The 57,077-nt window shown below is 59.5% G+C and carries 56 protein-coding genes and 1 tRNA gene (2 of these 57 cut by a window edge); 39 read left to right on the top strand and 18 right to left on the bottom strand.

Annotated features, from left to right (window positions below):
• Positions 1-137: the 5' portion of a 1-hydroxycarotenoid 3,4-desaturase CrtD gene (gene crtD, locus RD1_RS00520; protein ID WP_011566472.1), read on the bottom strand. The gene continues 1,414 nt to the left of window position 1, outside the view; only the first 137 of its 1,551 coding nucleotides appear in the window; its start codon is at positions 135-137; the stop codon falls past the left edge of the window.
• Positions 138-230: 93 nt separating this feature from the next.
• Between crtD and RD1_RS00515 the strand changes: the two genes are divergently transcribed.
• The 14 genes from RD1_RS00515 to dxs all read left to right on the top strand — a co-directional run bounded on the left by RD1_RS00515 (position 231) and on the right by dxs (position 13,704).
• Positions 231-1,115, top strand: a complete 885-nt coding sequence (locus tag RD1_RS00515) for a polyprenyl synthetase family protein (protein WP_011566471.1) — start codon at positions 231-233, stop codon at positions 1,113-1,115.
• A 13-nt stretch (positions 1,116-1,128) separates the two neighbouring features.
• Positions 1,129-2,235, top strand: a complete 1,107-nt coding sequence (locus RD1_RS00510; protein WP_011566470.1) for a methyltransferase — start codon at positions 1,129-1,131, stop codon at positions 2,233-2,235.
• A gap of 127 nt (positions 2,236-2,362) precedes the next feature.
• Positions 2,363-3,304 (top strand): chlorophyll synthesis pathway protein BchC, encoded by a 942-nt coding sequence (bchC, locus tag RD1_RS00505; protein WP_011566469.1) that lies wholly within the window; start codon positions 2,363-2,365, stop codon positions 3,302-3,304.
• Complete coding sequence (locus RD1_RS00500; RefSeq protein WP_011566468.1) at positions 3,301-4,305, top strand: chlorophyllide a reductase iron protein subunit X; 1,005 nt, start codon at positions 3,301-3,303, stop codon at positions 4,303-4,305. Before bchC ends, RD1_RS00500 begins: the two co-directional genes overlap by 4 nt.
• Positions 4,292-4,465: a hypothetical protein gene (locus tag RD1_RS21095; protein WP_171960010.1), complete on the top strand. Its 174-nt coding sequence runs from the start codon at positions 4,292-4,294 to the stop codon at positions 4,463-4,465. The genes RD1_RS00500 and RD1_RS21095 overlap by 14 nt, the downstream gene beginning before the upstream one ends.
• Positions 4,462-6,033: a chlorophyllide a reductase subunit Y gene (bchY, locus tag RD1_RS00495; protein WP_044032853.1), complete on the top strand. Its 1,572-nt coding sequence runs from the start codon at positions 4,462-4,464 to the stop codon at positions 6,031-6,033. The genes RD1_RS21095 and bchY overlap by 4 nt, the downstream gene beginning before the upstream one ends.
• Positions 6,034-6,121: 88 nt before the next feature.
• Positions 6,122-7,597 (top strand): chlorophyllide a reductase subunit Z, encoded by a 1,476-nt coding sequence (gene bchZ, locus RD1_RS00490; protein ID WP_011566466.1) that lies wholly within the window; start codon positions 6,122-6,124, stop codon positions 7,595-7,597.
• The gene (gene pufQ / locus RD1_RS00485) at positions 7,594-7,848 is read left to right on the top strand and encodes a cytochrome PufQ (RefSeq protein WP_013984574.1); all 255 of its coding nucleotides are present in this window, start codon (positions 7,594-7,596) and stop codon (positions 7,846-7,848) included. The genes bchZ and pufQ overlap by 4 nt, the downstream gene beginning before the upstream one ends.
• A 181-nt stretch (positions 7,849-8,029) precedes the next feature.
• Entirely contained in the window at positions 8,030-8,182 is a 153-nt protein-coding gene (pufB, locus tag RD1_RS00480) for a light-harvesting antenna LH1, beta subunit (RefSeq protein WP_011566464.1), read from the top strand.
• A gap of 12 nt (positions 8,183-8,194) precedes the next feature.
• A complete protein-coding gene (pufA, locus tag RD1_RS00475) occupies positions 8,195-8,353 on the top strand; it encodes a light-harvesting antenna LH1, alpha subunit (RefSeq protein WP_011566463.1) in 159 nt (52 codons plus the stop codon).
• Between the two features lie 225 nt (positions 8,354-8,578).
• Complete coding sequence (gene pufL / locus RD1_RS00470) at positions 8,579-9,430, top strand: photosynthetic reaction center subunit L (RefSeq protein WP_011566461.1); 852 nt, start codon at positions 8,579-8,581, stop codon at positions 9,428-9,430.
• A 1-nt stretch (position 9,431) separates the two neighbouring features.
• Positions 9,432-10,427 carry a photosynthetic reaction center subunit M gene (gene pufM / locus RD1_RS00465; RefSeq protein WP_011566460.1) on the top strand — a complete coding sequence of 332 codons (996 nt, stop codon included), beginning with the start codon at positions 9,432-9,434 and terminating at the stop codon, positions 10,425-10,427.
• A 2-nt stretch (positions 10,428-10,429) separates the two neighbouring features.
• The gene (gene pufC, locus RD1_RS00460) at positions 10,430-11,545 is read left to right on the top strand and encodes a photosynthetic reaction center cytochrome PufC (RefSeq protein ID WP_011566459.1); all 1,116 of its coding nucleotides are present in this window, start codon (positions 10,430-10,432) and stop codon (positions 11,543-11,545) included.
• Positions 11,546-11,766: 221 nt separating this feature from the next.
• On the top strand, positions 11,767-13,704 hold the full coding sequence (gene dxs, locus RD1_RS00455; RefSeq protein WP_011566458.1) for a 1-deoxy-D-xylulose-5-phosphate synthase: 1,938 nt from the start codon (positions 11,767-11,769) through the stop codon (positions 13,702-13,704).
• On the opposite strand, the gene RD1_RS00450 is transcribed toward dxs, so the two are convergent.
• From RD1_RS00450 to RD1_RS00435, 4 genes are read right to left on the bottom strand one after another with little or no spacing between them, the layout of a single operon-like run.
• The gene (locus RD1_RS00450; protein WP_011566457.1) at positions 13,701-14,693 is read right to left on the bottom strand and encodes a P1 family peptidase; all 993 of its coding nucleotides are present in this window, start codon (positions 14,691-14,693) and stop codon (positions 13,701-13,703) included. The two genes, dxs and RD1_RS00450, sit on opposite strands and share 4 nt — an antisense overlap.
• A gap of 1 nt (position 14,694) precedes the next feature.
• Complete coding sequence (locus RD1_RS00445; RefSeq protein WP_011566456.1) at positions 14,695-15,045, bottom strand: cupin domain-containing protein; 351 nt, start codon at positions 15,043-15,045, stop codon at positions 14,695-14,697.
• Complete coding sequence (locus tag RD1_RS00440) at positions 15,042-15,788, bottom strand: SDR family oxidoreductase (protein ID WP_011566455.1); 747 nt, start codon at positions 15,786-15,788, stop codon at positions 15,042-15,044. The genes RD1_RS00445 and RD1_RS00440 overlap by 4 nt, the downstream gene beginning before the upstream one ends.
• Before the next feature lie 15 nt (positions 15,789-15,803).
• The gene (locus tag RD1_RS00435; RefSeq protein WP_011566454.1) at positions 15,804-16,304 is read right to left on the bottom strand and encodes a GNAT family N-acetyltransferase; all 501 of its coding nucleotides are present in this window, start codon (positions 16,302-16,304) and stop codon (positions 15,804-15,806) included.
• A gap of 180 nt (positions 16,305-16,484) precedes the next feature.
• Between RD1_RS00435 and RD1_RS00430 the strand changes: the two genes are divergently transcribed.
• Positions 16,485-17,615, top strand: a complete 1,131-nt coding sequence (locus RD1_RS00430; protein WP_011566453.1) for an acetoin utilization protein AcuC — start codon at positions 16,485-16,487, stop codon at positions 17,613-17,615.
• A 77-nt stretch (positions 17,616-17,692) separates the two neighbouring features.
• Here RD1_RS00430 and RD1_RS00425 read toward each other — a convergent pair whose 3' ends face one another.
• Together RD1_RS00425 and RD1_RS00420 are read right to left on the bottom strand one after the other, a co-directional pair.
• Complete coding sequence (locus RD1_RS00425; RefSeq protein WP_044032852.1) at positions 17,693-17,902, bottom strand: hypothetical protein; 210 nt, start codon at positions 17,900-17,902, stop codon at positions 17,693-17,695.
• 212 nt (positions 17,903-18,114) lie between these two features.
• On the bottom strand, positions 18,115-18,789 hold the full coding sequence (locus RD1_RS00420) for a hypothetical protein (RefSeq protein WP_245897157.1): 675 nt from the start codon (positions 18,787-18,789) through the stop codon (positions 18,115-18,117).
• Between the two features lie 332 nt (positions 18,790-19,121).
• Here RD1_RS00420 and panB point away from each other — a divergent pair, with 332 nt between their 5' ends.
• Together panB and panC are read left to right on the top strand one after the other, a co-directional pair.
• Positions 19,122-19,961: a 3-methyl-2-oxobutanoate hydroxymethyltransferase gene (panB, locus tag RD1_RS00415; RefSeq protein ID WP_011566450.1), complete on the top strand. Its 840-nt coding sequence runs from the start codon at positions 19,122-19,124 to the stop codon at positions 19,959-19,961.
• Positions 19,958-20,812: a pantoate--beta-alanine ligase gene (gene panC, locus RD1_RS00410; RefSeq protein WP_011566449.1), complete on the top strand. Its 855-nt coding sequence runs from the start codon at positions 19,958-19,960 to the stop codon at positions 20,810-20,812. Before panB ends, panC begins: the two co-directional genes overlap by 4 nt.
• 84 nt (positions 20,813-20,896) lie before the next feature.
• On the opposite strand, the gene RD1_RS00405 is transcribed toward panC, so the two are convergent.
• Positions 20,897-22,186: an acetylornithine deacetylase/succinyl-diaminopimelate desuccinylase family protein gene (locus RD1_RS00405; protein ID WP_011566448.1), complete on the bottom strand. Its 1,290-nt coding sequence runs from the start codon at positions 22,184-22,186 to the stop codon at positions 20,897-20,899.
• A 37-nt stretch (positions 22,187-22,223) separates the two neighbouring features.
• Positions 22,224-23,483 (bottom strand): aminotransferase class V-fold PLP-dependent enzyme, encoded by a 1,260-nt coding sequence (locus RD1_RS00400; RefSeq protein ID WP_011566447.1) that lies wholly within the window; start codon positions 23,481-23,483, stop codon positions 22,224-22,226.
• 236 nt (positions 23,484-23,719) lie between these two features.
• Here RD1_RS00400 and RD1_RS00395 point away from each other — a divergent pair, with 236 nt between their 5' ends.
• Positions 23,720-24,640 (top strand): YihY/virulence factor BrkB family protein, encoded by a 921-nt coding sequence (locus RD1_RS00395; RefSeq protein WP_011566446.1) that lies wholly within the window; start codon positions 23,720-23,722, stop codon positions 24,638-24,640.
• Between the two features lie 10 nt (positions 24,641-24,650).
• On the opposite strand, the gene RD1_RS00390 is transcribed toward RD1_RS00395, so the two are convergent.
• The gene (locus RD1_RS00390) at positions 24,651-25,460 is read right to left on the bottom strand and encodes a response regulator (protein ID WP_011566445.1); all 810 of its coding nucleotides are present in this window, start codon (positions 25,458-25,460) and stop codon (positions 24,651-24,653) included.
• A 106-nt stretch (positions 25,461-25,566) separates the two neighbouring features.
• Between RD1_RS00390 and RD1_RS21090 the strand changes: the two genes are divergently transcribed.
• The 4 genes from RD1_RS21090 to RD1_RS21365 are packed head-to-tail and all read left to right on the top strand — an operon-like array spanning position 25,567 to position 28,194.
• Positions 25,567-25,725, top strand: coding sequence for a NepR family anti-sigma factor (locus RD1_RS21090; protein ID WP_245897156.1), 159 nt, complete (start codon positions 25,567-25,569; stop codon positions 25,723-25,725).
• The gene (locus RD1_RS00385) at positions 25,722-26,279 is read left to right on the top strand and encodes an RNA polymerase sigma factor (RefSeq protein WP_011566443.1); all 558 of its coding nucleotides are present in this window, start codon (positions 25,722-25,724) and stop codon (positions 26,277-26,279) included. Before RD1_RS21090 ends, RD1_RS00385 begins: the two co-directional genes overlap by 4 nt.
• A 1-nt stretch (position 26,280) precedes the next feature.
• The gene (locus RD1_RS00380; protein ID WP_011566442.1) at positions 26,281-28,005 is read left to right on the top strand and encodes a sensor histidine kinase; all 1,725 of its coding nucleotides are present in this window, start codon (positions 26,281-26,283) and stop codon (positions 28,003-28,005) included.
• Positions 28,006-28,059: 54 nt separating this feature from the next.
• Positions 28,060-28,194, top strand: a complete 135-nt coding sequence (locus tag RD1_RS21365) for a hypothetical protein (protein ID WP_281259760.1) — start codon at positions 28,060-28,062, stop codon at positions 28,192-28,194.
• On the opposite strand, the gene RD1_RS00375 is transcribed toward RD1_RS21365, so the two are convergent.
• A complete protein-coding gene (locus tag RD1_RS00375) occupies positions 28,191-29,816 on the bottom strand; it encodes an FMN-binding glutamate synthase family protein (protein WP_011566441.1) in 1,626 nt (541 codons plus the stop codon). The genes RD1_RS21365 and RD1_RS00375 overlap by 4 nt on opposite strands.
• Before the next feature lie 165 nt (positions 29,817-29,981).
• Between RD1_RS00375 and RD1_RS21085 the strand changes: the two genes are divergently transcribed.
• Entirely contained in the window at positions 29,982-30,173 is a 192-nt protein-coding gene (locus RD1_RS21085) for a hypothetical protein (RefSeq protein ID WP_011566439.1), read from the top strand.
• Here RD1_RS21085 and RD1_RS00365 read toward each other — a convergent pair.
• On the bottom strand, positions 30,170-30,922 hold the full coding sequence (locus RD1_RS00365; RefSeq protein ID WP_011566438.1) for an MBL fold metallo-hydrolase: 753 nt from the start codon (positions 30,920-30,922) through the stop codon (positions 30,170-30,172). The genes RD1_RS21085 and RD1_RS00365 overlap by 4 nt on opposite strands.
• Before the next feature lie 51 nt (positions 30,923-30,973).
• Between RD1_RS00365 and RD1_RS00360 the strand changes: the two genes are divergently transcribed.
• The gene (locus tag RD1_RS00360; RefSeq protein WP_011566437.1) at positions 30,974-32,101 is read left to right on the top strand and encodes an aminotransferase class I/II-fold pyridoxal phosphate-dependent enzyme; all 1,128 of its coding nucleotides are present in this window, start codon (positions 30,974-30,976) and stop codon (positions 32,099-32,101) included.
• Between the two features lie 99 nt (positions 32,102-32,200).
• Here the strand turns inward: RD1_RS00360 and RD1_RS00355 are convergent, their stop codons facing one another.
• From RD1_RS00355 to RD1_RS00340, 4 genes are read right to left on the bottom strand one after another with little or no spacing between them, the layout of a single operon-like run.
• Positions 32,201-32,761, bottom strand: a complete 561-nt coding sequence (locus RD1_RS00355) for a PqiC family protein (protein WP_011566436.1) — start codon at positions 32,759-32,761, stop codon at positions 32,201-32,203.
• Positions 32,762-34,843 (bottom strand): intermembrane transport protein PqiB, encoded by a 2,082-nt coding sequence (locus RD1_RS00350; protein WP_011566435.1) that lies wholly within the window; start codon positions 34,841-34,843, stop codon positions 32,762-32,764.
• Entirely contained in the window at positions 34,836-35,495 is a 660-nt protein-coding gene (locus RD1_RS00345) for a paraquat-inducible protein A (protein ID WP_011566434.1), read from the bottom strand. Before RD1_RS00345 ends, RD1_RS00350 begins: the two co-directional genes overlap by 8 nt.
• The gene (locus RD1_RS00340) at positions 35,453-36,091 is read right to left on the bottom strand and encodes a paraquat-inducible protein A (protein WP_011566433.1); all 639 of its coding nucleotides are present in this window, start codon (positions 36,089-36,091) and stop codon (positions 35,453-35,455) included. The genes RD1_RS00345 and RD1_RS00340 overlap by 43 nt, the downstream gene beginning before the upstream one ends.
• A 190-nt stretch (positions 36,092-36,281) precedes the next feature.
• Here RD1_RS00340 and dld point away from each other — a divergent pair, with 190 nt between their 5' ends.
• From dld to RD1_RS00305, 8 genes are all read left to right on the top strand, one after another.
• Positions 36,282-38,003, top strand: coding sequence for a D-lactate dehydrogenase (gene dld / locus RD1_RS00335; RefSeq protein ID WP_011566432.1), 1,722 nt, complete (start codon positions 36,282-36,284; stop codon positions 38,001-38,003).
• A 125-nt stretch (positions 38,004-38,128) separates the two neighbouring features.
• The gene (locus RD1_RS00330; RefSeq protein WP_011566431.1) at positions 38,129-38,899 is read left to right on the top strand and encodes a (Fe-S)-binding protein; all 771 of its coding nucleotides are present in this window, start codon (positions 38,129-38,131) and stop codon (positions 38,897-38,899) included.
• Positions 38,900-38,909: 10 nt separating this feature from the next.
• Positions 38,910-40,316, top strand: coding sequence for a LutB/LldF family L-lactate oxidation iron-sulfur protein (locus RD1_RS00325; protein ID WP_011566430.1), 1,407 nt, complete (start codon positions 38,910-38,912; stop codon positions 40,314-40,316).
• Between the two features lie 3 nt (positions 40,317-40,319).
• Positions 40,320-40,964, top strand: a complete 645-nt coding sequence (locus RD1_RS00320) for a LutC/YkgG family protein (RefSeq protein WP_011566429.1) — start codon at positions 40,320-40,322, stop codon at positions 40,962-40,964.
• A 904-nt stretch (positions 40,965-41,868) separates the two neighbouring features.
• Positions 41,869-43,881 (top strand): mechanosensitive ion channel family protein, encoded by a 2,013-nt coding sequence (locus RD1_RS20400; protein ID WP_050759036.1) that lies wholly within the window; start codon positions 41,869-41,871, stop codon positions 43,879-43,881.
• 54 nt (positions 43,882-43,935) lie between these two features.
• Positions 43,936-44,799 carry a DUF302 domain-containing protein gene (locus tag RD1_RS00310; protein WP_011566426.1) on the top strand — a complete coding sequence of 288 codons (864 nt, stop codon included), beginning with the start codon at positions 43,936-43,938 and terminating at the stop codon, positions 44,797-44,799.
• A gap of 199 nt (positions 44,800-44,998) precedes the next feature.
• Positions 44,999-45,154, top strand: a complete 156-nt coding sequence (locus tag RD1_RS21230) for a hypothetical protein (RefSeq protein WP_245897154.1) — start codon at positions 44,999-45,001, stop codon at positions 45,152-45,154.
• Positions 45,151-46,461, top strand: coding sequence for a sulfatase-like hydrolase/transferase (locus RD1_RS00305; protein WP_245897346.1), 1,311 nt, complete (start codon positions 45,151-45,153; stop codon positions 46,459-46,461). The genes RD1_RS21230 and RD1_RS00305 overlap by 4 nt, the downstream gene beginning before the upstream one ends.
• A 507-nt stretch (positions 46,462-46,968) precedes the next feature.
• Here RD1_RS00305 and RD1_RS00300 read toward each other — a convergent pair.
• A tRNA-Leu gene (locus RD1_RS00300) sits at positions 46,969-47,054 on the bottom strand.
• Between the two features lie 165 nt (positions 47,055-47,219).
• Here RD1_RS00300 and RD1_RS00295 point away from each other — a divergent pair.
• Positions 47,220-48,203, top strand: a complete 984-nt coding sequence (locus RD1_RS00295) for a complex I NDUFA9 subunit family protein (RefSeq protein ID WP_011566424.1) — start codon at positions 47,220-47,222, stop codon at positions 48,201-48,203.
• Here the strand turns inward: RD1_RS00295 and RD1_RS00290 are convergent.
• Complete coding sequence (locus RD1_RS00290) at positions 48,200-49,003, bottom strand: undecaprenyl-diphosphate phosphatase (protein ID WP_011566423.1); 804 nt, start codon at positions 49,001-49,003, stop codon at positions 48,200-48,202. The genes RD1_RS00295 and RD1_RS00290 overlap by 4 nt on opposite strands.
• 225 nt (positions 49,004-49,228) lie before the next feature.
• Between RD1_RS00290 and RD1_RS00285 the strand changes: the two genes are divergently transcribed.
• From RD1_RS00285 to RD1_RS00260, 6 genes are all read left to right on the top strand, one after another.
• The gene (locus RD1_RS00285; RefSeq protein ID WP_011566422.1) at positions 49,229-50,662 is read left to right on the top strand and encodes an NAD(P)-dependent oxidoreductase; all 1,434 of its coding nucleotides are present in this window, start codon (positions 49,229-49,231) and stop codon (positions 50,660-50,662) included.
• Between the two features lie 130 nt (positions 50,663-50,792).
• Positions 50,793-51,227, top strand: coding sequence for a GFA family protein (locus RD1_RS00280; RefSeq protein WP_011566421.1), 435 nt, complete (start codon positions 50,793-50,795; stop codon positions 51,225-51,227).
• The gene (locus RD1_RS00275; RefSeq protein ID WP_011566420.1) at positions 51,224-51,658 is read left to right on the top strand and encodes a GFA family protein; all 435 of its coding nucleotides are present in this window, start codon (positions 51,224-51,226) and stop codon (positions 51,656-51,658) included. Before RD1_RS00280 ends, RD1_RS00275 begins: the two co-directional genes overlap by 4 nt.
• Entirely contained in the window at positions 51,655-56,184 is a 4,530-nt protein-coding gene (gene gltB / locus RD1_RS00270; protein WP_011566419.1) for a glutamate synthase large subunit, read from the top strand. Before RD1_RS00275 ends, gltB begins: the two co-directional genes overlap by 4 nt.
• A 52-nt stretch (positions 56,185-56,236) precedes the next feature.
• Positions 56,237-56,959 carry a monofunctional biosynthetic peptidoglycan transglycosylase gene (gene mtgA / locus RD1_RS00265; protein ID WP_044032850.1) on the top strand — a complete coding sequence of 241 codons (723 nt, stop codon included), beginning with the start codon at positions 56,237-56,239 and terminating at the stop codon, positions 56,957-56,959.
• Positions 56,960-57,014: 55 nt separating this feature from the next.
• Positions 57,015-57,077: the beginning of an FtsZ-binding protein FzlA gene (locus RD1_RS00260; protein WP_011566417.1), read on the top strand. It continues 603 nt past the right edge of the window; only the first 63 of its 666 coding nucleotides appear in the window; its start codon is at positions 57,015-57,017; the stop codon falls past the right edge of the window.

Below are 57,077 nucleotides of genomic sequence, written 5' to 3'. Positions count from 1 at the left end.
TGATTGTGCCGTTCCAGCAAGGTGACCTGCATGCCGCTGGTCGCCAGACGCAAAGCGGCGGCAAGACCCGCGATGCCTGCACCAATCACAATAGCACGTGGCCGGTCGGGAATGAGGGGGGCGGTTGAAACATGCATAAGGGATTGTTGACTCGAATGGCGAAAGTGTCCAGTATGATTTACACTTGAGTGTCGGAAAATACTGACACTTGCGCTCGAAAGGACATCCATATGGGCATGAATTCGCGAATTGAAGCCGCCATTGCGCAAGCTGTCGCCGTTGGGCAGGGCCGGGGGGCTGTGCCGCAACGGTTGTCCTCCGCGCTTGGGTATGCGACCGCCCCGGGCGGTGCACGGATCCGGCCAACGATTCTAACCTCCGTCGCGCTGGCCTGTGGCGATGACCAGCCCAAGCTGACGGATGCGGCGGCCTCTGCGCTGGAACTGATCCACTGTGCGAGCCTCGTGCATGACGATTTGCCTTGCTTTGATGACGCGGATACGCGCCGCGGCAAACCCTCGGTGCACAAAGCCTATTCCGAGCCTTTGGCGGTGCTGACCGGGGACAGCCTGATCGTGCTCGCTTTTGAAATTCTGGCGCGGCAGTCGGGCCTTGCGCCCGACCGCGTGGCGCAGATGATTCTCATCCTGTCGCAACGTACCGGCATGCCGGGCGGTATCTGTGCGGGGCAGGGTTGGGAGAGCGAGGCAGAGATTGACCTTTCCGCCTATCATCAGGCCAAGACCGGCGCGCTGTTCATTGCGGCGACGCAAATGGGGGCGGTCGCTGCCGGTCAGGAGGCTGAGCCGTGGTTTGAACTGGGCGCGCGCATCGGGGAGGCCTTTCAGGTCGCCGATGATCTGCGCGATGCGCTTTATGATGCCGACACATTGGGCAAGCCTGTGGGTCAGGATGATTTACATGGGCGACCCAATGCGGTGACGCTGCTTGGTGTGCAGGGGGCGATTTCGCGGCTCAAGGATATTCTGGGCGGGGCCATTGCCTCGATCCCGTCCTGCCGGGGCGAGGCGCAGCTGGCCGATATGGTGCGCAGATATGCAGAGCGTCTGACGCCTGTGGCTCCGAATGTTGCGGCCTCGCGCAGCAATGTCTGACACGATCCACGACATGCCCGAGTGGCGCGGCGGTTGGCTGAACCGTCTGGTGGCCCGGCCGGGTTTTCAAAGCTGGGCCAGCCGATTTCTCCTGACACGCGGGCAGGCACGCCGTGATGGTGCGATCCTCTTCGACGTGGTGCAGGGGTTTGTACAAAGCCAGGTCCTGATGGCCGTGGTCGAGCTTGACCTGTTGCGTCGTCTGCGCGGTGGGCCGCAATCGGCGGAAATGCTGGGGCGCGCAACCGCGATCCCGCCCGAACGTATGCAGGTCTTGTTGCAGGCGGCAGCCGCGTTGAAGCTGCTCAAGCGGACGCGGAGCGGGCAATATGGTCTGGCGCGCAAGGGCGCGGCCCTGATGGGCGTGCCGGGGTTGGAGGCGATGATTCGTCATCACCGGGCGTTTTACACCGACCTGAAAGATCCCGTTGATCTGTTGCGCGGGCCGGAGCGCACGGAGCTTTCCGAATTCTGGCCCTACGTCTTCGGCGCGCGCGGCGAGATCGACCCGCAGGTGGCCGAGGCCTATTCCGACCTGATGGCGCAGAGCCAGCTTTTGGTGGCGCAGGATACGCTGCGCACGGTGTCGCTGAAAGGTGTGCAGCATCTGCTGGACATCGGTGGGGGCACGGGCGCGTTTTTGAAGGCGGTGGGGGATGCCTATCCCAATCTGAAAATGACCCTCTTTGACTTGCCGCAGGTCACACCCGGCGCCACGGCGCGGTTTGAGCAGGCGGGCATGATGGACCGTGTCACTCTGCACCCCGGTTCGTTCCGCGATGACCTCTTGCCGGATGGGGCAGATGCGATTTCGCTGATCCGGGTCCTCTATGATCATGCCGATGACACGGTGGCAACGCTGCTGGAGGACGTCTTTGACGCGCTGCCCGATGGCGGGCGGCTCATCATCTCCGAGCCTATGGGTGGCGGTGCGCAGCCGGATCGGGCGGGGGATGTGTATTTCGCCTTTTACACAATGGCGATGCAGACAGGGCGCACACGGTCCGCCGAAGAGATCACAGCGCTGTGTCAGGCGGCTGGTTTTACCGACATCCGCTGCCCGCGCCCGGCGCGCAATTACGTGACGCGGGTGATCTCGGCACGCAAGCCAAATCAATGATGTAAAATGTGTCAATTATAGTTGACACACTGACATGTAAGTTTAAACTGACATGTAACGAAGCCAGAATCTGTGAGTCTTGCTGGACAGTATTTGCCCCAGGACTCAGCCGGAAGGAGCCAAACCCGTGGACACCACAGCCGTTCTACTGAAAGGTCCCAAAGACCTCGACGTTGACACCCTGCAGCTACACGTGCCGGGTGACGGGGATCTTGTGGTCGAGATTGAACACTCCGGTATTTCAACAGGCACCGAAAAGCTTTTCTGGTCCGGTGAGATGCCCCCCTTCCCCGGCATGGGGTATCCGCTTGTGCCCGGCTATGAAGCGGTGGGCGAGGTGGTTGAGGCTGACAGGGCCACGGGGTTCAAGGTTGGCGAACGTGTGTTTGTTCCCGGCGCGAATTGCTATGACGGTGCCTTTGGTCTGTTCGGCGGGGCAGCATCCCGTGTTGTTACCGCGTCGGATCGTGTGACCCGCATTGATGCGGGGCATGGTGCCAGCGGCGCGCTTCTGGCGTTGGCCGCGACAGCGCGCCATTCCATGGCGGGTCTGAACAAATCCGTTCCCGATCTGATCGTGGGCCACGGTGTGCTGGGCCGCTTGCTGGCGCGTCTGACGATTGCCGCCGGTGCGCCTGCGCCGATGGTCTGGGAAATTGACGAAAGCCGCCGCAAGGGTGCGCAGGGCTACGAGGTGATCGCGCCCGAAGATGATCCGCGCCGCGATTACACATCGGTCTATGATGCTTCCGGTTCGGTTGAGGTGCTCAACGATCTGGTGGGGCGTCTGGCCAAGGGCGGTGAAATCGTGCTCGCCGGCTTTTACACCACGGCGATCAGCTTTGCCTTTCCGCCTGCCTTTATGAAAGAAGCGCGGTTCCGCGTGGCGGCTGAGTGGACGCATGACGATCTTGCGGCGACGCGCGCGCTTGTCGAGGGCGGATCGCTGAGCCTCGAAAACCTAATCACACATCAGGCCAGCCACCTGAATGCGCGGGCAGCTTATGCTCAGGCATTCACGGATCCGGACTGCCTCAAGATGATATTGAACTGGAAGGACGTGGCATGAAAGATGAGGTTCCAAACCTGAAGGACTTCGACAAACGTCTGCGTGACGAAGCGCAGGCTGAGCCCACGCTGGAAGTCCCGCAAGGTGAGCCCGCATCCAAAACGCAGATCATCGCGATCTACGGCAAGGGTGGTATCGGCAAATCCTTCACGCTCGCCAACCTGAGCCACATGATGGCGGAGCAGGGCAAGCGCGTCCTGTTGATCGGCTGCGATCCGAAATCCGACACGACCTCGTTGCTTTTTGGCGGCAAGGCCTGCCCGACCATAATTGAAACCTCGACCCGCAAGAAGCTTGCCGGCGAAGAGGTCAAGATTGGGGATGTCTGCTTCAAGCGCGGCGGTGTCTTCGCGATGGAACTCGGCGGTCCCGAGGTGGGGCGCGGCTGCGGTGGTCGCGGCATCATCCACGGGTTTGAACTGCTGGAAAAGCTCGGCTTTCATGACTGGGATTTCGACTACGTCCTGCTGGATTTCCTCGGTGACGTGGTTTGCGGCGGCTTTGGTCTGCCCATCGCGCGCGACATGGCGCAAAAGGTGATCCTTGTTGCGTCGAATGATTTGCAGTCGCTTTATGTGGCGAACAACGTCTGCTCCGCCGTGGAATATTTCCGCAAGCTGGGTGGTAACGTCGGTGTAGCCGGGCTGGTGATCAACAAGGATGACGGCACCGGCGAGGCGGCAGCCTTTGCCGAAGCGGTCGACATCCCGGTGCTGGCCTCGATCCCGCAGGATGATGACCTGCGCAAGAAGTCCGCAAACTATCAGATCGTCGGCACGCAGGAGTCCCAGTGGGGCGATCTGTTTGCGATGCTTGGGGACAATGTCGCCGTGGCCCCTCCACAACGCCCCACGCCTCTGGATCAGGACGGTTTGCTTGGGCTTTTCGATGCCTCGGAAACAGGCGGCGATTACGTGCTTGTCCCGGCAACGGATGTGGACATGCGCGGCAAGAATGCCGAACCCAAACCATCGCTGGAGGTCGTCTATGACGATGCGTGAGCGATTTGAGAAATCACAGCGTGCCATCGCGCGGGGCCGTTTTCAGGCTACCGCCTCAGAGCAGATATTCGACGCCGCACAGAGTGCCATCGAAGAGACGCGGCAATTGCTGGAAGACCTGGCCCGCGGGCCTTTTACAAAAACGGAGCAGCCTGAGTGAAAAGTGAAGTCACATATGATGATGCCGCCGAGGTAGAGGTGATCAAGGGTCACCCGCACGGCGATGTATCCCGTGTGGCAAGCGACGCACCTGCCGATGCGATGGGCTGTCACTCCGGCGCGGATATGGCAGAGGCCGCACGCAACGCCGGCCAGTCTGAACTGCTGGACAAGTTCAAGGCCGACTATCCGGTTGGCCCGCATGACAAACCACAAAGCATGTGTCCGGCGTTCGGGTCCCTGCGGGTGGGTCTGCGGATGAAGCGGGTCGCGACCGTGCTGAGCGGGTCGGCGTGCTGCGTCTATGGTCTGACTTTCGTGTCGCATTTCTATGGCGCGCGCCGGTCGGTCGGCTATGTGCCGTTCAACTCGGAAAGCCTTGTGACGGGCAAGCTTTATGAAGATATCCGCGACTCGGTCCACGAGTTGGCGGACCCGGATCGCTATGATGCGATCGTGGTGACAAACCTTTGTGTGCCGACAGCCAGCGGTGTGCCGCTGCGTTTGTTGCCAAAGGAAATCAATGGTGTCCGGATCGTTGGAATCGACGTGCCCGGATTTGGGGTTCCCACACATGCAGAGGCCAAAGACGTTCTGGCCGGTGCCATGCTGAACTATGCCCGCGCCGAAGCGATGGCGGGGCCGGTGGCTGCACCCGTGGGTGGGAAATCTGCACGTCCAACCGTTGCCATGCTGGGGGAGATGTTCCCCGCCGACCCGATGATGATCGGGCAGATGCTGGCACCGATGGGGCTTGCAGCAGGACCGGTACTTCCTTGTCGGGAGTGGCGCGAGCTTTATGCAGCACTCGATTGTGCCGTGGTGGCCGCGATACATCCATTCTACGTGGATACGGTCCGTGAATTCAAAGCCGCCGGGCGACCCGTCGTGGGCTCTGCCCCGGTTGGCTATGACGGGACGGCCGCGTGGCTTAAGGCCATCGGTGAGACACATGGCGTCTCTGCCGAGGATATCGCAGCGGCGCAGAACGCTGTGTTGCCTGCGATCAGGGGCGCGCTTGGTGCAACACCGATCAACGGGACGATCACCTTGTCGGGCTATGAAGGGTCCGAACTGCTGGTTGCGCGTTTGCTGATCGAAAGCGGGGCGAATGTGCCTTATGTCGGCACCGCATGCGCCAATTCACCCTGGTCTGCGGATGACGCGGCATGGCTGGAAGCCAAGGGCGTCAAGGTGAAATACCGCGCTTCGCTCGAAGATGATTGCGCCGCCATGGAGGCGATCCAGCCTGACCTTGCCATCGGGACAACGCCTGTTGTGCAAAAGGCCAAGCAACTGGGCATTCCGGGCCTCTACTTTACCAACCTGATTTCCGCCCGGCCCCTGATGGGTGTTGCCGGTGCGGGATCGCTGGCGACCGTGATCAATGCGGCCATCGGCAACAAAGAGCGCATGGCACATATGCAGGAATTCTTTGAAGGTGTGGGTGCGGGCGATACCGCCGGTGTCTGGGAAGGCGCGCCAAACCTGCGCCCCGATTTCCGCGCGCAGCACCAGAAAAAGCTCGACAAACTGGCGCGTGCCGCCAAAGCGCAGGAGATGATTTAGTGCGTGTTTATGACCATAAACGCGCACAGCGCGAGGCAGCGATGGTCGCAGACCAACGCGTTCGCGCCCCAGCAGAAGGGGGCGCGCCGTGTTAGTCACAGATCATGATCGCGCGGGCGGCTATTGGGGGGCGGTTTACGCTTTCTGCGCCGTCAAGGGATTGCAGGTCGTGATCGACGGCCCCGTGGGCTGCGAAAACCTGCCCGTCACATCCGTCTTGCACTACACCGATGCCTTGCCACCCCATGAGTTGCCCATCGTGGTAACCGGTCTGGGCGAAGGCGAAATGGGTTCGGGCACCGAAGAGAGCATGAAGCGCGCTTGGGACACACTTGACCCTGCGCTGCCAGCGGTGGTGGTCACCGGGTCGATTGCCGAGATGATCGGCGGCGGCGTGACACCACAAGGCACGAATATTCAGAGATTCCTGCCGCGCACCATTGATGAAGATCAATGGGAAGCGGCGGATCGGGCGATGACCTGGATCTTTACCGAGTTCGGTATGACCAAGGGTCGGATGCCGCCCGAGAAGAAACGCGGGGAAGGTGCGCGTCCTCGCGTTAATATCCTCGGTCCGATGTATGGCACGTTCAACATGCCATCCGATCTGGCCGAGATACGGCGACTGGTCGAAGGGATCGGTTGCGAGGTCAACATGGTGCTGCCCTTGGGCGCGCATGTGGCCGAGATGCGTAATCTGGTAAATGCGGATGTGAACATCTGCATGTACCGCGAGTTCGGGCGCGGGTTGAGCGAGCTTCTTGCCAAGCCGTATCTACAAGCCCCGATAGGGGTCGAGAGCACTACGAAATTCCTGCGCGCACTGGGGAATTTGGTGGGCCTCGACCCCGAACCTTTCATCACGCAAGAGAAGCATTCGACCATCAAACCGGTCTGGGATCTCTGGCGTTCCGTCACGCAGGATTTCTTTGCCACCGCCAGCTTTGGCATCGTGGCGAATGAGACCTATGCCCGTGGCATCCGACAGTTCCTTGAAAACGACCTTGGGTTTCCTTGCGCCTTTGCGGTCGCCCGCATTGCCGGCAAGAAGACCAACAACGAAGAAGTCCGCGCGATGATTGGCCAGAAAAAGCCATTGATCGTTCTGGGGTCGATCAACGAGAAAATGTATCTGGCCGAGCAAAAAGCGGGCTTTGGCCCGGCACCGGCCTTTATCCCGGCGAGCTTTCCCGGCGCGGCGATCCGCCGTCACACCGGCACGCCCTTCATGGGATACGCAGGCGCGACCTATCTGTTGCAGGAGATTTGCAACGGATTGTTCGACGCGCTGTTCCACATCCTGCCGCTTGGCACGGATATGGACGCAACGGATGCGACCCTCACACCGCTGCGGCGCGATTTCCCCTGGGATGAAGACGCGCAGGCGATGCTCGACAGGATTGTCGAAACGCATCCGATTTTAACACGAATTTCAGCTGCAAAATCATTGCGTGATGCAGCGGAGAAAGCGGCATTGGCCGCAGGCGACGAACGTGTGGTGCTGAGCACCGTGCGGGCGTTGGACCCGGCATCCGCCGGACCTGATTTGGAGGATCAGACATGAGCGATATGACATCAGACATGATGGACACCACCGTGCAAGCGCCCGCGCATTCGCGCGAGCATGTGAAGCGCAAGAATGGCGTCGAATTCAGCGTCTATTTCGCAATTATTTTCGTGGCGACCCTGCCGCTTGCGACCCTGACATGGGCCATGCATGCGATCAAGTCGCGCAGCTTCACCGACAAAGGCCCAATGGCCCGCGCGTGGAGCCAGGCCCGGATCATCACGCCGATGATCTTTTCGGCCTACTGAGCCTTAAGACCGGATTGCACGGCGAGCGTGCAATCTGACCCGAATTCTCGACCTGTGTGCGCCTGTCGAGTCCAGAGACTGGAACCCTGGGAACAGGTTTTCAGAGCCCGGAGGGGGGCAACTCCCAAAGGACCCGGCCGTGGGGTGCGCGGCGTCAGCATAACGTTCCGGAGGAATATTTATGGCTGATAATACCGACCTGTCCTTCACAGGTCTTACAGACGAACAGGCGCAAGAATTGCATTCTGTCTACATGAGCGGGCTTTTCCTGTTCGCGGCAGTTGCTGTGGTCGCTCACTTGGCGACTTACATCTGGCGTCCGTGGTTCGGTTAAGGAGAGAAAGATATGGCAAAGTTCTATAAGATCTGGCTGATCTTCGACCCCCGTCGCGTTTTCGTGGCGCAGGGCGTGTTTCTCTTCCTTTTGGCGGCGATGATCCACCTGGTGGTGCTCAGCAGCGGCCTGAACTGGTTCGAGGCGGCAGCCGCCGTCGGAGGTCAGTAATCTGGCGGCGCATCGCAAGATGCGCCACCGGAATACCGGCTTTCAGACTATCAATGCTGCGGGCGGTCTTGTGTATACGCTACACGCCCGCAGCGAACTCGTAACTTAATTTATCGACGGCCTCCGCCTTGGATGCATGTCGACAAAGCGGCCAATTGCGCATCTCGCGCAGCCCTTTGTCGGACCGGTTCGAAACAGGCGTGCCGCACACGCGGAGAATAGAAGATGGCGTTGCTCAGCTTCGAAAGAAAATATCGCGTCCGCGGAGGGACGCTGGTGGGAGGCGATTTGTTCGACTTCTGGGTGGGGCCTTTTTATGTTGGCTTCTTCGGAGTGACGACCGCCTTCTTTGCATTACTCGGGACGATCCTGATTTTTTGGGGCGCTTCCCAGCAGGGGACGTTCAATCCCTGGCTCATCAATATCGCACCCCCTGACCTGAGTTATGGTCTGGGCCTTGCACCGCTGCTTGAGGGCGGATTGTGGCAGATCATCACGATCTGTGCGACCGGCGCTTTCATCAGCTGGGCGCTGCGCGAGGTGGAGATTTGCCGCAAGCTCGGCATGGGCTATCACGTGCCCTTCGGCTTTGCCGCCGCGATCATCGCCTATATGACGCTGGTCATCTTCCGCCCGCTCCTGATGGGCGCATGGGGCCACGGATTTCCCTACGGGATCTTCAGCCACCTCGATTGGGTCAGCAACGTGGGCTATGCCTATCTGCACTTCCATTACAACCCGGCGCATATGCTGGCGGTGACGCTGTTCTTTACCACCACACTGGCGCTGGCGCTGCATGGTGGTCTGATCCTGTCCGCCTGTAACCCCGAAAAGGGCGAAGAGGCCAAGACGCCGGATCACGAAGACACGTTCTTTCGCGATTTCATCGGCTATTCGGTCGGCACTCTCGGCATTCACCGTCTGGGATACCTCCTGGCGATCAATGCAGGGCTGTGGTCGGCAATCTGTATCATCATCTCCGGCCCCGTCTGGACAGCAGGTTGGCCCGAGTGGTGGAACTGGTGGCTCGACATGCCGATCTGGGGTGAACCCATCGCAGTCATAGGAGGGATGTGAAATGATGTATCCTGAATATCAAAACATCTTCACGCAGGTGCAGGTCCGTGGCACGCCCGAAATGGGCATGGACGATGCCGGCAACAACATGATGGAAGAGCGGGTCGGCAAACCCTTCTTCAGCACACTGGCAGGCCTGTTCGGGAACGGTCAGATCGGACCCTACTATTTCGGCTGGACGTCGATCGTGGCCTTTGGCACCGGTATTGCGTGGTTCGTGATCGTGGGCTTCAACATGCTGGCGCAGGTCGGCTGGTCGATCCCGCAATTCATCCGGCAGCTCTTCTGGCTCGCACTTGAGCCGCCTTCGCCTGAGTACGGGCTGTCCATGCCACCGCTGAATGATGGTGGCTGGTATATCATCGCCAGTTTCTTCTTGCTGGTGTCGGTGATGACCTGGCTGCTGCGCGCATATCTGCTCGCCGAACAGCACAAGATGGGCAAACATATCTTCTGGGGCTTTGCGGCAGCGGTCTGGTTGTTCCTCGTGCTGGGTCTGTTCCGTCCGATCCTGATGGGGTCCTGGTCCGAGGCGGTGCCTTACGGTATCTTCCCGCACCTTGACTGGACGACAGCGTTTTCGATCCGCTACGGCAACCTCTACTACAACCCGTTCCACTGTCTTTCGATCGTGTTCCTTTATGGCTCTGTCCTGCTGTTCTGCATGCATGGCGGCACCATTCTGGCGGTGACCCGCTATGGCGGCGACCGCGAGTTGGAACAGATCTATGACCGTGGCACAGCCACTGAACGTGCGGCTTTGTTCTGGCGCTGGACCATGGGCTTTAACGCCACCATGGAAGGCATCCACCGCTGGGCGTGGTGGTTCGCGGTCCTGACCCCGATCACGGGCGGTATCGGCATCCTGCTCACCGGCACAGTGGTGGACAACTGGTTCATCTGGGCACAAGAGCACCATTTCGCGCCAATGTATGACGGATCATACGGCTACGAAGACTACGGCTCCTACGAAGCCTTTATCGGTAAGGAGAACTGATCATGTTTCCCAAGTGGTTTGACAAATGGAACGCGGATAACCCGACCAACATCTTCGGTCCGGCGATCCTGATCGGTGTCCTTGGGGTTGCTGTCTTTGGCGCCGCTGCCATCGTGAGCATCGGCAATCCTGCGCAAACGGCCAGTATGCAAACTGGCCCACGCGGGACGGGCATGCATGTGGCAGAATTCAATGTGACCCGGTTCGCGCCGGACCCCACGATTGAGGAGTATTACACCGAAGCGCCCTATATCCCCGAAGGCGGCGAAGAACTCGCCAAGGACATCTATGAGAATGTTCAGGTGCTGGGCGATCTGACGGATGACAATTTCAACCGTGTCATGACAGCCATGACACAGTGGATTGCGCCGGAAGAAGGCTGTGTCTACTGCCATGGTGAAGGGGATCTGGAAACCTACGGTGAGGACAACCTCTATACCAAGGTCGTGGCGCGGCGCATGATCCAGATGACCCAGAACATCAATGAAAACTGGGATGGTCACGTGAATGCCAACGCAGAGGTGGGTGTGAACTGCTACACCTGCCACCGCGGGGAACATGTGCCTTCGGAGATCTGGTTCAACATAACGCCGGTGACCGAAGCGACCGCCGGCTGGGCCTCGGTGCAAAACCGGGCCACCCCGCTGAGCCAGTCCACATCACTGCCGTCAAACGCGTTGGAAATCTATCTGACGGAATACGAAGCGGTGAATGTGCATGACCTTGAAAGCCGTGTGGCCGGTGTGCCCAACGACGTCGAAGTTGCGTCCATCCAGAAGACCGAGATGACGTTTTCGCTGATGAACTACTTTTCCAACAGCCTCGGGGTGAACTGCGTATTCTGTCACAACAGCCGCGCATTCTATGACCCTGGCCAGCATACCCCGCAATGGGCGACGGCGCTGCTGGGACGTCAGATGGTGATCGAGATGAATCAGGAATACCTGATCCCGCTCGAAGATGAATACCCCGAAGATCGCCTTGGACCGGTCTATGCAGATGCGCCCAAAGCGGCCTGCAAGACCTGCCACAAAGGCTATCAAAAACCGATGCAAGGCTTGAACGTCATTGCTGACTGGCCCGAACTCGCGACCACAGAGGCGCCAGTTTACGAATAGAAGGTTGGGCGGCCTTCGGGTCGCCCCCTTTTAGCCTCGCACGGACCATTGGCTTCCTTGGTCCGGGCACGGGGTCTCAACACCCCGGTTCCCTTCCTGTTGGCTACAGGAACCTGGGGTCGTAACGAGCTTGTTCTCGATGCGACCCCTTCTTTTTCCCCGGTGTGGGACGGAGGCTTTGGCAAGAGCCACCCGCGCCGAACACTCAGGAGAGGTGCGCTATGACCGATACAAAAACCCCAACACTGGACCGTGTCGCCGGACCTGCCGATTTACGCAGTATGAGCGATACCGAGTTGCGCAACGTCGCCGATGAACTGCGCGCCGAAGTTGTCGAAGCCGTGAGCCAGACCGGCGGGCATCTCGGGTCCAGCCTTGGCGTTGTGGAACTCAGCGTTGCGATCCACGCGGTGTTCGACACGCCGCGCGACAAACTGGTGTGGGATGTGGGGCATCAGTGCTACCCGCATAAAATCCTGACGGGTCGGCGCAAGCAGATGCCCACCCTGCGGCAGGGCGGGGGGATCAGCGGATTCACCAAACGCTCCGAATCCGAATATGATCCCTTTGGCGCGGCGCATTCCAGCACGTCGATTTCCGCCGCACTGGGGTTTACCATCAGCCGGGACATGGGCCAGCCGACCGGTGACGCAGTGGCCGTGATCGGGGATGGCTCGATCAGTGCAGGCATGGCCTATGAGGCGATGAACAACGCAGGCCATGAGGGGCGGCGCATGTTCGTGATCCTGAATGACAATGAAATGAGCATCGCGCCCCCTGTCGGTGCAATGTCGTCCTACCTTTCCAGCCTGTCCGAGCTGTCGCGCGCCGGACCCTTCGGGGGTCTTGTGGCCATTGCTGAAGGCATGGAGCAGCTTGCCCCGAAACCGGTGCGGGACGGGGCGCGGCGGGCGCGCGAACTGGTTACCGGACTTGAAAATCGCGGTACGTTCTTTGAAGAGCTCGGCTTTGACTACATCGGGCCGATTGATGGCCATGACATGGCCCAGTTGCTCAGCGTTCTGCGCGGGGCCAAGGCGCGCGCAACCGGCCCGGTTCTGATCCACTGCTGTACTGTCAAGGGCAAGGGCTATGCGCCCGCCGAAGGGTCAGCAGACAAATACCACGGGGTCAGCAAATTCGACGTGGGCACCGGGGTGCAGGCCAAGGCCAAGGCGAATGCGCCGTCCTACACCGCCGTGTTCGGTGACGCGCTGACCACGCTGGCCGAAGAGGATCCGTCCGTCGTCGCCGTGACGGCGGCGATGCCCTCGGGCACCGGGGTCGACCGGATGGCCAAACGGTTCCCGAACCGGGTGTTCGACGTCGGCATTGCCGAGCAACACGGTGTTACATTTGCCGCCGCGATGGCGGCGACGGGGCTGAAACCGTTCTGTGCAATTTACTCGACCTTTTTGCAGCGTGGCTATGATCAGATCGTGCATGATGTGGCCTTGCAGGGCCTGCCGGTGCGCTTTGCCATTGACCGGGCGGGTCTTGTCGGTGCAGACGGGGCAACCCATGCGGGGTCTTTCGACATCGGGTATCTCGGTGCCTTGCCGGGGATGGTGGTGATGGCCGCCGCAGATGAGGCAGAGCTTGTGCATATGGTCGCCACGGCGGGCGCGCACAACGATGGCCCGATTGCCTTTCGCTATCCGCGCGGCAATGGGACCGGCGTGCCGCTGCCTGAAACGGGCCGTGTTCTTGAAATCGGCAAAGGGCGCATGATCCGCGAAGGCGATGGCGAGGTTGCGATCCTGTCGCTTGGCACATTGCTGTCGGATTGCGAGGCGGCGGCCCGCATTCTTGAGGCAGAAGGGATCAATGCCACCATCGCGGATGCGCGTTTTGCCAAGCCGCTGGATATGGCGTTGATCGCGAACCTTGTTCAAACGCACAAGGCGCTTATCACTGTGGAACAGGGCGCGATGGCCGGGTTTGGCGCAATGGTGTTGCAATCCATGGCTGCCGAAGGCCTGCTGGATCTGGGCTGCAAGGTGCGCACCATGTGTCTGCCGGACCGCTTCATTGACCAGGCCGCCCCGGCGGAGATGTACCGTGATGCCGGTCTTGATACGATGGGCATCGTTGAACAGGTCACCCGCGTTCTGGGGCGGGACCTGAAGGTCGTCACCCTGAACGCAAAGCGGCGTTAGGAGATCGGCAGGTCGTGCCAGCTTGGTAGCAGATCACCCGGTTGCGGCGTTGCGGCGTAAACAGCGCGGGCAATCGCGCGCGTGAGGCACAGCGCTGCACCATGGCCGATCATGTCAAGGTCGGCCAAGGCTTTCCCGCCGGTCGATAGGGCGAAAACCAGATCACCATCCATGGGCGTATGGCTGGGCACAATCGCGCGCGCCATCCCATCATGCGCGGCGATCGCCATGCGCTGACACTGCGCCTTGTCGAGGGCCGCATCGGTGGCGACAATCGCGATTGTGGTGTTCGCGCCCGCGCCGGTGCCATGCAGCACTTTCGTCCGGACGGGTAAACCATGCCCCTTTGTCGGGTCCGGCCCCAGCCCTGCGAATTCGTTGCCCATTTCATAAGGCGCGGCAAAGAAATGGCGACTGCCGGGTGTCGTGACCGCTCCAAAGGGGTTCGCGGCGACCAGCGCCCCGACGGTAATGCCATTGTCCAACACGAGGGAAGATGAGCCGAGCCCCCCTTTCAGGGTGGCGGTGGTCGCGCCTGTCCCGGCCCCTGCTGTGCCGATCTCGAACGTATCGCTTGCGGTGTCCAGCGCGCGGCGGCCCAAAGCGGGGTAGGGGTTGGTGCTCCAGTCCTTGACCCCGCCATTGATCAGGTCGAACAGGATCGCGCCGGGCACGATCGGAACGATAGCGGACCCAACGGCAAACCCGCGACCCATGGCACGCAGCCCATCCACCACGCCCGTGCAGGCCTCAAGACCAAAGGCAGAGCCGCCGGACAGCACCAGCGCATCGACCGATGCGACCGATTTATCCGGGGCCAGCAGGTCCGTTTCGCGGGTGCCGGGCGCACCGCCCATCACATGCACGGACGCGGTGAACGGCGCATCAGCGGTCAGCACTGTTGCCCCTGATTTGAGCTTGTGATCCTGCGCATTGCCGACCCGCAGGCCAGCAACATCCGTGATCAGGTTGCGCGGGCCGGGCCGCATGTCAAATATGTGGCTTGGCGGCGGCGGTGGCCGGATCGCCGGTGTTCGGCTCCCCCTTGGGTTCGATCAGCAGCACGTGACACTCAGCCTCGGCACGGGGGCGATGCGTCACGCCCCTGGGGACAACGAAGAGTTCGCCCGCTTTGACCACATGGGATGCGTCCTCAAGATCCATGGTCATCTCGCCCTGCAACACCAGAAAGAAATCATCCGTGTCCGCATGCATGTGAAACGGAAATTCACCCTGAAACCGCACGACCATGACGTCGTTGTCGTTGTACTGCGCGACCACATGCGGGTCCCAATGAGAGGTGAACTGCCCCAGTTTTTCGGCCAGATTGATCGGTTTCATATGCAGCGGCCCCCGTCGACTTCCAAGGCAACGCCAGTGATCATCGTGGCCTCATCCGAGCAGAGATAACAGGCCGCATTGCCAAGGTCTTCAGGCGAAGAAAACCGCCCCAGAGGGATGGTGGACAGGAATTTTTCGCGCATCTCCGGTGTGTCTTCGCCCAGAAAGGTTTTCAGCAACGGCGTTTCTCCGGCGACCGGGTTCAGCGCGTTCACGCGGATGCCGTTGGGGGCAAGTTCGACTGCCATGGTTTTGGTCGCGGTGATCATCCAGCCCTTGGAAGCATTGTACCAATTCAGATTTGGTCGCGGCGACACGCCAGCGGTGGAGGCGACATTCAGGATAACCCCCTGCCCGCGCGCTTTCATACGCGGGACAAAGGCCCGGGCGGTCAGGTAGACCGCTTTGACGTTAACAGCCAGAACCCTGTCGAAATCGCTTTCGCTCACGTCTTCCATCGGGGCGGGCAAATGGGTGACGCCCGCATTGTTGATCAGGATATCAACATCCCCCCACACCTCTTGCGCAGCCTCGGCCATGGCGTCGACCGAAGCGCCATCTGACACATCGACCTTTTGTGCCACCGCGTTTTCACCCAGTTCAATTGCCATCTGCGCGGCGGCGTCGCCATTGATATCGGCGACCATCACGCGGCAGCCCTCTGCGATGAATCTACGCGCAATACCTGCGCCAAACCCGGATGCGCCCCCGGTGATAATGGCGGTTTTTCCAGAAAGTCGCATGAAATACTCCTCCAGCTACAACTGGTATTTCAGCACGATCCTGTCATGTCCATCGCTTTGTGGTGTCGCGGGGGCATCGCGGTGATGGGTAAACCCTTCGCGATGCCAGAATTTAAGCGCGCGGGGATTTGCTGCCAAAACCGCCAGCTTGAGCAGATTGATGCGCCGGTTGCGCGCCCGTGTCTTGATGTCTGAGACGACTTTGTGCCCAACCCCCTGTCCCCGAAACGCAGGGTCAAGCAACACCAGCCCGATCCACCAGTCATCGGGAAATTCATACCCTTCGGCGATGCAGATCATGCCCACCATCGCCGGGCCTTCCATGACCCCGAAATGCATCAGGCAATCCGGTCCGAGCCCCGGTGGCACAGCGGTAAAGAAATCACGTATATACGCGCCATCAGGGGCGTGCCCCACCTCAAGCGTGGCATAATCGGTGGCGCGCATGGCAAGATCCAGCGCATCCTCGCGGTGTTGTGTCTGCGTAATGGGACTCAGGATGATGTCATCCCGCATCGGACCCGCCTTTCTTGGCTGCCGGTTCTAAGGGGTGTGACGCAGCTTTGGCCGTCTTTGTCGCCGATTAACGTTTCAGTTTGGTAAACGATGGTTTTGCGCCCTTTTGGCCCGCGTTGTTTTGACCTGTACGCTGTTCGGGGGGCTTGCAGAGCCTGATTTGCGTGTTAGCTGAGGCGGATGAAAGCGCCGCGCCTGATCGGAGCCGAGATTTTTCGACACTCGAGCTATGGACGCTGGCACCCGTTGCGGGTGCCGCGTGTATCCACCGTGATGGATCTGTCGCGTGCCATGGGTTGGCTACCCCCCGCGCAGTTCATCACCGCACCCCGGGCCAAGCCCAAAGCGCTTCTGGCCTGGCACACGGCAGATTACATCGCCGCCTTGCAGCGGGTTGAGGCGACGCAGGAAGCAACTCCGCATGATACGCAGCGCCACGATATCGGCACGGTGACCAATCCCGTCTACCCTGAAATATTTCGACGACCTGCGACGGCGGCGGGGGGCTCACTGCTGGCGGGCGAATTGCTGCGCGAGGGGGGCATCATCTATAACCCGCCCGGGGGGACGCATCACGGGATGCCGGATCGGGCGAACGGGTTTTGCTATCTGAATGATCCGGTGCTCGCCATGCTGAGCCTGCGGCGCAATGGCGTGCAGCGCATTGCCTATGTGGATATCGACGCGCACCATTGTGACGGCGTTGCGGCCGGTTTTCATGGCGATCCGCAGTGTCTGATGATCTCGGTGCACGAAGAAGGGCTTTGGCCCAGAACCGGGCTGCTGGAGGATACAGCGGGAGGGGCAGGCCTGAACCTGCCGGTGCCGCGTGGCCTGAATGATACTGAAATGGCCTACATCCGAGACAGGTTGATCCTTCCGCAGGTTGAGGCGTTCAGACCGGATGCCGTGGTGCTGCTCTGCGGTGCGGATGGCGTCGAAGAAGACCCGTTGGCGCATCTGTGCCTGAGCAACAATGCGCATTGGGCCGTAACCAAGGCGCTGATGGGGATCGCGCCCCGCATGCTCGTGCTGGGCGGTGGCGGATACAATCCGTGGTCGGTTGGGCGACTGTGGACAGGGGTTTGGGCGACGCTCAACGGGCATGACATCCCCGACCGCCTGCCGCCCGAGGCGCAAGCCGTGTTGCGCGCATTGCGGTTTGAGGGCAACCGTCGCGGCAAGAACCCGCCCGAGCACTGGTTCACAACACTGCGTGATGCACCCCGACCCGGTCCGGTGAGATCGGACATCACCGACCGGGTGGCAGAGCTTTCGCGCAAGGCGGCCCGTTTGCGTCTGGACCATTGACGTCCAGTTGTCGCAGTTCAAAACGCGCCGCCGTATCGGACGGGCAGCAGGGGCGGGTTACATGTGTTTGACGCGCCTCAGACCGGCATGTTGTCGAACATATCGTCCAACGCTTCGTCCTTCAGCGTGTTGTTGATGCGGCGCAGACGCCCGCTCACAGGGGCACCGCGCATCGCGAGCGTGGTCAGAACGCGGTCAATCTGGGGCTGCAGCATCATGCGTTCGGCATGTGTCGCTTTTTCAGCCCGGTCAGCAAGTTTACTCGCCTGAATTTCAAGATCAGTCATCGCTCTCTCCCATTGCGCACTATCTCCACCCTTGCGGGCATCTGAGTCGTTAGCGTCTCGATTTACCGACTCGCTCATACTTTAGTCGTAATTGTATCACAGAAGACGACAGTATTCACGCCATAGTTGAGGAAATAACAGGCATTTTGCCGCGTTTGCTTGGTTTTTCACCAGTAAAACTGCGTGATGTTCAGTTCGGCAGCGGCTTTGCGTCAGAAATCAAAGCTGACGGCAATAAAGGGGCCTTCCATTGTCGCATCAATCAGAACCTGATCCTCGTCAAAATCCAGTGACAGATACCGGTAACCGGCAGACAGGCTGGTACGCTGCGTCCAGGGCCAGTTGACCTGTGCGATTGCCTCAACCTGACGGTCAGACCCAAAGTTGCTGCCGCCGATATTGGCCAAGCCGTGGAAATTGAAACCCTGACCCAAAGGTGTTTCGACACGCATACCGATCATCGGATCAACGAATGTGCTCGTTCTGGAGGCTGTCAGATTTGACACTTCGGTCGATGTTTCCAGATCCCAAGCCCGGATGCCGCCGATGGCTTCGATGCGCGTGTCAGCATTGTCATAGACAGCGTAGCCCGCAGCCAGCGATACCATTGTCCCTTTGAGACGCCATTCGGCACGCGGGTCCGTCGATGAAACGCCAAAGTTGTCAGACAGGTTGAGATAGTTGAACTCGCCCAGAAACGACCAGCGCCCCCGGCGCGCTTGCCCTTGCAGCAAGAGCGCCCCATCCAGAATACCCAGCATGGATACATCGCCACGGATCGGTGGATTGGGGCCCACATCAAGGTTCAGATCAAGCGCTGGCGCCCAAATGTAGGGTGTAATCGTATAGTCCCAGTCATCGGCCAAGCCGGGAGTCGAAAGGGCCATCGAAGCAGACATGCCGAGCAGCATGGCGCGACAGATTCCCCGCGCGCGACGCTTTTTTTCCGTGAACGATTTCGGCCAACCCGCCATTGGAATCAGGCCCCCATGTGTATGCTTGCAACTGACGGTAATCGAGCCGGGTACAAAATAAAGAACTTAAAATGGAAAATTGAAAGCACCCTGCCGTTCCTCGGGCGGGGTTTGCGCGTTATCAATCGCAACGCCTCTGAATGACAGCGCAAATATGCCTCACTCCGTGTTCTGTGCGCTGTTGTGCGTGGATTTCTGTCAAAACCCTTGGTATTGGAACAGCAAATGCAATCGGAGATGTGCGGATGAGTGCGACCGCCAGACAAACAGCCCCCATGCCTGTGGACATAAAGTCCCGCAAAGGCGGCGAACCTATCGTGAGTTTGACGGCTTACACCACCCCGATGGCGCAGATGATGGATGCGCATTGCGACATCGTTCTGGTTGGGGACAGCCTGGGAATGGTGTTGCATGGGCTGCCTTCGACGTTGGAAGTGACGATGGAGATGATGATCCTCCACGGTCGCGCGGTATCGCGTGGGTTGAGCCGTGCGATGATGGTGATCGACATGCCATTCGGCAGCTACGAACAAAGCCCCGAGCAAGCCTTTGAAAGTGCGGCGCGGCTCATGCGGGAAACCGGGGCTGGTGCGGTCAAGCTGGAAGGCGGGCAGCACATGGCGCAGACCATTGAGTTTCTGGTGCAACGTGGCATTCCCGTGATGGCGCATATCGGGCTGACCCCGCAGTCCATCAACACCTTGGGGGGCTACAAGGTGCAGGGGCGCGGCCCGCAGGCCGAGGTGTTGATGCAGGATGCCAAGGCCGTTGCAGCGGCGGGTGCTTTTTCGGTCGTGTTGGAAAAGACACCGCAGGGCTTGTCAGATGAAATCACGGCAAGCATCGACATTCCCACGATCGGGATTGGCGCATCGGCGGGATGTGACGGGCAAATTCTGGTGGTGGATGACATGCTGGGCCTTTTCACGGCCTTCAAGGCGAAATTCGTCAAACGCTATGCTGAACTTGGCGATCTGGGCGCGGCGGCGATTGCCGCTTATGCCGCTGATGTGCGGGCGCGCAGGTTTCCCGCCCCCGAACATGTCTTTGCCGACGCGGAACCCAAGGCTAATACCAAACGATGACTGTGCCTGTCTTGCGAACCTTGAGCGCGTTGCGCAGTGCGACGCGAGAGTGGCATTTGGCGGGCGAGACGATTGGCGTCGTGCCCACGATGGGTGCCTTGCACGACGGGCACCTCAGCCTCGTGGCTGCGGCCAAATCGGCATGCGACCGGGTGATCGTGACGATCTTTGTGAACCCCAAACAGTTCAACAAGGCCTCTGATCTTGCGAGCTACCCGCGCACCGAAGAAGATGATGCCCGCAAGCTGGCCCGATTTGATGTCGATGCGGTCTATGCGCCTGATGTCAGTCAGATTTACCCTGAGGGATTTTGCACGAATGTCTCTGTGGCGGGCATGACGGATGTGCTTTGCGGGGCGCACCGGCCCGGCCATTTCGATGGTGTTGCGACCGTTGTGACCAAGCTCTTTACCCAGACTTCTGCCGACAAGGCGTTCTTTGGGGAAAAGGATTTTCAGCAACTCATGGTTGTGCAGCGCATGGCGCGCGATCTGGATATACCGATTGAAGTTGTTGGCTGCCCGACCATCCGCGAAGAAGACGGCCTCGCCATGTCCTCGCGCAATCTGCTGTTGTCGGACCGCGCGCGCACCATGGCGCCGCGCATGCACGAGATCATGCAGGAGGCTGCCACGGCCTTGGGACAGGGTGCGCCCTTTGATGCGTTGCAAGCCACAGCACTCAGGCAGTTGACGGCAGCGGGTTTCACTGACGTGGATTATTTCGAACTGCGCTCCTGTGCTTCGCTGTCGCTTCTTGATCACGCATCCGTACCTGCGCGCCTCTTTGCAGCGGCTTGGCTTGCGGGGGTGCGGCTGATCGACAATATCGACGTGCCGGTGGCGCGCTAAAGCGCGATGCGAAAAGCCTCAATCACGCCAACGCTGCGTGAAATCAAAGATTTCAAAGCGTAACGTGATGTTTCAGATATACCGTCAGACGCTCTGGGCCTTGCCCGTCAACAGTGTGACCAGCGATTGCGCCATCACCTGCGCGCTGTCGATCATGTCATCGACGCCGACATATTCATCCGGCTTATGCGCAAGCTCCAGAATACCCGGCCCATAGGCGATACAGTTTTTCAGCTTGCCGATCCGGTCGATGTGTTTCTGATCATAGGTGCCGGGGGAGGCCACGTAGTCCGGGGGGTTGCCGATCACCTCTTCGATGGCCTGTGCCACAACGCGAACAATCGGCGCGTCCCGGTCGGTCATCGAGGGCAGCACAGAATTGATCTCGGTCAGCGTATATTCGAAATCCGGGCGTGTTTGTTTAAGGGTTTCAAGCAGGCCGGTGACTTCGGCACGGACCTGATCCAGCGGTTCTTCCAGCAGGAAACGGCGGTCAATCACGATGCGGCAACTGTCCGGTACGCAATGCGCGGGCAGCCCGTCAAAATCGGCATCCTGTTCGGCCTGTCCGCCATGGATCGAATTGATGTTCATCGTGGATTGCCGCGCGCCATCGGGCACAACGGGCATATCGGTGCGACGCAGGGCCATGGCGGGGAACAGCTTGTCTTCGAATTCAGACAGCACCGCACCCATATGGCGCACGGCACAATCGCCCAGGAAAGGCATGGAGCCATGCGCAATTTCACCATGGGTTTCGATCTCTGCCCACCAGCCGCCCCGGTGCCCAAGGCAGATGCGGTCCTTGTTCAAAGGTTCCGGGATGATCGCATGCTGCACACGCTGCGGGTCGAAATACCCCCGCTCTGCAAGATAGGCGACACCGCCATATCCACCCGATTCCTCATCCGCCGTGCCTGAAATTTCGATGGCACCGGCGTAATCGGGGTAGGTGTCGATGAAGGCTTCAACCGCGATGATCGACGCAGCAAGCCCCCCCTTCATGTCACAAGCACCGCGGCCATAAATCCGACCATCCTGCAGCGTGCCGGCAAAGGGGTCATGGGTCCAGCCCTGCCCCACCTCGACCACGTCGATATGGCTGTTAAAATGCACGCATTCACCCTGTGTGGCCCCATCATGCCGGGCTACAACGTTCCACCTTGGGTATGTGTCACTGTCGCCGGGTGTCCCCCTGGCGCGGATCATCTCGATGGCAAAGCCGCGCGCCTCAAGACGGGATGCGATCAACTGGCAGATTGTGTGATACTCACAGCCCGGCGGGTTCAGCGTCGGGATCCGGATCAGCGCCTGCGTGAGGGCGATCAGGTCGTCTCGTCTGTTTTCTATGGCTGCGGCGAGGTCTGGTTGCATGGCCTTAGTCTTGGCCGTGGCTGTTCAAATGGCAAGCCTACTTGGCCCGAGCAGCGATATCTTTCATGGCGGCCAGAAAGGCCGAGACCTCGGTGAGGGTGTTGTAATGGCACAGCGACACGCGCACCGCTGACGTCAGCCCCAGCGGCGAAAGGATATTGCCCGAATAGTGATCCGCCTTGCGAATATGCGTGCGGATGCCCTGCGCGTTCAGCTTTTCGACGATCTCAACTGCCGGGACGTGGTCGAGCGCAAAGCAGACAAGCCCCTCGCGCCTTGGATTGTCCGCTCCGCCAAGGATCGTCACCCCCGGCAGTTCCGCAAGGCCGGGCAGATTGCCGGTGCCGCGCAGCATCGCGTGGGTTAAAACCTGTTCATGGGCATGGATCGCGCCGCCTGCGGCCCTGATCCGCTGCTCCCGGTCGTCGCTGTCGGTATGCTGCGTGCCGAGCCATTCGAAATACTGCACCACATCGGAGAACGTCGCATAGGCCCCGGTGTCCCGCGTGCCCATTTCCCAAGAGGCGCGCGGCCCGTCGATCAGTTGTTCAAGCGGCAGGGCGGTCATGCGATCTGACACCCATGCCACGCCATAACCATGCCGGGAAAACACCTTGTAGGGTGAGATGACATAGCCATCAATGTCGTACCCGGCGATATCAATCCGCCCATGGCTGGCGTGCTGAATGCCGTCCACGATGATAAAGGCATCCGGGGCCACTGCGCGGATGGCTGCGCTGATCCCGGCGACATCATTTGCAATCCCGGTCACGGGAGAGGTGTGCAGGATGGTCGCGACCCTGACATCCGGGGTCATCAGCGCCGCATATGCCGCTGGTGTTACCGCCCCCGTCGCATCGTCATGCGGGACCGAGATATAGGGTTTGCCCGCCTGTTCCGCCCAATGCCTCGCAGCAGAGCGCGAGGCAGGATGCTCAACCGTGGACCCGATGATCGACCCCGCGCCGCTGCCCATCGCCGCCGTGCGGATCAGGCGAAAGGTCAGTTCGGTGCCGCTTTCCCCGACAAAGAACTGCCCCCCATGTGCGCTGAAAAACAGTGCCATATCGGATTTGGCGCGGTCGATGATCTTGACCAGCGCCTGCGCTGCCGGATTGTCCCGCCCCTGATTGTCGGGAATGGCCGCGAATTTCGCCGAGGTCTCAACCGCCGAATTGAGCGTCAGCGCGCCGCCAGCGTTTTCGAAAAAGACGCGCGGGCCCTGAAAGGGGCAGGCGTCCACATGGGCAAAACGGCTGCGGATGTCTTGCATCAGATCGGGGGCGAATTCAGGCATCTTGCGGTCCTTGCAGCGATATCTTTCGTGCCTGCTTGCGCGGCAAACGGGGTTTCGTCAAGCCGCCTTTGCCACGCTGAAACGTGCATCATGCGCCGACCGGCACGCCACGCTGCGAGACCCGCAAAGACAAAAGGCGCACTCCACGGTAGAATTCAGGGCATTTCCCCTTTAGGTTCTTGGGCGAGGTGCGTTGCCAGTCCTGATTGATGGCGACGCAGAGAGGAAAGAGAGACATGACATCACGGATTTCAATCGGTCTGCTGGGCAAAGCGCTTTTTGCTGCCTTCGGGCTGGTGGGCCGCAGCAATCTGGCGCTGATCGCGGCTGGCGTGGCGTTTTATTCGATGCTGTCCATTTTCCCGGCGCTGGCGGCCTTGATCGCCGTGCTGAGCCTGATTGCCGACCCCGAAGTGGTTGTCGTGCAACTGGCCGAACTTCAGGAACTCATGCCCGAAGACGTCTATGATATTCTCAATGCGCAAATCGTGGGGCTTGTCAGCACAAGCTCGGATACGCTGGGGTGGACCGGCCTTGTGTCGGTGATTGTCGCCCTGTGGTCTGCGCGCGCGGGCGTAGGTGCGATGATGCATGGGTTGAATGTGGTCTATGCCACCGACAGCCGGGGTACGTGGCGCCATTATCTGCGCGCGGTGTTGTTGACCGTCAGCCTGGTTGCTATCGGGATCATCGCGCTGCTGGCGCTGGTGGTCGCGCCGGTCATTCTGGCCTTTCTTGCCTTGGGCGGGTTCACATCCGTGATCATTGATCTTTTGCGTTGGGGTGTCGGGATCGCGGTGATCTTTGCGGGGATTGGGCTGCTCTATCGGTTCGGACCGAACCGACGCCCCGCGATTACCCGGTTTGTGACGCCGGGGTCGGTTTTCGCGGCAGTGTCATGGGCGGCCCTGTCCATCGCGTTTTCGTATTACGTGGCACATTTCGGCAATTACAACGAGGTCTATGGCTCCATCGGGGCGGTGATTGCGATGCTGGTCTGGCTCTGGATCAGCAGCTTTCTGGTGCTTTTCGGCGCTGCACTGAATGCCGAAATAGAGGCACGCACGGAGCCGAGCGATGCCAAACCGGTCGCCGATGACCCGCGCGAAGATCAAGAGGTCCCGACTGATGACGCGGAGCTTGCGCCCACCAGCTGAGCGCGCAGGCTCAGGTGGTGAGTGTTTCCGTCGATGAGAAGAACATTGCCTGACTGACGGAGGAGATGACCTGATCCTCTGCGTAGGGTTTTGAAATCAGGAAGGCGGGTTCATGCTTCTCACCGGTCAGCAACCGTTCCGGGAAGGCGGTGATAAAGATGACCGGGCGCTCGCCAAGGGCTTCAATCAGGTCGTTTACCGCATCGATACCCGATGAGTTGTCCGCAAGCTGTATGTCAGCCAGAATAAGGTCCGGTGCATCGGCCTTGCCCAATGCCACAGCTTCCGCGCGGGTCGTGGCAATGCCGGTCACGCGATGGCCCATTTCGGACACGATACTTTCCAGATCCATGGCAATGATCGCTTCATCCTCGATGATCATCACCGAGCCAGAGGCCGCATCTGCTATTTCGCGACGCGCGATCGACACAAGCGACTCGGCCTCGGTTTGTTCGATTCCGATGATATTCGCGATCTTGTCAAAGCTGAAACCTTCAAGCGTATGCAGCAGCAGTGCCTCCCGGCTGTTGTCGGTCAGCTTGGCCATGTGTTTTTGCGCGCGCGCCTTCAACCCGCTTTCCGCGTCATCAACAGGCGCACCGGCGCTCGACCAGATCCGATATAGCACCCGGAACAGCCCGGTTTTGACGTCACTGCCATCAAGGACCGAACGATCGGTAAGGATGGTTTCCAACGCTGCGGCGGCAAAGCGGTCCCCGCTGGACTGGCTTCCGGTCATCGCACGGGCGAAACGGCGCAAATAAGGCAGGTAATTGGCCAACTGGCTGCTGATATCTGTGGTATCGGAAGGATTTGACATAAACCTTGTCCTTTTTTTCGGCGCAACGGGAACCATATAGAGAGGTGTGGTGTTTAGATACTGTCGGCAGCAACAGTTGCAACCGCTTTAGGGAATTTTGATCAGTATGGCTCAGTCAGGTGCACAGCGGAAACGGGATTCGATTATCGACCAGTCTCTGAAGCAGGCCTATGATCAGGTCGCGGACGAGGGTGTGCCGGACCGTTTTCGCCTCTTGCTGGATGCGCTCAAGGAACAGGAGCAGCAACAGGGCCGCTCCAAATGAATGATCCCGATCCGCGCTTTGCGCTGTTGGATCACCTGCCCGCCATGCGTGGTTTCGCCACCAGCCTGACCCGCGATTCCGTTGCCGCTGATGACGTGGTGCAGGATGCTGTGATCAAGGCGTGGACAAGTTTTGACCAGTTTCAACCCGGCACCAATTTGCGTGCCTGGCTTTTCACGATCCTGCGCAACACGTTCTATTCATCGACGCGTAAATCCGGCCGCGAGGTTGCAGATGTGGACGGTGTGCACTTCGGTGCACTGGCTGAAAAGCCTGCCCATGACGGTCGGTTGCAAATGACGGATTTCCGCTCCGCCTTTGCGCAATTGCCGGATGAGCAGCGCGAGGCGCTTTTGCTTGTGGGCGCATCCGGGTTTTCCTATGAAGAGGCAGCCGAAATGTGTGGCGTTGCCGTCGGCACCATCAAAAGTCGCACAGGCCGCGGGCGTCAGCGTCTCGCAGAACTGATGCAACTCGAAGATGAGGAGGCGCTGGAAATGACCGATGACGCGACGCTTTCTGTCCTGACGGCTGCCAAAGCCACCACGTTTTAACATGACGGGCGGCTTTCTGGACGGTGACGTTTTTCGCGGTCTCGCGTTCCGAATTCTCGTGTTTCTGACGCTGGCCCTGCTGCCGTTCGGACTGATCGCCGTTTTCCAGACGCGTGAGATTGCACGCCAAGCCAATTCAAATTCCGAGTTGTCCCTTTTGGCGCTCACGGATCAGGCGGCCAGCGCGGAACGCTCAATCTTTCAGGAAGCCTTTGGCGCGGCGGAAGCCCTGAGCGCACTGGCGCAACTTTATGCCAGCGACGCGCGGGCATGTTCGTCTTTTCTGAGCGCTTACCGCCGCGCGGTCGGGCTCTATTCCTTCATCAGCTATCTGCCCCCTGACGGCATTGTGCGCTGTTCCTCGGCGGGCGGGTCCTATGATTTCAGCAATGCGCCCGACTTCATAAAAGAGCTTGCAAATCCCCGCCGCCAGATCACTGCCAACCCCAGCGGCGAGATCAGTGCAGAACCTGTGCTGGTTCTCTCGCAGCCGTTTTTCACCCGCGCAGGCTTTGCCGGGTTCATGACCATGTCCGTTCCGCTTGGGGTTATCAGCGCCAATATGGCGGACCCGCTGGACGGGATGCCCGCACATCTTGTTACATTCAATGCGGATGGGAAAATCATAAGGTCTGATCGTGCCGATGACATGACCAAAGCGGATATGCCTGCGGATAAATCCCTGCGGGCGCTTGTCGGGCAGGATTCGGTGGTCTTTCAGTCCACCAACACACTTGGCGAGGCGCGCATCTATGCGGTTGTGCCGGTGGTGCCCGATGTCGCCTATGCGATGAGCATCTGGCGGCCCGATGAGATGGAGGAAAGCCTGCAACAATCTATCGGGCTCAGTCTGGCGCTGCCGGTGATCATGTGGCTGGCCAGCCTCGTGGTTGCGTTCTGGTCGCTGAACCGTCTGGCGGTGCGCCATATCAGGAAACTGGGCCGGCAGATGCGCCATTTTGCTTTCAACCGCCGGGTGCCGCGCACGACCTTGGGTCAGGGCGTGCCGCGCGAACTTGTCGAGATACAAAATGCCTTCGTGCGCATGGCGGATTCCATTGTGCGGGATGAGGCCGCATTGGAAGACACGTTGCGCGACAAGAACATCCTGCTGAAAGAGGTCCACCATCGGGTGAAAAACAACCTTCAGCTGATTTCCTCGATCATGAACATGCAGATCCGGCGCGCGGAATCCGATGATGCGCGTCAGGTATTGAAACGCTTGCAGGAACGGATTCTCAGCCTCGCGACGGTGCACAAGAACCTCTATCAGACGGAAAACCTTGACCGGGTAGATGCAGGAAAATTACTCGAAGAAATCATCGGTCAACTTCTGACCATGGGACTGTCTGCAAGCGCCGGCGTGCAGGTCTCGCAGCACTATGCGTCGATCCAGATGGATGCCGATGATGCCGCGCCATTGACCTTGCTGGTGTCAGAGGCATTAACGAATGCGCTCAAATACCTTGGTGCGCCGGAAAACGGCGGGTCTGCCCGACTTGATATCACATTTGAGATGGCTGCCGAAGAAACCGCCTGTTTCAGGATCGCCAATACGACGTCGGGTGCGCAAGGCAGCGCGGGAACAGGACTTGGTACGCAGTTGATCAGCGCATTTACCCGACAACTCAACGGCACGGTCGAGGTTGGGTATCAGCAGCAGGAACACTGGCTGGAGGTCACGTTCCCCTTGAGAGAACGCGTAAAAGGCACTTACGATTTCTGAACCAATTCCTGTTATGCAGCCAACAGGCGCACCTATCTGACGGAGTTGGAAAACATGACGATCGAACTTTTTGCCATAGGGTCCAGCGGTTTGGCGCTGGTTGTCGTCATGTTGATGGTGGCCACGCGCAGTGACGTTCCCGTTGCCAGCGATGCAAAGAAACCAGAGACGCGAAACGGATCGAACTAAAACCCGGGGGCTGCAAAACTCGCCGCATCCGCGCGGTTCCAGCGTTTTCGGTAATCCTCCATGATTGGGGAACCTTCCTGATTGTTGATCAGGAACCCTTCGGGCAGATAAGCAAAGATATCGCTGGCCTCTGCCATTTTCTTATCCCCAAGGCGCAGCATCATATGCTGTGGCATGAAGCAACCGGGGTGTTCCAACCCGGCGGCACCGGTCATTTCGCCCAAGGCCTTGAGGGTGTTGCGATGATACCGGGCGACACGTTCCGATTTTGACACCACGTCGAGGGCGCGCGCGCGCAAAGGGTCCTGCGTTGCCACGCCCACGGGGCAATGGTTGGTGTGACAGGCCTGCGCTTGAATACAGCCGATTGCAAACATGAAACCACGCGCCGAATTGCACCAATCCGCCCCAAGCGCGAGCGCCCGCGCCACATCAAAAGCTGAAACGATTTTACCCGCGGCCCCGATCTTGATCTGATCCCGCAGGCCCGCGCCGCGCAGCGTATTATGCACAAAGGCCAGCCCCTCGACCATCGGCATCCCAACGTGGTTGGAAAACTCGACCGGGGCCGCGCCAGTGCCGCCTTCGGTGCCGTCCACAACGATAAAATCCGGCACGATTCCAGTCTGCAGCATGGCTTTGACCATACACATGAACTCGCGCCGATGCCCGATGCAAAGCTTGAACCCCACGGGCTTGCCGTTCGACAAGGATCGCAGTTGCCCGATGAATTCCATCATCTCAAGCGGGGTCGAGAACGATGAGTGGCCAGCAGGGGACACGCAATCAACCCCCATCGGGATCCCGCGTGCCTCCGCGATTTCTTCCGTGATCTTGGAGGCAGGCAGCATACCACCATGCCCCGGCTTTGCCCCTTGGCTGAGTTTGACCTCTATCATCTTGATCTGATCAAGGCTGGCGGTTTCACGGAACTTATCGGGATTGAACGTGCCGTCTTCGTGGCGGCACCCGAAATATCCCGATGCCACCTGAAAAATCAGATCGCCGCCCCCGATCTTGTGATATTTGCTGACCGACCCTTCGCCCGTGTCATGCGCAAACCCGCCCATTTTGGCGCCGGTGTTCAGTGCTTCAATGGCATTGCCCGAAAGCGAGCCAAAGCTCATCGCCGAAATATTGTAGATCGACGCGCAATAGGGCTGCGCGCACTTGGGGCCGCCGATGGTAACGCGGAAATCCGTATCCGTGATGTGGATCGGATTGACCGAATGTGTGACCCACGCGTAGCCCGCGTCATAGACCCGCATACGCGTGCCAAAGGGGCGTTTGTCTTCCTCGCCTTTTGCACGTTGATAGACGAGCGAGCGGGCGTCACGGGAAAACGGTTCCTCATCCTGATCGGATTCGATGAGGTATTGGCGAATTTCGGGCCGGATGCCTTCGAAGAGGAACCGCATATGTCCCAGAACCGGATAATTGCGCAAAATCGAGTGATGCGGCTGACGCAGATCATGGATGCCCAGCAGTGTCAGAGCGGCAAATACCACGAAGGGAATGATCAGCCAAACGCTCCAGATCATTGCTGCAAGGGCCGATGCAACGGCCAACGCCGCCACCACGGCCATTGTGGTAAAGCGCAGCATCGGTTCAAGGAAATGCATTTGGTCTCTCCGTTTTCGGGCATCGTCATGTGGTTGCGGATCGTATTTTTCTATCTGATCGTGTTCTATTGTGCGCAGCGACGCAAGCCGTCGCGTGACCGAATGAATGCGCGGGCATTCCACAAGGCTTCACGATTTGCTGATCCGGGGTAAGGAGTCGTGCAGATGGAAAAGTTCAGGCATGAAAGAGGGCGGGAGGTGAAAAAGATGGCCTTCTTCACCAGCGCTGCGGGTGGTTTTGGGCACGTGTTGCACCCTGCTGAAATCGCCGCTTGGCCCGGCTTTCTGGTTTCCCCGGCGGGCGATGTTTCAAGCGGGAAGGTCATCATTCTCAACCAGCGGCGCCACCTGCGCTAATCATACCAGTTTGGTGCTTTTCGCAGTTCTGACCATTGTGCGGGGCAGTGGCCATATATCACCATCGCCTTGTCGTCCTGTGCCCGCCTCATCAACCGGTTTGCGTGCTGACGGGCAAGTGGCGCATCCCATGCGCCGGCAAAATCGGTATCGAGCTCTGAGGGTCGGCTGATCGCATCAGAGGTCAGAACCACCGCGCCGGTGTGCGGCAACTCCAAGACAAAGGCAAGCTGGCCCGGGGCATGGCCCGGCACCAGCAGCACGTCAAATCCGGGGCCCAACCTGGTGTCGCTCTGCAACTCGATATAGTCTGCGTCAGGCCATTCCAGCGCCTGTTTCCCCGACCAGTAGAGCGGGCGGGGCAGGGCGCGTTCAGTTGCGGCAATCAAGATGGGCACTCCCGGAAAGCCCCCGATGAAGCCCACATGGTCAATATGCGTGTGGCTTTGGATCATCAGGTCGATGTCACTGCGCGCCAGACCAAGCAGGGCAAGCTGCGCCGGGGCGAGGTTTGTTTCGGTCAATGACAGAACCTGACCAAAGTCACCCAGAGCGTCTTCTTCGGTCGCAGCCGCGTGATCCACGCCGTATTTGGCAGGAAAGCCTGTATCAATCAGCACGTTTTCACCGGCTGTCGTCTGGATCAGATAGCCACAAATGCCGATGATGCGGCCGTCCTCATGTACCTGAAACAACCCATAATCAAGGATCGCCAACCGCGCGGGCCGACCGTGAAGCAGGGGTTGCATAAATACGCCAAGGCCTCTTTGGTTGCCGGTGGACTAGAGCGGATGGAGCCGATGAAAGTCAAGATACACAGGCTGTTTGAATATCTGTTGGAATCGACGCAATCCAAGCCCGAGGCGATTGTCGGTTTTTCCCTGTCGGCCTCGCCCACCCTCGGGGATTTCATCCCGGATATTGATCCATCGCTGTCTCTGGATTGGAACAACCGTGACTTTCGCGGCCTGCCGGAGTTGCGTGCACATGTGCTCGCGCAGGCCGGGCTGAATGGGGTGTGCACGCCGTCTGATGTGTTGATCACCGCCGGGGCGTCCGAGGCAAATTACCTTGCCATCATGCAGCTTGTGGAACCGGGGGATGATATCGTCATCGAAACGCCGGGCTGGCCGCAGGCTGAGGTTCTGGCCAAGGCCAAAGGCGCAAATGTGGTGTATGTCGCGCGTTCTGAGCGTGACAACTGGGTCTTGCCGCTTGATACGTTGCGCGCCGCCGTAACGCCGCGGACCCGGTTGATTTTCCTGACCAACCCGAACAATCCGACGGGGCAGGTGCTTGATGTGGGCGCGTTGCGCGACATCGTGGATATTGCGGATCGCGTGGGCGCATGGCTGCTTGTGGATGAAGTGTATGCCGGTCTGGAATGGGAAGGGCCGCGCGCGCCTTCGATTGCAGGGCTTTATGATCGGGGGATCACCACAGGCTCCGTTTCCAAGGCACTGGGTTTGCAGGGATTGCGCACCGGGTGGCTGATCTGTCGTGATCCGACGTTGGTCATGGATGCGATCATTCTGCGCGAAAATACCTCCGAGATCATGAATATCATGGGAGAAGTCATTGCCGAAATTGCCCTGCGCCCTGATCGGTTGGCGCCACGTTTGCAAGATGCACGCTCTGCGGGGGCGGCAAATCTGGCGCGTCTCACAAGCTGGTTGGAGACCGAGCCGCAGTTAAGCTGGGTTGCGCCAAAGGCGGGGCTGATCGGGCTGGGGCGCTTGCCAGAGGGGTGTGACAGTGACGCATTTGCAAAGCTCTTGCTGGCTGATCCCTACCGCACGTTTGTTTTGCCGGGCAGCGCATATGGGCAGCCACAGCACATCAGATTGGGCGTCGGGGGCGGTGCAGGCGTCAATCTGGAACAGGGTCTTGCCCGCCTGTCACAAGCGTTGCGCGATTGGTCGGCCTAAAGCGTCATGCGAAAAACCTCACTCACGTAAAACTGCCTGAAATAAATAGTTTCAACGGGTTACGTGATGCTTGATACTTCAGGTTTTTCGTCAGACGCTCTAGCGCAGACCGTTGCGCGCGATGAATACGGCGAGGTCCAGAATGATCTGCCCGCGCGCCGATGCAATGGCTGGCGGTCCGATCAAAGGGTCAAAGGGCACCGACAGATCGAACAGCCCCGCACGTTCCCGCCGCCCGTCAGGCACCGCCACGAAATACTGACCCGATGCGCGGTACTGACCGTCGTCACCCGCAACAAGCGTTTCAAAGCGCACATCAAGGCGGGCATCGGGCAGCGCTTCGAAAGGCCAGGGCGCTGAGGCGACACGCGCACGGGTGATCTGTGTCAGATATCGGCTGAGTTCCAGTGCGACGGCACGGTCCGGCGTGTCGGCCCACAACACACCTCCGTCGCTCAGGATGCGCCCGTCTGTGGTCTGAACCGTGATTTCGTCATCGGCGGCATAGGCGGGCAGGGACACATCACGCACCTCGACCGCGCGAAAGGCGATGGTCTGGGTTTGTGTTACTTGCGGGGATGTTACGGTATACCTGTCCGACGCAGCGCCACAGGCCGAAAGGCATATCAACGCGCTCAACAGGAAAGGAAAAGGTCTCATTTATCGTCCTCTGATCAGAGCGCTGGGGTTACGTTCGAGCAGGCGTGCCAAGGATGAAATGGCGTTGGACGCCTGCGAGATGTCGCGCAGGGCGGCCTGCGCATCCCGGCTCAGGACTTCGCCCCTGTTGTAGCCTGCGATTGTGGCGCTGGCTTCGTCGAAAACCTGTGTGATGCGGTCCACCAGGTCGGGCAGATCCTGCGCGGACAGGGCGACCGCATCTGCTGCATTGCGCGTGGATCGCAGCGTCGCGTTGACGTTGTCCACGGCCCCGCCTTCGCGCAGTTCGGCAAGGGTCCGGTTCAATTCATCCAAAGCACCTGCCAGAGAGGCCGGCAATTCCTGCATCGCAGGCGCGCTGACAACTGCATCCGCCGAGGCCAGCACGTCGGTGACCTGTTGTGTCAAATCCGCCAGCGGCAGGCTGGCAGCTTCCGCCGCGACGCCGGCGAGTTCCGTCACGAGGTCTGGCAGCCCTTCGATCGAGGTGCCAACCGCTGTCGCAGCAGAGGTCGCCGCATCAATGGATGCAAGGATGCGCGCCACGCCTTGTTGTTCCTCAATCTGGGCAAGGATGCCGTCCAGCCGGACCAGAGCGACATTGAGCGTAACCGGTATGTCCTGAACCGTTTGCGAGGTGACGACGCCGCGAATATCCCCAAGGAGGCCGCGCAGATCCTGCGGTGCGGCCCTGAGGTCTTCACTGGTCAGCAAGTTCTCGGCAGCGCGCAGGAAATCGGTGACACTGGTCAAGACTTCCTCGATGGGCAGTCGGTTGATCCGGGTGAAAACACCCTCGACCGACGCCGCCGCATCAGAAATTTCACTGGGGGCTGTGGGCATGCGGGGGATTGAGCCTTCGAAGACTTCGACCAGCGCGGGTGGCGCGTCGGGAAGCTGCACGAGTTCAACCTTCAGCCCGCCTGTGAGAATACTGGTTGAGGCAAGCCGTGCCCGCAGCCCGTTGCGCACCTGCTCTTCCAGCAGCATCAGCGCGGATTGCGGTGTGACCTCTTCGGGCAGGCCCAGACGCGCCGGCTGGATACCCAGCACGGCCGCAAGCCTGACGCGGCTGTCCCCGTAGGTTTCGGGATCCACCACGCCGGAAAGGTTTTCCACCGATCCGATCCGCAGACCGCTCAGCTCCACAGGCGCGCCCAGCGTCAGCCCGGAGATGTTTTCATCAAAGATGACCCGCACCTCAAGCAAATCGACTTCGGAGGCATTAAAGACACTGTTGCGCGCATCGGTCTCGGAGGGGAACACCTCGAAAACAGACCCGTCGCCCACTTGCTCGCCGCCCGACACAAAGGTGTCAAAGGTGATCCCGCCGCCCAGCAACGATGCGACGGAGGTAAAATCGATCTCGGCCCCCGCGGGTCCGATGGTAAAGCTGAACCCGGAGGCGTCCCAGAACCGTGTCGAGGGCGTGATCAACCGCCCGTGCGGTTCGTAGATCACCGCCTCTGCGATGGCAAAATTCCCCTCGGGCGAGATGCGCGCCGGACCCACGCGACCGATTTCGATGCCGCGATACAGGATCGGCGTGTCCGCGCTCAGCGTGCCACCGGGCAAGGACCTCAGCGCAATCTGTAAATCGGCGCTGCCGGTCTGATAGAGCGGCGCGCGATCGAGACCTTTGAACGCGCTGGCGGGCGGGCCAATGGTACTGTCCCATGATCCTTGGATAAACACGCCACTCAGCACCGTATCAAGACCGCTGATCCCGCTGGCGGAAAACTCGGGCCGAACGATCCAGAAAGAGGCGGTGGAATCCACATAGGGTGCTACGGATTTATCCAGACGGACTTTCGCAACGACACTGCTCAGCCCCTCGCTGAACATCACTTCTTCGACGAGGCCAACCTGTACATCGCGAAACCGCACCTCGGTCTCGCGCGGCACGATGCCCGCAGCGTTTTCAAACTCGACCGTGATCACTGGCCCACGCGCATTATAGCTCTGCCATGCCACAAACAATGCGGTCACCAGCGCCAGTGCCGGGATGATCCAGACAATGGACAGGTTGCTGATAAGAGATTTCGGTTCTTTTTCGATCGGAACCGGCGGGGCATCATTCATTTTTCGGTTTCTCATCCTGCGCGTTGATCTGGTCCCATATCAGGCGGCTATCAAAAGACTGCGCCGAAATCATTGTGAAAATAACAGCAGCGGCGAAAAATATGCTGGCTGCACCGGGATTTATGGTCACAATCAACTGAAGCTGCACCAGCGATGACAGGATGGCGACCACGAATATGTCGATCATGGACCACCGCCCGATGTATTCCACGATCTCCAAAAGCCTTTGGCGCTGGTGATTTGAAACAGTTGTGGGCCGGTGCAGCGATATGGCCAGAAACGCAATGGCAATGAACTTTCCAATCGGGATGGCCACGGAGGCAAAAAGGATCACAAGCGCAATCCCGATACTGCCATATTCGATCAGTTCCACCGCGCCGCCGATGATCGTGCTGTCCTGCACATAAAACAGCATACGGGTTTGCAGCATCGGATAGATATTGGCCGGAATATAGCACATAAGGCCAATCAGCCAGAACGCCCAGACCCTTTGCAGGCTTTTGGTATCGCGGCTTTTCAATGCGTGCCCGCAGCGCCCGCATCGTGCTGTGTCCTCAGGCCAGACCTGATGACAGCGAACGCAGCCCACCAGCCCTAACTCGCGCGCGGTTACGATCTTCTGGGTCGGCTCAATGCGTTCCATACGGACCATCTACAGATTATGTTTTCCTGCACAACCACAAGCATGACCAGCACGCTGAAAAGCCAGAAAGCAGGCCCGAAAGTCACATGAACCAAAGCGCTGACCTTGATGAGCGCAACGGCACAGCCAATCGCGAAAACCTCCGCCATGGACCAGGGCCGCAGGGCTTCGGCCACCCGGAAGGCATCGGCTGAATAGGGTGCGGGCGCGCGATCCCGGACCAGCGGCACGATGACATAAAGGCACAGCATGACCCGCAGCAGCGGAATAAACAGGATCAATGCCGCCGTTGTGAGGGAGAGCACGGCCAGGGGCCCATCGCTGAACACCAGAGCCGTTTCGAGGATCGAGACCGAATTCTTGATCCCGATGGCATCCACTGACAGGAAGGGAAATACCGCCGCTGTTGAAATCAGGATCACGATCGACAGGGACAAAGCGATGATCTGAAGCCCGGCATTGCGGCGCGGCGTGATCAGAACGGTTTCGCATCGGCTGCAAACAGCTTTTTCGCCATGCCCGGGTCGGGCAAGGGAGAAAACGGCATCACAATTTGGACAGATGATAAGGTCCGTCCGGGGCGCTGGCTTGGTTGCATCTGTCATTGGGCGCAAGATAGCGCGTTTACATCCGCACGAAAACGCCTGTTTTCGTTGCTATGGGTCGGGCATGCACAAATGAGCACAATTCCATCGGAGCACCTGCGACTCTGCGACTGTTGCGTCCTATGCCGGTTTTCCCGATAATTGTGGTGTGGCGTGCCAACTTTCGGGGCCCGTCGCGGGGGGACGACCTATGACGAATGACGACCTGATTGCCAAACTCAAGACCATCGCCGGCGCGCGGCATGTTCTGACGGGGGACCGCCAGACAGAACGCTACCGCAAAGGGTTCCGGTCGGGCGAGGGTGAGGCCATCGCGGTTGTCATACCCGGTTCGCTGGTTGAGATGTGGGAGATTCTGAAAGCCTGCGTGGCGGCGGACAAGATCCTGATCATGCAGGCCGCCAACACCGGTCTGACCGAAGGCTCAACGCCAAAAGGGACGTATGACCGCGATGTTGTGATCCTGTCCACGTTGCGATTGGATCGCATCCACCTGCTGCGTGATGGGCAGCAGATCGTCAGCCTGCCCGGTGGCACGCTTTTCGGCCTCGAAAAACAGCTTGCGCCCTATGGCCGCCAACCGCATTCCGTGATCGGATCGTCTTGCATTGGCGCGTCGATCATGGGCGGTGTGTGCAACAACTCCGGTGGTGCGCTGGTGCAGCGGGGGCCTGCCTATACCGAACTGTCGCTCTATGCGCAGATCACCCATGAAGGGCAGCTGGAACTGGTCAATCATCTTGGCATCAACCTCGGCAACAGTCCCGAAGAAATTCTGACGCGGATCGACAATGGCGCATTCAGCGACAAGGACCTCAGCGATGATGCGGGCCGCGCCTCGGATGCAGGTTATCCCGAACGGGTCAGCGATGTGGACGCCGATAGCCCTGCAAGGTTCAATGCCGATCCCCGCACCTTGCACGAAGCCTCCGGATGTGCCGGAAAGCTGGCGGTTTTTGCGGTGCGGCTGGATACCTTCCCCATCGCCACGGGTGAAAAGGTCTATTACGTCGGCACCAATGATCCCGCACAGCTCACGGAATTGCGCAGGCGGGCCCTGACGGAATTGCCCGAACTGCCTGTCAGCGGTGAATATCTGCATCGCGAGTGTTTCGATATTGCCCGCAAATACGGCAAGGACACGCTGCTGATGATCAACTGGCTTGGCACGGATTTTCTGCCGAGGATTTTCGCCATGAAGGGTGCCATGGATGCGCGCTTTGCCAAGGTGCCGTTTCTCCCCGCCAATCTGGTTGACCGGGTGATGCAGGTGGTTTCGAACATCCTGCCAGAAGCCTTGCCCAAGCGGATGATGGATTTTCGCGCACGCTTCGAACACCACCTGATCCTCAAGGTCAGCGCGGACAGCATCGTCGGAACCGAAAGTATCCTGAACGACACGGTCGGGGCCGATGGCTGGTTTGCCTGTGATCCCAAGGAAACCAAAAAGGCGATGTTGCACCGGTTTGCCGCTGCGGGGGCCGCGATCCGGTATCATGCGGTCCACCCCGGCACGACGGAAGATATTCTGGCACTTGATATCGCGCTTAAACGCAATGACCGTAACTGGGTCGAGACGCTGCCGCCCGAGATCGAGGATCAGTTGGTCGCCAAGATGTACTATGGCCATTTTTTCTGCCACGTCTTTCATCAGGACTATTTGGTCAAGAAAGGCTGCGATCCGAAGGCGCTGAAAGAACAGATGCTTGCACTGCTGGACACGCGCGGTGCCGAATACCCGGCAGAGCATAACGTCGGGCACCTTTATGCGGCGAAACCGGCGCTGGCCAATCACTACAAAACGCTGGATCCGACGAATTCGTTCAATCCCGGCATCGGCAAAACCTCGCGGGAGCGGTACTACGGCGCGCCCTGCGGATGCGGTGTTGACCACCCGGCGGCGGCCGAATAGCGTGAACGCCGGCCCGACAATGCGCCAGAGCAGCCAGCGGTTGTCGCGCCGCGGATTATGCATCACCATGGGTTTGAACGTATCTTTGCAAGACGGCGTTCGCAGCGCGCAATCAGGAGCCATCCATGACAAATAATGACGGGCCGCACGTCGGGTTCTTTGTAACCTGCATCGTGGATTCCATGCGCCCCAATATCGGGTTTGCCAGCCTCAAACTGCTGGAGGACGCCGGATGCACCGTCGAGGTGCCGACGGCGCAGACCTGCTGTGGGCAACCTGCCTTTAACAGCGGCGATGACGCCACGACCAAGGCCATCGCCAAGCAGGTGATCGAAGCCTTTGAACCTTTCGGCTATGTGGTGGTCCCATCGGGTTCTTGTGCCAGCATGATCCGCAGCCATTACGGGGAGCTTTTTGCGGATGATCCGGCGTGGCAGAGCCGTCAAAAGGCGCTGAGCGCGAAAACATGGGAAGTGCTCAGCTTCCTCACCGATGTGATGAAATATACGCCAAGCGCCACCTATCAGGGCACCGCCACCTATCATGACAGCTGCTCGGGCCTGCGGGATCTGGGGGTGCATGATCAGCCGCGCGCCTTGCTTGCCCATGTGCAGGGGTTGTCCGTTGTGCCCTTGGAAGGCAACAACGAATGCTGCGGCTTTGGGGGGACGTTTTGCGTGAAGTACCCTGAACTTTCCACGGCCGTCGTCACCGACAAGACCACCAAGATCAAGGCGACGCAGGCTGATACGCTGCTGGGCGGTGACATGGGGTGCCTGATGAACATGGCCGGAAAACTCAGCCGCGAGGGGCGCGAGATGCGGGTGTTTCACACCATCGAAGTGCTTGCGGATATGGCTGATGGCCCGGGGATCTGCGCCCCCCGGCTGAAATAGGGCGTCCGCGATGAAACAGACCTCACATCAATTCAACGAGAACGTCGCGCGCGCCCTTGCCGAGCCGACGCTGAAGGTCGCGCTTGATCGCACCACCACGCTGCTGCGCACCCGCCGTGCCAAAGTCATCGACGCTTTCCCTCAATACGCCAAGGCCCGCGAAACTGCGCAAAAGATCAAGGATCACACGCTGGACCATCTGGGCCATTATCTGCGCCAGTTCGAGGAGAACGCAAAGGCCAACGGCGCGCAGGTGCATTGGGCGGCCACACCTGAGGATGCGCGCCAGATCGTTTCCGACATCTGCCGCGCGCAAAATGCCAAGACGGCGACGCGGGTCAAATCCATGCTGGGTGAGGAAATCGGCATTGCGCAGGCGCTGAGTGATGCCGGGGTTGAACGGGTCGAAACCGATCTGGCCGAACACATCATTCAACTGGCCGATGATCCACCGTCCCACATCGTCATGCCGGCGATGCACAAGACACACGAACAGGTTGCCGAGCTTTTTGCGCAAAAGCACAAGGACCCCGGCGACCAGCAGGACATCCCGTCGCTTGTGGAAAGCGCGCGGCGCGAATTGCGCCCCAAGTTCATGAATGCCGACATCTCGATTTCAGGTGCGAATTTCCTGATCGCGGATACCGGGTCGTTTGTCACCATCACCAATGAGGGCAATGCAGAACTGACCACGACCCCGCCGAAAACCCACATCGTCACCGTGGGCATTGAAAAAATGGTGCCCAGCCTGAAACATGCGGCGGTTTTCATCCGGTTGCTGTCCCGGGCCGCCATTGGCACTGAAATCACGCAGTACACCACCTTCTACAACGGGCCCAAGCGGGATGGGGATCGGGACGGGCCCGAGAACCTGCATATCGTTCTGGTGGACAATCACCGCTCAGACATGTTGTCTGATTTCCTGCGGCCCATGTTGCGCTGTATCCGCTGCGGGGCCTGCATGAACCATTGCCCGGTCTATGCGGCCGTGGGCGGTCACGCTTACGGCGCGGTTTATCCTGGCCCCATGGGGTCGGTGTTGACGCCCGCCATGACCGGTCTGAAGGGATCCAAGGACTTGCCGAACGCCTGCACGCTGAACGGGCGCTGCAAAGAGGTCTGCCCCGTGAATATACCCCTTCCGGATATGCTGCGGTCCCTGCGCGCGCGCCAGTTTGAAAGCGGGATGGTCACGCCCAAGGCCAGATGGAGCCTGAAGCTCTGGGCGATGCTGGCGACGCGGCCCGCGCTTTACCATTTTGGCACCAGCGTGGCGAATATGATGCTGCGCGTTCTGGCACGGGGGCGGGGCAAAATCAGTGCCGTGCCTTTGGCCGGGGGCTGGACACGCACCCGCGATCTGCCACAGCCCGAGGCAGGCACATTCATGCAGCAGTATCGCAAGCAAAAGAGGTAACGCATGTCGCGCGACAGTATTCTTGCCAAAATCGACGCAGCGACGCAGACCGCACCGCTGGTTGAGATCGATGCGCAGGCGTCCGCCCTGATTGCCGATCCGGATAGCTATCGCGCGGATTTTGCACCGCAGCCGCTGATCGCCCGGTTCATCGAAAAGGCCACATCGGAAACCGTGACCGCGACCGTTGAACAATTGGCGTCCCTCGCCGATATCCCCGCCGCCGTCTCGCATTATCTGACGGAAAAAGAGCTGGGGGCGAAGATCGCCGTGCAGCCCAGGGCCTGCCTCAGGGGTATCGACTGGTCCGGCGTGCAGATAACAGATCACGCCCAGATGAATGAGCCGATTGCTCTGACGATTGCCGACGCGGGCATTGCTGAAACCGGTTCACTTGTGTTTTTCACCGGGCCGGATGCACCTGTCCTGCTGAACTTCCTGCCGCTCCACCATCTGGCGGTTTTGCGCAGCAGCACGATCCGGCCCTACATGGAAGATGTCTTTGACGCCTTCGGTACGACGCGTGCGAAACAGGGTCGAAGCTGCAACATCATCACAGGCACCAGCGGCACCGCCGACATCGAAGCGAGAAACGTACGCGGTGCGCATGGTCCGCGGTTCATGCATATTCTGCTGATCTCAGAGTGAAGCCTGAAGCGCCATGGCAAAAACCTCGATCACGTAGCGCTGCCTGAAATCAAAGGTTTCGACAGGTTACGTGATGCTTGGTGTGTCAGGTACTTCATCAGACGCTCTAGACCCCGGAAAGCGTCGCAGGGCAGACGCGACGATCCTTCCCGTTGCTGCAGAAATGGCCGCCTTTGCTTCAACTGTGCCCGCTTGTGCGATGCACCTCACATACGCAGCCAGTTTGCTGGGGCCGGTGAACACGCCATGAATGCTGTCATCGGGTAGGGTGCTATCGCAGGCGGTCACACCCTTTTTGGTCTTCCATCTGCGCCCACAGGCAAATTTCCTTGTAGGCGGTTGTCAGGTCATGGCGTCGACACGCTCTTGCGCCTAGCCCGTGCTGCAAGACCTTACATCAGCGCGACGATGGACTGTGGATCGATCCGTGCATGTTCACAGTCTGCCAACACCCAACCGAAGCCGGTAAGCACGTCCGGGCCAATCGCGTCCGGCGTAAATTCGCTGGAGGGCTCGGCGAAAATGCTCCGTTCAATTCTGCCATCAACAACAGGGGGCAACCTTTATCGGGTTTTTGAAGAATTCCAATTCTGCTTGGTGATGCGGGTATTTTGTGAAAGTTGTTTCCGGCTGTTTGCATCAATGCGTAACAGCCCGTCAGAAATACGGCGCACAGCGTTGATAAAAACGCGTAACAAGACCGGCTGGCGTTGCGGGTTCGAGAAGCGCGTAAGGGTCAATATAAGGAGAAAGCGCAACCTGCGGCGTCACTCTTTTTCGTCGCAGCGACTATTCGAAAGGATAGGGTAATCATTCGTTTACCCAATTGAGCGAAGGCTGGCCCACTGCTAGTGCCGACGACACCCCACCCAAGCCACTTCCAAGACCATCAATAGGCCAGAGTATGACTGAGACACGGATCGAGATTGTCGTAACAGGAGGGAATGCCGAAGCGACAATCGACCAGCTGGCCAGCCAACTTCAGGACAGTGAGGCCGTTGTGTCTGGCGCGGATACGGCGGCTCAGCCAGCGGAGCTGATCGCGTCAAGCATCAGCGCAAGCGCTGCTTTACCGCAAAACATCAATGCATGGTTTGCACAAATCGCAGTGTCGGAGGGATATCAGCCACTCGCCACGCTCGCAATCTGCGCTGTGATCTTTGCCATCGCGTATTTGCTGGAACGCGTCATTGCACGACTGCTGTCCGGCAGCGTATCTGAACCGGTCACGACCTTGCAGAAACTCGGTAACGCGACACGCTGGGGCGGCGCGCGCGGCTTAAGCCTCCTTGCGTTTTACGGGATGAGTCTCGTCGGCATCCATGTTGTGTTTGATGCCAGCACGGAGGCGTTTGAACTTGCCGCAGTCGCCCTGTCGAGCCTGATGTTGCCTCGCGCGTGGCTCCTCGTCCTGGAGGTTCTGACCGGGTCACAAGACCCGCATCGGCGCGCAAACAGCCTGAGTGATTTGGAGGCGTCGCATGTCATGCGGTCTGCCCTGTGTCTGGTTGTTTTCTTTGCCGCCACCGCTTTTGCCCGCGACTTCGTGCTGGGCGTTGTGGATGCGGGTGACAGCGGCGCGCTTTTTGCCGTGGCGACACGGGCCTTGGACGCCATGGCGACCGGGTTTTTCTTTTTCTCTGTGCGCAAACCGGTCGGTGGATTGATCGTGAACGCCTTGTCCTGCGACACCGGCAATCCAAAGCTATTTGTGCGCCTGCTCAGCAGGTTTTGGCCAGCGCTCTACATTTTTCTTTTTCTGCTGCAAATCATTGCCGAGGCGCGCGGCTATCTCAGTGGAACACTGGGCGAAGACGCATCGGCCTTGAAGCGCTCGTTTGCCGTATTTGTGCTGACACCTTTTATTGTCGCAAGCCTTGGTATCTGGCGGGACGATCTGATGTCCCGCACCGACTGGGACAGGCGCGGTCGTGTCGCAGGCGTCTTTTCCTTGTTGGAGGGCACGGTAACCGTGGGGGCTGCGATTTTCATCCTTTACGCGTGGAACATCGACCCTTTTGCAACGGATCTGGAGGGCGCAAAGCGTATTCTACCCGGTTTGGTGAGTGCCGCCATCGTAACGGTCATCGGCGTGTCTGCATGGCGGATGATCAGCGGCTTTTTCGACAAGGGAACCGTTGGGGGTGCTGACGACGAAGCAAATGTCCCCGACGGTGAGGGCGGCGTGGGGGGCAGTCGACTTGAAACGGTTTTGCCAATCCTGCGCACGGCGCTTGCGGTCCTGATCGGCACTGTGACCGTGCTGTTGGCCCTGTCGTCACTGGGCGTTCAGATCGCGCCGTTGTTGGCAGGGGCCGGTATTCTTGGCCTTGCTGTTGGTTTTGGTGCCCAGAAAATCGTGGAAGACATCATATCCGGCGTGCTCTATCTGATCGAGGATGCGTTCCGCAAAGGTGAGTACATCGAAACCAATGAGGGACAAGGCGTTGTCGATGCCATCATGCTGCGCTCGATAAGGTTGCGGCATCACCTCGGGGCTGTTTATACCGTCCCGTTCAGTTCCATTGGCACAGTTCAAAACCACAGCCGTGACTGGGTGACCGTCAAGCTATCGTTTGAAGTCGCGCCGACGCAGGATCTGGAAAAGGTGCGAAAACTCGTCAAGAAGGTCGGGGCGCAACTGATGCAAGACCCTGAGCTTGAGGGGCAGTTCCTTGCTCCGCTTAAAAGTCAGGGTGCTGTTGCCATGGTCGGCTCCAACTATAAAATCGGCGTGAAGTTCACGTCAAAACCCGGAGAGCAGTTCCTGATCCGGCGTAAAGCGCTGAATGCGATACAGAAAGCCTTTTCGGAAAACAACGTCCAGATTGCTGCACCGCGCGTGATCGTTGATACAGGCGGCGAGGCAGCAGCAGCCGCTGCAAAAACGGTGATCGACCGAGCGGCGCCTGCCTGACCATGAGGCCATAGAGATTAAAACCTGTTGTTCAAAAAGAACAAGGAGCACCAAATGCACCGTTTCCTCACTCGCGCTTTAGCATGGATGTTTGCCCTCACAGCTATGATTGCGATGGCTGCAAGGGCAGACCAAGCGGAGGTTGATGAGCTGTTCACATCGGTTCAAGCGGCTGTGGCGGCGCAGGGTTTGAACCCTGTGATCGAGATCGACCACGCGCGTCTCGCAGCAGCCGAAGGCGTTGAGATGCCGGCGTCCCGCGTTCAACTTTTTTCGGACAGTGCCATCAACGCCAGTCTGATGCTGGAAAACATCCGCGCCGGCCTTGATTTGCCGTTTCGCGTGCTGGCCTTTGACCAGAACGGCAGCACCAGCCTGACCTACACATCGTCGGCGTTCCTGTCACAAAGGCATGGTTTGACCGATGCCCGGGCTCTTGCTGCGTTCGATGCGCGGTTGAATGATCTGGTTGCTCACTCGGAACGCGCGCGGGTTGCGCCGGTGCCGACACTTGATGTCGGCCCCGACTTTGGCATTGTTGAACTCCGGTCTCGGTATGATGTGCCCGAGACGGTCGCGCGTCTGAAGGCCGCCGTAACAGCGCAACCCGACACGATATGGTTCGGCGAAATCGACTTTCAGGTAGAAGCGGCACAGCTCGGCATCTCACTGGTCGCGTCACGGCTTTTGCTCTTTGGCGGTCCCGCGCCGGGGGGTGTCGCGATGGCAGAGTACCCCGCCATTGGATTGGATGCCTTTTGCCAAAAGGTATTTGTCTACGCGGGGGACGATGGCAACGCCGTAGTGATTTACAACGATATCGCAGCCTTGGCAAAACTGCACTATGGCACGTCGATCGACCCGCACAGAATGCTCAATAAACGGCTCCGTGCCACATTCACCCCTGCAACGGAATGAACCGACTCTGAACGACACATGCGCGCACGAACGGCCAGTGAAAACTCTCGAAACTGAAATGGCCAAAACACTTGCACAAAGGAAAAACATGCCCCTCTCAACTTCCCTTAATCGCTCTGCCTTCGGTGCCGTTCTGGTCACCTTGGCTGGCGTTTCCGCTGCGATCGCGTGAGACGAGCGCCCGAATATTCTGGTCATCATGGCCGACGACGTTGGGTGGGCCAGCCTCGGCAGCTATCACCAAGGTATCAAGAGCATTGAAACCCCCAATCTCGACCAGTTGGCGATGGAAGGCACGCGCCTGACTATTACTATGCTGAACCAAGCTGCACGGCCGGACGCGCGGCATTTCTGACAGGTCAGTTTCCGGTCCGCGTCGGCATGCACACTGTCGGTCTGCCCGGCGATCCCGTGGGGTTGAGCAATGAGGACCCGACACTTGCGAACATGATGAAATCACTGGGCTATACCACCGGTCAGTTCGGCAAAAACCATCTGGGCGACCAGAACCAGTTTTTGCCCACGACGAAAGGTTTTGATGAATACTGGGTCTGGCTCTACCACCTGAATGCGATGGAATATACGTCCGACCCTGACTGGTCGGATGATCCCGAGTTCGAAGCACAGTACGGACCGCGCAATGTCATCCATGCCTTTGCCACCGAAGAGATGGACGACACCGTTGATCCGCGGTGGGGCTTGGTCGGCAACCAGCGCATTGTCGATGATGGCCCCGCGCCACCTGAGCGGCAAAAAACGCTTGATGACGAAGTGACCGCGAGGACGCTTGATTTCATTGACCGTGCCGTGGAAAGCGAAACGCCCTTCTTTGTCTGGATGGCCCCGGCCAGAGCGCACGTCTGGACCCACCTGAGCCCCGAGTATGAAGCGATGCTGGGCAATGGGCGCGGCTTGCAGGACGTCGTGATGAAAGAGCTGGACGACAACGTCGGCAAAGTGCTTGCCCGCCTTGAGGCTTTGAACATCAGTGATAATACGATCGTGGTCTTTACGTCGGACAACGGTCCCGAAACGATGACATGGCCTGATGGTGGTACAACCCCGTTTTACGGCGAAAAAGGCACCACATGGGAAGGTGGCTTTCGCGTACCGGCGATCATCAAATGGCCCGGAAAAGTGCCCGAGGGTCGTGTCGCCAACGGTATTTTCTCGGGTATGGACTGGATGCCAACGCTGGTCGCTGCCGCGGGTGGGCCAGACAATCTGCCCGAGGTGATGCTGGAGGGCTACGAGGGCTACAACGTGCACCTCGATAGCTACAACCAACTGCCCTATCTGCTGGGTGGGGAGGAGAGCCAGCGCGATGAGATCGTCTATTATGAAGGTACAAGCCTTCAGGCGATCCACTACCGCGACTGGAAAGCCCATTTTGTCGTGCAGCATCACGGCTGGGCTGGCCCAAAGGATGAACTGAACGCGCCTCTGCTCTTCAACCTTCGGCGTGACCCGTATGAAAAGGCAGCCGAAGAGTCGGGCATGTACACCATCTGGATGGGCAAGAAAATGTGGGCGTTTGGTCCCGCAGCGCGCCTTGTTCAGGGCCACTTGCAGAGCTTTCAGGCTTTCCCGCCGCGTGGCGCAGTAGTGGACAATCAGGATAAGGTGGAAAAGCAAGTCACCACGGAAGGTGGCATGTCCTAGTAGCCCTGCAATTCAAAGAAAACACCGGGTCCCGGGGAAAATTGACGGGACCGGGCAGTGAACTCATGCCTCGCGCCGCACGGTACATCGCAACTGAGTAACCTTTGACACCATCGAGCAGACAAGCGACGTAGATGTGTAACGGATCGGGCGGTTGAATTGCACGTATCGGCGTTTGCCACGGCTACGGTTAGTGCCGGTTGTCCACGCCACCCGAGGGAACGGTTTCAAGGCGGGAGCTTTGGCCGACGAAGTATCTGCGTTAATGTTTGCGACTGCCAAGGTATATCTCCGCGTGAGGACTTGATTGGATCGCACCTCGACCACCTGTTTCCGTTCAGATTGGCCAGTCGCTTCTTGTGCCGCAGCAGGAACGCGTTTTCAGCATCCCCGTTTACCCCTGCCGGAGTTGAGGCTCTTAAAGTTCGTCATCACAACCATACTGTGGACCCGAGACCGGACAGATCGGCCTGTTCTCTTTGATAATACACAGATTTCTAGGAAAATTGGTGCCCAGGAGAGGACTCGAACCTCCACACCCTTGCGAGTACTAGCACCTGAAGCTAGCGCGTCTACCATTCCGCCACCTGGGCAGGTGTCGTTGACAGGGCTGTTAATCTGATCGGCTTTGGGTGTCAAACGAAAACTGGCGGCATATGCGTCTTCGCTGGATATCCGTAGGATGCGCCTATTTGCGCCTTGTCTCACCAACTCTGCAGGGGTACTTCTAGCGCGAAATCTGATCAAAGAGGCACGCAATGTCAAAGCTGGTTACGATCTATGGCGGTTCCGGGTTCGTAGGGCGCTATATCGCGCGGCGTATGGCCAAGGCGGGATGGCGGGTCCGGGTTGCCGTAAGGCGGCCCAATGAGGCCATGTTTGTGAAGCCTTACGGTGTTGTTGGACAGGTTGAACCTGTTTTGTGTAACGTGCGCGACGATGCGTCGGTGCGCCATGTCATGATGGGCGCCGATGCGGTCGTGAACTGCGTCGGTATCCTTGCAGAGGACAGCAAGAACACTTTTGATACGGTGCAGGCAGAGGGGGCGGAACGCATCGCGCGCATTGCTGCCCAAGAGGGTGTCGCACGGATGGTGCATATTTCTGCCATTGGGGCGGATGCGCATTCAGACAGCGATTACGCCCGCACGAAAGCGCTGGGAGAAGCCGGTGTCCTGCAGCATATGCCCTCTGCGGTGATCTTGCGGCCTTCAATCGTGTTTGGCCCCGAAGATCAATTCTTCAACCGCTTCGCTGATATGGCTAAACTCGGGCCGGTTTTGCCCGTTGTCGGCGCGGAAACCCGGTTTCAGCCGGTCTATGTTGATGACGTAGCGCAGGCCGCTGAAAAGGCTTTGACCGAAACGGTCGCGCCGGGTGTCTATGAACTGGGTGGGCCTGACGTCTGTTCTTTCCGCGCTTTGATGGAGCTTATGCTTGAGACGATCCACAAGCGTCGTTTGATCGTGAACATCCCGTTTTTTGCCGCGCGGATCATGGGCTTTACGTTTGACATGATCCAAAAGGCGTCGCTCGGTCTCATCAGGAATGGGATGATCACCCGGGATCAGGTGAAAAACCTTGCCAGGGACAACGTCGTGGGAGAGGGTCAGCGCGGGTTTGACGCGCTTGGTATTGAACCTGTCACGATGGTTTCCGTGTTGCCGGAATACCTTTGGCGTTTCCGCCCGTCCGGGCAATATGATGCGATCAAGAAATCTGCTAAAAACCTGCGATCTTAGCTGTAGGCATAGACCAGCAGGATGAGGCCAAGGATTACCCGGTAGACCACATATGGTGTGAAGCTGACGCTTTTCAGCAGGCGCATCATCAGTGCGAGAGCGAGCAGCGCGGAGACGAATGCAAGCGCTGCTGCGAGGGCGCCATCCCTTGCCATTTGCCAGTCCGCTTCGCCAATGACATCCGCGCCAAGAACCGCGCCGGACGCGATGATCGTGGGGATGGACATCAGCATTGCTAGCTTTGCGGCCCCTTCACGTTCGTAGCCCAGACGCCGCGCGGCAGTGATCGTGATGCCTGAGCGTGACGTGCCCGGGATGAGGGACAGGATCTGTGCGAGGCCCATGAGGAAGGCATCTTTGAGCGTCCAGCCGCTGGCGGTGCGCGTTGATGCGCCGGTTCTGTCAGCCCAGTAAAGCACAAGGCCAAAGCCGAGCATGGTCCACCCGATCACGGCGACAGATCGCATCATTTCGTCAAGACCGGTCAGCTTTATGATAAGACCCGCGATCATGACCGGGATGGTCGCGATGATGAGGCAAAGCGCGAGGAATGCGCCTTGGGTGTCCACCTTGCCCCGGGCGAGCCTCAGAGAGCCTGTGGCAGCGATGCGCACGTCGCTCCAGAAATACAGGATGACGGCCAGGAGCGATCCGACGTGGACGGCGACGTCAATTGCAAGCCCCTGATCCGGCTGTCCGGTCAGGGCAGGCAGCAGCACCAGATGGCCTGAAGAGCTGACAGGCAAAAACTCCGTCAGGCCCTGAATGGCGGCGACAAGAATGAGGTGGAAAAGGGTCATATGGGTAATCCGCTGCCTGCATGCGTGCAAGGCTGGTATAAGGACAGGGAATCAAATGAAAAGTCTCAATTTAGGTCCGGATCGGACGCAAAAAATGGAAGAAATCGAGGTTCTGATCCGGCTTGGGGCCATTTTTATTGATAATAGGTAAGTAGTACTGACTTTATTTCTGTTTTGAGTTGGCGTATTGGTGCGCTTCTGAAATCGTTGTGGAGCATCATTCTTATGGCCAGTCAGCAGATGTTGAAGTTTGTCACTGTAGAGCGGGGCATGCCTGAAAAGCGTGAAGCGGACGTGCGCCGCGAGGACTTCAAGGAAATATATGCGGAGTATGCTGACGCCAAGGCCAAGGAGCAGTCCAGCCGGTGCAGCCAGTGCGGTGTGCCCTATTGCCAGACGCATTGCCCGCTGCACAACAATATTCCCGACTGGCTGCGCCTGACCGCCGAGGGCCGCCTGCGGGAAGCCTATGAAGTCAGTCAGGCCACCAACACATTCCCCGAGATTTGCGGTCGCATTTGCCCGCAGGACCGCCTGTGCGAAGGCAATTGCGTGATTGAGCAATCCGGCCATGGCACCGTCACCATCGGGGCGGTGGAAAAATACATCACCGATACCGCCTGGGAAGAAGGCTGGGTTCTGCCGATCGCACCCGCGCAGGAGCGGACCGAATCCGTGGGCATCATCGGCGCGGGTCCGGGCGGGCTGGCGGCGGCGGATGTGCTGCGCCGGGCCGGGGTGCAGGTCACGGTTTATGACCGGTACGACCGCGCGGGCGGCCTGCTCACCTATGGCATTCCGGGGTTCAAGCTGGAGAAAGACGTGGTGATGCGCCGCAACAAGCAGTTGGAGCTTGGCGGCATCACCTTTGAGTTGAATTGCACGGTGGGTGAAGACATCTCGTTTGAAGATATCCGCGCCAGGCACGACGCGGTCATCATTGCCACCGGGGTCTATAAATCAAGGGAGATCGAAGCCCCCGGCGTGGGCGCGCAGGGCCTTGTGCGCGCGATAGATTTCCTGACGGCGAGCAACCGCAAGAGCTTTGGCGATGCGGTGCCGGAATTCGATGACGGGACGTTGAATGCCGAGGGCAAGCGCGTGGTCGTCATCGGCGGCGGCGACACGGCGATGGACTGTGTGCGCACGTCGGTGCGGCAGGGGGCGACGTCGGTCAAATGCCTTTATCGCCGCGACCGTGCGAATATGCCGGGATCCCAGCGCGAGGTCCAGAACGCCGAAGAAGAGGGCGTTGTTTTCGAATGGCTCTCCGCGCCGAAAGGGTTTGTTGGCGACCCGGTGACGGGTGTGATGGTGCAAAAGATGCGTCTGGGCGCACCCGATGCCACCGGACGGCAGGCGCCGGAAGTGATCGAGGGGGCCGATTACGTTGAAGAGGCCGACATCGTCATCATGGCGCTGGGCTTTGAGCCTGAGGATTTGCCCGCGCTTTGGGATCAGCCGGAACTGCCGGTCACGCGCTGGGGCACGATCAAGGCGGCCTTTACGACGGGTGAGACCGATCTTGAGGGCGTCTATGCGGTTGGGGACATCGTGCGCGGCGCGAGCCTCGTGGTCTGGGCGATCCGTGACGGGCGCGATTGCGCCGAAGCGATCCTGCAAAAGCTGGACGCAGGCGCGCAGATCGCAGCGGAGTAAAGCGCCAGATCGCACCATCGGTATCATGTCGGTGTTGCGTCGGTATCACGTCGGTGCGCTTGGCGGTGTAAGGATTTGGCAAGGACAGCAAGGCTGACCTTTGACGGAAACGTAACGGGAATATCCAGAAATGGGCGACAGACAGAAAATTGACGGTCAATGCCTGTGCGGCGCGGTGCAGATCGCGGCGGTCATTGATGCGCCCACGCTGGTGGCCTGTCATTGCGGGATGTGCCAGCGTCAGAATGGCGGGCCCTATATCTCCATCATGACGGAGCAGGCAGGGACCGAGGCCAGTGGCCCGATCAAGGTTTTCAAATCGTCAGACTGGGCGGAGAGGGCGTTTTGCGGCACCTGCGGTTCGACCCTTTGGTACGGCACGCTGCATGACGGTGCGCGGTATTTGTCGTCGGGGTTGTTCCCGGATGCGGCGGGTGCCCCGCTGACGCTGGAGTATTTTTCGGACAACTGCCCGCAAGGCTATGCCTTCAGCGGTGATCACCGGCGCATGACGGAGGCCGAGACGATTGCGGCCTTTACCGAAGGCGGAGAGCCGGGCGCATGAGCACAGACCATCTGACAGGGCAATGCCTGTGCGGCGCAGTGCAGATCACCGTCGCGGGCGCGCATGATCCGCGCCCCGGTGCCTGCCATTGTCGCATGTGCCAGCGTTGGAACGGCGGCGTGTTCATGTGTTTCGAGGCGCAGGCCGAGGCGGTGACGGTCACGGGCGATGTGGCGCGCTATGCCTCCTCTGACTTTTCGCAGCGCGCGTTTTGTCCGCGCTGCGGGTCGCATTTGTGGATGCGCGACACGGATACGCCGGGCACCGCCTATGAGTTGATGCCGGGCCTGTTTGATGCGGCGCGCGGCTGGGACGTGCGGTCGGAAATTTACGTGGACGGCGCGATGGCGACGCTGACCGGGGATCATCCGCGCGCAACCGGCGCGGCATACGAAGCAAAGAACAGATTTGTCGAGGGAGACGTAAAATGACTTATGATGACGCATGGGTAGCCCGCGAAGAAGCAAAACGCGCCTATATGGCGGAAAACGGGCTTTATTCCGAAGCGGAAGAGCATTCGTCCTGCGGGGTCGGGCTGGTCGTTTCCGTGGATGGCAAACCCAGCCGCGAGGTCGTTGAAAACGGGATCAAGGCGCTCAAGGCGATCTGGCACCGGGGGGCCGTCGATGCGGATGGCAAGACCGGTGATGGTGCGGGCATTCATGTGCAGATCCCGGCGCCGTTTTTCTATGATCAGGTGCGCCGCACGGGCCACCAGCCCAAGACGGAATTGCTGATGGCGGTCGGGCAGGTGTTTCTGCCGCGCACGGATTTCGCCGCACAGGAAACCTGCCGGACCATCGTGGAAACCGAAGTGTTGCGGATGGGGTATTACATCTATGGCTGGCGTCATGTGCCGGTCAATATCTCGGTATTGGGTGAAAAGGCGAATGCAACGCGGCCCGAGATCGAGCAGATTTTGATTTCGAACATCAAGGGCGTGGACGAAGAGACATTCGAGCGCGAACTTTATGTCATACGCCGCCGTATTGAAAAGGCGGCGGCGGCAGCACAAGTCCCTTCGCTTTACATCGCGTCCCTGTCGTGCCGGTCGATCATCTACAAGGGCATGATGCTGGCCGAGCAGGTGGCGGAGTTTTACCCCGACCTGATGGACGAGCGGTTCGAGAGCGCATTCGCGATCTATCACCAGCGCTATTCGACCAACACCTTCCCGCAGTGGTGGCTGGCGCAGCCGTTCCGGATGCTGGCCCATAATGGGGAAATCAACACGCTGAAGGGCAATCTGAACTGGATGAAGAGCCATGAGATTCGCATGGCATCGTCGACTTTTGGGGAGATGGCAGAGGACATCAAACCGATTGTGCCTGCGGGGTCCAGCGACAGTGCGGCGCTTGATGCGGTGTTCGAGGTGTTGGTGCGCGCCGGGCGCAGTGCGCCGATGGCCAAGACCATGCTGGTGCCGGAAAGCTGGTCCAAACAGGCGGTGGAATTGCCGCAGAGCTGGCGCGACATGTATTCCTATTGCAACTCGGTGATGGAGCCGTGGGACGGGCCTGCGGCGCTGGCCATGACGGATGGGCGCTGGGTCTGTGCCGGGCTGGATCGCAACGGCTTGCGGCCCATGCGCTATGTGGTGACCAATGATGGCATGCTAATCGCCGGGTCTGAGGCGGGCATGGTGCCGCTGAACGAGGCGAATGTGGTGGAAAAGGGCGCATTGGGTCCGGGTCAGATACTGGCCGTGGACATGCACGAGGGGCGGCTGTTTCACGACACCGAGATCAAGGACAAGCTGGCGTCCAACCAGCCCTTTGGCGAGTGGGTCGGCAAGATCAAGGATCTGGACGAGGCGCTGACCGGCGTCACGGAAACCACGATCTTTGCGGGCAACGAACTGCGCCGCCGGCAGGTTGCCGCGGGTTACAGCATTGAAGAGATTGAGCAAATTCTGGCGCCCATGGTCGAGGATGCCAAGGAATCACTGGCGTCGATGGGGGATGATACGCCCTCGGCGGTGCTGTCCAAGCAGTACCGCCCGCTGAGCCATTTTTTCCGTCAGAATTTCAGTCAGGTCACCAATCCGCCGATTGACAGTTTGCGCGAATACCGGGTGATGAGCCTCAAGACGCGGTTCGGGAATCTGAAAAACGTGCTGGATGAGGACAGCAGCCAGACGGAGATCATCACGCTGGACAGCCCGTTCGTGGGCAATGCGCAGTTTGATACGCTGGTGAGCCATTTCAACGCCGAACTGGTTGAGATCGACTGCACCTTCGAGGCGGGACGCGGCAATCTGGATGCGGGGTTGAAGCGCATCCGTGCGGAGGCCGAAGACGCGGTGCGTTCGGGGGCCGGGCATATCGTGCTGACCGATCACATGAGTGACGCCACCAAGGTGGGCATGCCGATGATCCTTGCGACTTCGGCGGTGCACAGCCATCTGGTGCGGCAGGGGCTGCGTACGTTCTGTTCGCTGAATGTACGCTCGGCGGAGTGTATTGATCCGCATTATTTTGCGGTGCTGATCGGGGCGGGTGCGACCATCGTGAACGCCTATCTGGCGGAGGACACGGTTGCGGACCGGATCGAGCGCGGGTTGATTGACGGCACGCTGACCGAGGCGGTGGCGCGCTATCGCTATGCGATTGATCAGGGCCTGTTGAAGATCATGGCCAAGATGGGGATCTCCGTGATTTCTTCCTATCGGGGGGGTCTGAACTTTGAAGCGGTGGGTCTGAGCCGCGCGATGTGTGCGGAATACTTCCCCGGCATGACCAGCCGGATCAGCGGCATCGGCATTCACGGCATCCAGCACAAGGTCGAAGAGGTGCACGCCAAAGGCTGGGCCGGGGCCGGCTCCGTTCTGCCCATCGGTGGTTTTTACAAAGCGCGCAAGTCCGGCGAGACCCACGCCTGGGAAGCGACGTCGATGCATATGATGCAGACGGCCTGCAACACCGCATCCTATGCGATGTGGAAACAGTATTCGGCCAAGATGCAGAGCAATCCGCCGATCCATTTGCGCGACCTGCTGGATATCAAACCTCTGGGCAAACCGGTGCCGCTTGAAGAGGTGGAAAGCATCACTTCCATACGCAAGCGTTTCGTGACGCCGGGCATGAGCCTTGGCGCGTTGAGCCCGGAGGCGCATAAGACGCTGAACGTTGCGATGAACCGGATCGGCGCGAAATCCGACAGTGGCGAGGGTGGCGAAGACCCGGCACATTTCGTCCCCGAACCAAATGGCGACAACCCGTCGGCCAAGATCAAGCAGGTCGCCTCCGGGCGTTTCGGCGTGACGGCGGAATACCTCAACCAATGCGAAGAGCTTGAGATCAAGGTCGCACAGGGGGCCAAGCCGGGCGAGGGCGGGCAATTGCCGGGGATGAAGGTCACGGACCTGATTGCGCGGCTGCGTCATTCGACCAAGGGCGTGACGCTGATTTCGCCACCGCCGCACCACGACATCTATTCCATCGAGGACCTCGCGCAGCTGATCTATGACCTCAAGCAGATCAATCCGCGTTGCAAGGTGACGGTGAAACTCGTTGCCTCCTCCGGGGTCGGCACGATTGCGGCGGGTGTGGCCAAGGCCAAGGCGGATGTGATCCTGATTTCGGGGCATAACGGGGGCACGGGTGCCTCCCCTGCGACCTCGATCAAATACGCGGGGCTGCCGTGGGAAATGGGTCTGACCGAAGCGCATCAGGTGCTGGCGATGAACAACCTGCGCGACCGCGTCACGCTGCGCACGGACGGGGGGTTGCGCACGGGCCGCGATATCGTGATGGCGGCGATGCTGGGGGCCGAGGAATATGGTATCGGCACCGCAGCCCTGATCGCGATGGGGTGTATCATGGTGCGGCAATGCCAGTCCAACACCTGCCCCGTCGGGGTCTGTACGCAGGATGAAGCGCTGCGCGAGAAGTTCACTGGCAATGCCGACAAGGTCGTGAACCTCATCACATTCTATGCAAGCGAAGTGCGCGAAATTCTGGCGCAGATCGGGGCGCGCAGCCTTGATGATGTGATCGGGCGCGCCGATTTGCTGACGCAGGTCAGCCGGGGGTCGGCGCATCTGGATGATCTGGACCTGAACCCGCTGTTGATCACGGTCGATGGGGCGGCGGATATCGTCTATGACCGCGCCAGAGCGCGCAACGCGGTGCCTGATACGCTGGATGCGGAAATCGTGCGCGATGCGCAGCGTTTTCTGGAGGATGGCGAAAAGATGCAGCTGTCCTATGCCATTCAGAACACGCATCGCACCGTGGGCACGCGCACCTCAAGCCATATCGTCAAGAAATTCGGGATGCGCAACAACCTGCAACCGGATCACCTGACGGTCAAGCTGAGCGGGTCCGCGGGCCAGTCGCTCGGGGCTTTTGCGGCACCGGGGCTGAAGCTCGAGGTGTCCGGGGATGCCAATGACTATGTGGGCAAGGGGCTCTCCGGTGGCCGGATTGTCGTGCGCCCGCCCATGGCCTCGCCGATTGTGGCCGGGGAGAACACGATCATCGGTAATACCGTGCTTTATGGTGCGACGGATGGCTATCTGTTTGCCGCCGGGCGCGCCGGGGAGCGGTTTGCGGTGCGCAATTCGGGTGCCAAGGTGGTGATCGAGGGCTGTGGATCGAACGGCTGCGAATACATGACCGGTGGTGTGGCGGTGATCGTTGGGGACATCGGCGCGAATTTTGGTGCGGGGATGACCGGGGGCATGGCGTATTTGTATGACCCGGAAGGCAAGGCACCGGCGCTGATGAACATGGAAACGCTGGTGACGTGCCCGGTGGGCGAAGGTCACTGGATGGCCGAGTTGCGCGGGCTGCTTGAGATGCATCTGGCGGAAACCAACAGCCGTCGCGTGGGCGATATCCTGCAACACTGGGATATCGAGAAGCAGCATTTCCTGCAGGTTTGCCCCAAGGAGATGCTGGTTCATCTGCCCGCGCCGCTGGCACTGGAAGAAGGCGCGATCCCGGCGGAATAATTGATGCCGCTGCGCGGTTCACAAGCCATGGCGACGCGCCTACTGTGGCGCCATGGCGAAGCGTAAAACCAGAACCAAGGCGACACGGCGCACGGGATCGCAAGGTCTTGTGCGCAAGGTCCTGCGCATTGCGGTGCGTGTGGGGCTGGTCGTTGTGGCCTTGGGGCTGCTGGTGATGTTTCTGGGCCGTTTCGTGCCGCCCTGGACCACCCCCTATATGTTTGCAGAAGGGCGCAAACTGGGTGGTGTGTCCTATGAATGGGTCGCGTTGGAGGATGTGGCACCGGTCATGGCGCGGTCGGTGGTGGCGGCGGAGGATGCGAATTTCTGCACCCATTGGGGGTTTGACATGGTCGCCATCCGGGAGGCGATCGAGGATGGGGGCACGCGCGGGGCCTCGACCCTGAGCCAGCAAACGGTCAAGAACCTTTACCTGTGGCATGGGCGCAATTACACGCGCAAAGCGGCAGAGGCCTTGTTGACCCCGGTTCTGGAAGGGCTGTGGCCCAAGCGGCGGATCATTGAGGTTTACCTCAACATTGCGGAATTCGACACGGGCGTCTTTGGCGTCAAAGCGGCGGCTGCGCATTATTTCGGCGTCAGTCCGGATGCGTTGAGTGCCACGCAGGCGGCCCGGCTTGCCGCGATTTTGCCCAGCCCCAAAACACGGTCTGCCTCGCGCCCGTCTGATTTTGTGCGCAAACGCGCGCGCGCGATCATCGACGGAGCCGCGACGATCCGCAGAGATGGGCGCGCCGCCTGTTTCGAGAGTTGAATCCGCGCGCCGTTGCAGGCATTGAAGAGAGACCCTTTGCACTGTGGAAAAACTGATGGCCCGTCTCTTTCATGTTCCCCTGTCCCCGTTTTGTCGGAAGGTCCGGCTCAGCCTTGCC

This window comes from Roseobacter denitrificans OCh 114 (genome assembly GCF_000014045.1).
GTDB classification, from domain to species: Bacteria; Pseudomonadota; Alphaproteobacteria; order Rhodobacterales; family Rhodobacteraceae; genus Roseobacter; species Roseobacter denitrificans.
Note: the sequence above shows the minus strand (reverse complement) of the source record. Positions and strands in the feature narration are given on the sequence as shown.

Coding starts and splice junctions, on each gene's coding strand:
- RD1_RS00445 (WP_011566456.1), bottom strand. CDS start 15,045: ATGAAACCGATCAATCTGGCCGAAAAACTGGGGCAGTTCACCTCTCAT.
- RD1_RS00355 (WP_011566436.1), bottom strand. CDS start 32,761: ATGAGACCTTTTCCTTTCCTGTTGAGCGCGTTGATATGCCTTTCGGCC.
- pufC (WP_011566459.1), top strand. CDS start 10,430: ATGTTTCCCAAGTGGTTTGACAAATGGAACGCGGATAACCCGACCAAC.
- gltB (WP_011566419.1), top strand. CDS start 51,655: ATGACTTATGATGACGCATGGGTAGCCCGCGAAGAAGCAAAACGCGCC.
- RD1_RS00385 (WP_011566443.1), top strand. CDS start 25,722: ATGAATGATCCCGATCCGCGCTTTGCGCTGTTGGATCACCTGCCCGCC.
- RD1_RS00365 (WP_011566438.1), bottom strand. CDS start 30,922: ATGCAACCCCTGCTTCACGGTCGGCCCGCGCGGTTGGCGATCCTTGAT.
- pufB (WP_011566464.1), top strand. CDS start 8,030: ATGGCTGATAATACCGACCTGTCCTTCACAGGTCTTACAGACGAACAG.
- RD1_RS00440 (WP_011566455.1), bottom strand. CDS start 15,788: ATGCGACTTTCTGGAAAAACCGCCATTATCACCGGGGGCGCATCCGGG.
- RD1_RS00515 (WP_011566471.1), top strand. CDS start 231: ATGGGCATGAATTCGCGAATTGAAGCCGCCATTGCGCAAGCTGTCGCC.
- RD1_RS00330 (WP_011566431.1), top strand. CDS start 38,129: ATGACAAATAATGACGGGCCGCACGTCGGGTTCTTTGTAACCTGCATC.
- dld (WP_011566432.1), top strand. CDS start 36,282: ATGACGAATGACGACCTGATTGCCAAACTCAAGACCATCGCCGGCGCG.
- RD1_RS00430 (WP_011566453.1), top strand. CDS start 16,485: ATGAAAGCGCCGCGCCTGATCGGAGCCGAGATTTTTCGACACTCGAGC.
- RD1_RS00420 (WP_245897157.1), bottom strand. CDS start 18,789: ATGGCCCTTTCGACTCCCGGCTTGGCCGATGACTGGGACTATACGATT.
- pufA (WP_011566463.1), top strand. CDS start 8,195: ATGGCAAAGTTCTATAAGATCTGGCTGATCTTCGACCCCCGTCGCGTT.
- RD1_RS00500 (WP_011566468.1), top strand. CDS start 3,301: ATGAAAGATGAGGTTCCAAACCTGAAGGACTTCGACAAACGTCTGCGT.
- RD1_RS00450 (WP_011566457.1), bottom strand. CDS start 14,693: ATGCGGCCCGGCCCGCGCAACCTGATCACGGATGTTGCTGGCCTGCGG.
- RD1_RS00285 (WP_011566422.1), top strand. CDS start 49,229: ATGGCCAGTCAGCAGATGTTGAAGTTTGTCACTGTAGAGCGGGGCATG.
- RD1_RS00360 (WP_011566437.1), top strand. CDS start 30,974: ATGAAAGTCAAGATACACAGGCTGTTTGAATATCTGTTGGAATCGACG.
- RD1_RS21365 (WP_281259760.1), top strand. CDS start 28,060: ATGACGATCGAACTTTTTGCCATAGGGTCCAGCGGTTTGGCGCTGGTT.
- RD1_RS21095 (WP_171960010.1), top strand. CDS start 4,292: ATGACGATGCGTGAGCGATTTGAGAAATCACAGCGTGCCATCGCGCGG.
- pufM (WP_011566460.1), top strand. CDS start 9,432: ATGATGTATCCTGAATATCAAAACATCTTCACGCAGGTGCAGGTCCGT.
- panB (WP_011566450.1), top strand. CDS start 19,122: ATGAGTGCGACCGCCAGACAAACAGCCCCCATGCCTGTGGACATAAAG.
- RD1_RS00310 (WP_011566426.1), top strand. CDS start 43,936: ATGCACCGTTTCCTCACTCGCGCTTTAGCATGGATGTTTGCCCTCACA.
- mtgA (WP_044032850.1), top strand. CDS start 56,237: ATGGCGAAGCGTAAAACCAGAACCAAGGCGACACGGCGCACGGGATCG.
- dxs (WP_011566458.1), top strand. CDS start 11,767: ATGACCGATACAAAAACCCCAACACTGGACCGTGTCGCCGGACCTGCC.
- RD1_RS00395 (WP_011566446.1), top strand. CDS start 23,720: ATGACATCACGGATTTCAATCGGTCTGCTGGGCAAAGCGCTTTTTGCT.
- RD1_RS00400 (WP_011566447.1), bottom strand. CDS start 23,483: ATGCCTGAATTCGCCCCCGATCTGATGCAAGACATCCGCAGCCGTTTT.
- RD1_RS00510 (WP_011566470.1), top strand. CDS start 1,129: ATGCCCGAGTGGCGCGGCGGTTGGCTGAACCGTCTGGTGGCCCGGCCG.
- RD1_RS00275 (WP_011566420.1), top strand. CDS start 51,224: ATGAGCACAGACCATCTGACAGGGCAATGCCTGTGCGGCGCAGTGCAG.
- RD1_RS00375 (WP_011566441.1), bottom strand. CDS start 29,816: ATGCATTTCCTTGAACCGATGCTGCGCTTTACCACAATGGCCGTGGTG.
- RD1_RS00340 (WP_011566433.1), bottom strand. CDS start 36,091: ATGACAGATGCAACCAAGCCAGCGCCCCGGACGGACCTTATCATCTGT.
- RD1_RS00390 (WP_011566445.1), bottom strand. CDS start 25,460: ATGTCAAATCCTTCCGATACCACAGATATCAGCAGCCAGTTGGCCAAT.
- panC (WP_011566449.1), top strand. CDS start 19,958: ATGACTGTGCCTGTCTTGCGAACCTTGAGCGCGTTGCGCAGTGCGACG.
- RD1_RS21090 (WP_245897156.1), top strand. CDS start 25,567: ATGGCTCAGTCAGGTGCACAGCGGAAACGGGATTCGATTATCGACCAG.
- pufL (WP_011566461.1), top strand. CDS start 8,579: ATGGCGTTGCTCAGCTTCGAAAGAAAATATCGCGTCCGCGGAGGGACG.
- pufQ (WP_013984574.1), top strand. CDS start 7,594: ATGAGCGATATGACATCAGACATGATGGACACCACCGTGCAAGCGCCC.
- RD1_RS00405 (WP_011566448.1), bottom strand. CDS start 22,186: ATGCAACCAGACCTCGCCGCAGCCATAGAAAACAGACGAGACGACCTG.
- RD1_RS00295 (WP_011566424.1), top strand. CDS start 47,220: ATGTCAAAGCTGGTTACGATCTATGGCGGTTCCGGGTTCGTAGGGCGC.
- RD1_RS00435 (WP_011566454.1), bottom strand. CDS start 16,304: ATGCGGGATGACATCATCCTGAGTCCCATTACGCAGACACAACACCGC.
- RD1_RS00325 (WP_011566430.1), top strand. CDS start 38,910: ATGAAACAGACCTCACATCAATTCAACGAGAACGTCGCGCGCGCCCTT.
- RD1_RS20400 (WP_050759036.1), top strand. CDS start 41,869: ATGACTGAGACACGGATCGAGATTGTCGTAACAGGAGGGAATGCCGAA.
- RD1_RS21085 (WP_011566439.1), top strand. CDS start 29,982: ATGGAAAAGTTCAGGCATGAAAGAGGGCGGGAGGTGAAAAAGATGGCC.
- RD1_RS00350 (WP_011566435.1), bottom strand. CDS start 34,843: ATGAATGATGCCCCGCCGGTTCCGATCGAAAAAGAACCGAAATCTCTT.
- RD1_RS00290 (WP_011566423.1), bottom strand. CDS start 49,003: ATGACCCTTTTCCACCTCATTCTTGTCGCCGCCATTCAGGGCCTGACG.
- RD1_RS00320 (WP_011566429.1), top strand. CDS start 40,320: ATGTCGCGCGACAGTATTCTTGCCAAAATCGACGCAGCGACGCAGACC.
- RD1_RS00380 (WP_011566442.1), top strand. CDS start 26,281: ATGACGGGCGGCTTTCTGGACGGTGACGTTTTTCGCGGTCTCGCGTTC.
- RD1_RS21230 (WP_245897154.1), top strand. CDS start 44,999: ATGGCCGACGACGTTGGGTGGGCCAGCCTCGGCAGCTATCACCAAGGT.
- RD1_RS00280 (WP_011566421.1), top strand. CDS start 50,793: ATGGGCGACAGACAGAAAATTGACGGTCAATGCCTGTGCGGCGCGGTG.
- RD1_RS00345 (WP_011566434.1), bottom strand. CDS start 35,495: ATGGTCCGTATGGAACGCATTGAGCCGACCCAGAAGATCGTAACCGCG.
- RD1_RS00425 (WP_044032852.1), bottom strand. CDS start 17,902: ATGACTGATCTTGAAATTCAGGCGAGTAAACTTGCTGACCGGGCTGAA.